The sequence below is a fragment of the Pseudomonas sp. MWU16-30323 genome (assembly GCF_020515595.1).
Classification (GTDB): domain Bacteria; phylum Pseudomonadota; class Gammaproteobacteria; order Pseudomonadales; family Pseudomonadaceae; genus Aquipseudomonas; species Aquipseudomonas yamanorum.
In genome coordinates this window covers 1-55803 of record NZ_JAIWYM010000027.1, presented here as the reverse complement: position 1 = coordinate 55803, position 55803 = coordinate 1, and the positions used below count along the sequence as shown (strand labels likewise).

Genomic DNA, 55803 nt, shown 5'->3' with positions numbered 1-55803 from the left:
GCTCCAAATACCAGACACACCACCAACAACAAGGTTCTTTTCTTTGATTTGTTTTCAAATGAAGGATATTCCATTCCCTGCCTACTCTATTTTTAATTCCCGGTAAAAGCGCTTCGTGCTTCACGCTACTTCCTTTACCCAATTGGCATGCCGGGCATATTAACGAATGAGCGTCACGGGTAACGATCTATTTATCCGCGACTCACAGACATGGGCAGAGCGCCATCGGTTCTACCCATTAGCGCAAATTGTTCAACCGCCTCACATCCCTTATCCTCGTGGCCTTACCCGCCAACGCCCGCCGGAGCTCCCATGGACCTCGCCACCCTCACCCTCTTCCTCCCGGCCTGCTTCGCCCTGAACATGGCGCCCGGCCCGAACAACCTGTTGTCCGTAAGCAACTCCACCCGCTACGGCTACCGTACTTCGTGCCTGGCGGGCGTCGGGCGTTTGCTGGCCTTCGCCGGGATGATCGCCCTCGCGTCCGCCGGACTGGCGGTGGTGTTGCAAACCTCGGAGTTGTTGTTCTACGGGATCAAGATCCTGGGGGCGGCGTATCTGTTCTATCTGGCGTATCAACTGTGGCGGGCCAATCCGCAGGCGGAGGCTGAGTCGACAGCGCCCAAGGCAGGTTTGTGGGCATTGGCAAGGCAGGAGTTCCTGGTGGCCGCCGGCAATCCCAAGGCAATCCTGATTTTTACCGCCTTCCTGCCGCAATTCGTCGACCCGGCACAGCCGATCACGCCGCAATTCGCCCTGCTGGGTGTGATGTTCCTGGCCCTGGAATGGATCGCCATCAGCGCCTACGCCTATATGGGTTTGCATATGCGCCGCTGGTTCGCGCAGCCTCGGGGCAAGCGGATTTTCAACCGCTGCTGCGCCGGGTTGTTGTCGGCCGCCGCGACGGTATTGCTGATGGCGCGCAGGGCCTGAGCACTGCGAAAAACTGGCCAAACCGCTTACAATCGCCGTCTCACCGCAACTCAGGCAGGCCAGTTCGCCCATGGCGCTCGACCCCATCACCATACTGGTCCTCACCATCGCCCTGGCAGGCGCCGCCGCGCTGTACCTGGCGGTCGAGTGGCGCAATGTTCGCGAACCATCGCTGCTGTACTGGACCGCCGGTTTCGCCATCATCAGCGTGGGCAGCACCCTGGCGCTGCTGCGGGCCAGCGGCCTGGTATTGATCGGCATCTGGTTCGCCAACGGGCTGCTGATCACCGCTCATTGGCTGTTCCTGCTGGGTGTTGCGCGTTTTACTCAGGTGCGCCTGTCTCGCGGCTGGTACCTGATCTTCGTGGCCTGGTTTGCCATGCTGCTATTGCCGGGAGGACAGTCGTGGTCCAAGGCCATGCTGCTGGCCAACTCGCTGCTGGTTGCCCTGCCGACCCTGCGGGCCAGTTTCCTGCTGCGGCCCCATGGCCGGTCACTCAGCGTGGGGGCGGTGCAGCTGCGTTATGTGCTGCTGGCCCACGGGCTGTTTTATCTGGCCAAGTCGCTGGTGGCGATCGTGCCGGGTACGCTGATCGACCTGACGGCGTTTCGTGGCGAGATTATTCAGGTGTCGCTGGTGGAAGGCGCCATGGCGATCATGCTGATTGCATTGTCGATGACCGGCACCGAGCGCTACCGCCGTGAAGAACAGATTGCACGATTGGCCGCCCGCGATCCGTTGACGGCGTTGTACAACCGCCGCGCCCTTGAAGTGCGGGCACCAAGCCTGCTGAGCAACGTCTCGCAGGCCCGGCCAGGTGCCCTGCTGTTGATCGACATCGACAATTTCAAGCTGATCAACGACCTGTACGGCCATACCGCGGGCGACCGGCTGCTGGTGGCCTTGAGCGAGATGATCCGCGCGCAGTTGCCCGATGATTCGCTGGCGGCGCGGTTGGGCGGTGATGAATTCGTGATCCTGCTGAACGACACCTCGAACGCGCGCATTGTCGAACTGGGCAGTGCCCTGCGCGAACAGTTTCATCACGCCGCCTCACAGGCGTTCGCCACGCCCGAGGCGGTGACATTGAGCATCGGCGCCAGCCTGTTCGACACGCCACCCGCGAGCCTTGCCGCCTTGATCGAGCAAGGCGACGCAGCGTTGTATGAATCCAAGCGTGGCGGACGCAACCGTATTCGTCTGGTGGACCGGACGGCGGTGAGCGCCGATTGACTCAATCGGCGCGTCAACCTTTAAGCGCCGCCTCAATCCCCGCAATATCAATCTTGGTCATGCCCATCATCGCGTCAAACGCCCGCTTGGCTGCTGCCGGGTCGGGATGGGTGATCGCCGCGCTCAGCACCCTCGGGGTAATCTGCCACCGCACGCCCCATTGATCCTGACACCAACCGCAGACATTTTCCTGGCCGCCATGGCTGACAATTGCGTGCCACAAGCGGTCCGTTTCCGCCTGGTCGTCGGTGGCCACCTGGAACGAGAATGCCTCGTTGTGCTGCACGCCAGAGCCGCCGTTCAGCCCCAGGCAAGGAATGCCCATGACCGTGAATTCCACGGTCAGGACATCGCCCTGTTTGCCGGCGGGATAATCACCGGGCGCATGATGGACTGCGGTCACTGCGCTGTCCGGGAAGGTCCTGGCGTAGAAGTTGGCAGCGTCCAGTGCGCCGCCGTCGTACCAAAGGCACACCGTGTTTTTGCTGAGCATGAGTGTTCTCCAGCGTGGAGGTTCGGACTTGCAGTGTAGTACCGCTACCGACAAGAATGCGTTCGCGTCCTGACACGCTCCCCGCGTTACCCCCAACGGTGCGTTTCGTACGCCACTGGTTGAACCGCGACTGATCGCTGTGAGTTGACACACCCTGTAATAATCCATAAAGATGAGCGTCTTCTTCAGGGTGTGTCCTCAATGTCTGCAACGACCTTCAACTTTTCCGTCATTGGCTTGATTGCCAAGGCGCAAGGTTGCGTTGCGCACGCCCTCAAATCGAAGAAACAGTCGCTCATGTGACCGGGGCGCGCTGTCCCGTCAGATGAGCTGACAGGACATTGAGCGCGAAGGCCCCCTCCTCTTGCTTACTTCCCTCTGCCCTTCTGACGGTGACGAAATCGGTCAACCATCAGGAGAAAGCGCATGTCATCGTTTCAAGGTATCTGGGTTCCCGTCGTTACACCGTTTCATAACGGCACCATCGACTTCATCGGCTTGCGCCGCCTGGTCTGCCATCTGCTGGAAAAAGGCGTGGCCGGGATCATGGTCTGCACCACCACCGGCGAAGCCGCGTCCCTGAGCCGCCATGAGCAGTTGGCGATGCTGGATGCCGTACTGGAACTCGTACCGCCGCAGCAGGTGGTGATGGGCCTGGCGGGGTATAACCAGATTGAGCTTCTGCAGTTCCAGGCCGAAATCCTGAAACGCCCGGTGGCCGGTTTGCTGGTACCACCGCCGAGCTACATCCGCCCGTCCCAGGCGGGCCTTGAGGCGTTCTTCCGCACCCTGGCCGATGCCTCCAGTGCACCGATCATTCTGTATGACATTCCCTATCGCACCGGCATTGCCTTCGAGCAGGCGACGCTGCTGAACATCGTTGCCCATGAACGAATCGTCGCGATCAAGGATTGCGGCGGCAACCTGGCCAACACCTTGGCGTTGTTGGCCAGTGGGCAGGTTGATGTGTTGTGTGGCGAGGATGTGCAGATATTCAACGCGTTGTGCCTGGGAGCGACCGGGGCGATTGCCGCGTCGGCGCATGTGCGGACCGAGGATTTTGTGGCGCTGCATCGGCAGGTTCGCGATCACCAGTTGCTGGCGGCTCGTGAGACGTTTTTCGGCTTGCTGCCGTTGATCCACACAATGTTCGTGGAGCCCAACCCCGCGCCGGTGAAGGCGGCGCTGGCGATGGAGGGTTTGATCGGCAGTGAGTTGCGGGCGCCGATGGTGAGGGCGAGCGAGGCGGTGGCAAATCGGTTGCAGCACCTATTAGCCCTGCGGGAGTAACCCGTGGCGAGGGAGCTTGCTCCCGCTGGGCTGCGCAGCAGCCCCATTCAGGCACCGCGTTTTCGGCAGGTAAAATGAGGTGACCGGGTTTGGGGGCGCTTCGCACCCCAGCGGGAGCAAGCTCCCTCGCCACAGGGCATGGGCTGCTTATCCTCTCGCTACAGCCAACCGATGCAACGTGATCTTGCGCACCTCCTGCTTGCTCACCTCAATGTGAGTCTTGAGCAGTTGCTGCGCCTGATCGCTTTGCCGGCGCAGGATCGCATCGAGGATGCTTGCGTGCTCCTCGTAGGTCGCTGCAATACGCGATTGCTGAGTGAAATCCAGCCGCCGAATGATGCGGATTTTCTCGGTAATCTCGTAATGCATGCGCGCCATTTCAGCATTGCCCGTGGCCTGCACCAGCCCGCAGTGGAACGCCTCATCCAGCGCCGAGACGATCTGGGCGTCATCCAGCCGCGCACTTTCGTCGACCTGCCAAATCGCCCCAAGCCCTTCAAGCCCCTGCTCCGCCATGCCACACAAGCGATTGACGGCGGCCAACTCCAGCACGATCCGAACGTCGTAAAGCTCTTCGAAATAGTTGAAGTCGAACGGCCGCACCTGCCAGCCGCTCCTGAAGAACACCTCCAGGTACCCTTCCCGCTCCAGACGATACAGCGCCTGGCGCACCGGCGTGCGGCTGGCCTGCATGCGCTCGGCCACGTCACCTTCACTGAAGCGATCACCCGGCAACAAACGAAAGTCGAAGATGTCGTCCTTCAACTGCTGGTAGACCCGTTCCGCCAGGCTATCCGGCCGTTCGCTGGGCTTTCTCGTGGTTGAGAGCTGCATGGCTATTTCCTGCTCGCCATGTAGGCGCGCCAGCCACCGAATTCGGTGATGTCGGTGGCGCCTGCCAGGGCCCAGGGCTCGCAGATAAACCCTTTCACACTGCGCCCGTCCGCCAGGGTCAGGTTGCCGATGCCCAGCGGCGCGGGAATCTCCGCGACGAACTCGCCAAAGCGGGCGATCGGCATGTCCCACAGCTCGACGATGATCGAGCGGCCCGAATCATCCTTGACCAGCCCAGGCTTGGGCGGAACCGTGCCAGGCAGCGCATGCAAGCGGTAGTGGCTCGCCGTCAGGGTTTGCTCCACCAGCACGGCGTTGCGGCTGGTCAGCTGGAAGTTCAGTGGCATCCCGGTGAGGTGCGCGCCCACCACCGCCACCCGTACGCTGCCCGGAGTCTGACGCGCGGGGGCCGGTAGTGGCAGGTGGCGTTCGGTGGTGCCCAACGGCAGATCGAGGCCGGCCTGCCAACGCTTGCCCAGATGCGCCAGGGCTGCGTCGTGCCAGGCAGGCGCAATCAGGGTGATACCGCAGGGCAGGCCATCGCTGCGCAGCCCGGCGGGCACGGCCAGTGCCGAGAGGTCGGCCAGGTTGGTGAAGTTGGTGTAGAAGCCAAACTGCGAGTTGTAGAGCACCGGTTCCACGGCCATTTCTGCCAGGGTACGAATCGTCGGCGAGGTCGGCACCAGCAAGGCGTCGAAACCGGCCAGGGTGTCATTGATGCGGCGGCTCAGTTCGGCGCGCAGGTATTCGGCTTTATAGGCATCGCAGGCGCTGTACCTGTGGCCGTTTTCCACGATGCCACGCACCACCGGGTTGATCGCTTCGGCGTTGCTGGCGAGCATGCCTTCCAGTGCCACCGTGCGCTCCGCCACCCAGGAGCCGTAATAGAGCTGCTCAGCGAGCTGCTGGAACGGGCTGAAATCCACCGCCGTGATCTCGGCATCGAGGGATCGAAACCTGAGCAGCGCCTGTTCGAACACGGCCTGGTTCTGTGCGTCGCCAAAAAACTCCAGGCTGGCCGGCACCGCCAGTTTGATCGTGGCCCCCACCGCTACCGGCGCGGTGTTGGGATTGATGCGTGAATAGGCGTCGCTGGCGTCGTAAGCCGCAGCGAGGCCCGCAACCGTCTCAGCATCTTCAACGGTCAGCGCAAACACCGAAATACAGTCCACGGTGCGACAGGCCGGCACCAATCCGGTGTTGGACAATCGGCCCTTGGTCGGCTTCAGCCCGACGATATTGTTGAAGCCCGCCGGTACCCGCCCGGAACCGGCGGTGTCGGTGCCCAGGGAAAACGCTACCAGGCCTCGCGCAACCACCGACGCCGAACCGGAGCTGGAGCCGCCGCTGACGTAATCCGGATTGAAACTGTTGCCCACTGCACCGTAGGGCGAGCGCGTACCCACCAGGCCGGTGGCGAACTGATCCAGGTTGGTCTTGCCCATCAGGATCGCTCCGGCCGCCCGCAACCGGGCCACCACCGAGGCATCCGCCGCAGCGCGATAGGCAAACTCAGGACACGCCGCCGTGGTCTCCCAACCCGCCGCATCGATGTTGTCCTTGATGGCAAACGGCACGCCATACAACGGCAACTTGTCGATCTCGCCGTCGACCGCCGCAAGCCGCTCGGCCAGCTGCGCCAACTGGTCCCGCAGTTGCTGTGGCTGCACCCGGCTGATCCAGGCGTTGTCCTCGGCGGGAAACGTGCCCGCCAGGGTCAACAGGATGTCGGGGGTCAGCGCCTGGCTGCGGTAAGCGGCCTGCCATTCGCCAAGGGTCCAGCCAAGTTGTTCGTTGCGCATTGAAGATTCCATCTTGTATCCAAGTTTGGATTTCTTTTAGCAATCGCTGGGCCAATCAGCTGCAAGCCAATGAATACGTGGCGCTGGCAGAAAACCGGCGGATTGGCCGCCCTCAACCGTGCGCCGTGATGAAGCAGCAATGCGCCAAAAAAAGACATTCAGGCGGCCGCCCGGTTGCGAGCGGGTCGATACCGGCCTATGTTCGAAACCATGCTGTAACCGCTGCTGTCCATCCCATACGCCCTTTCCGTAGCAGGTGACGACATGCCCACCGCTTCCCGCCCCGCTGTGCTCGAACTGATCGGCAACACGCCGCTGGTGCGGGTCAGCCGCTTCGATACCGGCCCGTGCACGCTGTTCCTCAAGCTTGAATCCCAGAACCCCGGCGGCTCCATCAAGGACCGCATCGGCCTGGCCATGATCGACGCCGCCGAACGCGACGGCCGCCTGCGCCCTGGCGGCACCATTATCGAAGCCACCGCCGGCAATACCGGCCTTGGCCTGGCCCTGGTGGGCCGCGCCAAAGGTTACCGGGTGGTACTGGTGGTGCCGGACAAGATGTCCACCGAAAAGGTCTTGCACCTGAAAGCCATGGGCGCCGAGGTGCACATCACCCGCTCCGACGTCGGCAAAGGCCACCCCGAGTATTACCAGGACGTGGCGGCACGGCTGGCCAAGGACATTCCCGATTCGTTCTTCGCCGACCAGTTCAACAACCCGGCCAACCCCCTGGCCCACGAGACCAGCACCGCGCCGGAAATCTGGGCCCAGACCCAGCATGATCTCGACGCCATTGTGGTCGGCGTCGGCTCGGCCGGCACCCTCACCGGCCTGACCCGTTTCTTCAAGCGCGTACAACCCGACCTGGCGATGGTGCTGGCGGACCCGGTCGGCTCGGTGATGGCTGAATACAGCCGCAGCGGCACCATGACCGAGCCCGGCTCCTGGGCCGTGGAAGGCATCGGCGAAGACTTCATCCCCTCTATCGCCGACCTCTCCAGCGTGCGCCATGCCTACTCCATCAGCGACGAAGAAAGCTTCGACCACGCCCGCCAACTGCTGCGGGCCGAAGGCATTCTCGGCGGCTCTTCCACCGGCACCCTGCTCGCCGCCGCCCTGCGCTATTGCCGCGAACAGACCGAGCCCAAACGCGTGGTCACCTTCGTCTGCGATACCGGCACGCGCTACCTGTCGAAGGTCTACAACGACCAATGGATGAAAGACGCCGGCCTGCTGCAATACAAGCACTACGGCGACCTGCGGGACCTGATCGCCCGCCGTTTCGAGGACGGCCGGGTGATCAGCGTCGGCCCCAATGACAGCCTGCTCACCGCCTTCCAGCGCATGCGCCTGGCGGACGTGTCGCAATTGCCGGTGCTGGTGGACGGCCAAAAACTGGTGGGAGTGCTCGACGAGTCGGACGTATTGCTCGGCCTGCATCAGAACGCCGCGCATTTTTCCATGACCGTGGCCAGCGCCATGACCAACGCCCTTCACACCCTTGCGCCCAGCGCCAGCCTTGCGCAATTGCAGGCCGAACTGGATCGCGGACTGGTGGCAATCATTGCTGACGCGTCGGGCTTTTACGGCCTGATCACCCGCGTCGACCTGCTCAATCACTTACGGAGATCCCTTGCATGACCCAGCACGATAAAAGCGCTTTCGCCACCCGCGTGATCCATGCCGGGCAATCCCCGGACCCGACCACCGGGGCGCTGATGCCGCCGATCTACGCCAACTCCACCTACCTGCAGGAAAGCCCCGGCGTTCACAAAGGTTTCGACTACGGGCGCTCCCATAACCCGACGCGCTTCGCCCTGGAACGCTGCGTGGCCGACCTGGAAGGCGGCACCCAGGCCTTCGCGTTCGCTTCCGGGCTGGCGGCGATTTCCACCGTGCTGGAACTGCTCGACGCCGGTTCCCACGTGGTCTCCGGCAATGACTTGTACGGCGGCACCTTCCGCCTGTTCGACAAAGTGCGCCAACGCAGCGCCGGCCATCGCTTCAGCTTCGTCGACCTGACCGACCTGTCGGCCTTCGAAGCCGCGTTGCAGGACGACACCCGGATGGTCTGGGTCGAAACTCCGAGCAACCCGCTGCTGAGCCTGACCGACCTCAGCGCCATCTCCCGTATCTGCAAGGCCCGGGGCATCCTCTGCGTGGCCGACAACACCTTCGCCAGCCCATGGATCCAGCGCCCGCTGGAACTGGGTTTCGACATCGTGGTGCACTCCACCACCAAGTACCTCAACGGCCATTCCGATGTGATCGGCGGCATTGCGGTGGTGGGCCAGAATCCTGAGCTGGCCGAGCGCGTGGGCTTCCTGCAGAACTCCGTGGGTGCGATTGCCGGGCCGTTTGACGCGTTCCTGACCCTGCGTGGGGTGAAAACATTGGCGCTGCGCATGGAGCGCCATTGCAGCAATGCGCTGGAGCTGGCGACGTGGCTGGAGCAACAGCCGCAAGTGGCGCGGGTTTATTACCCAGGCCTGGCATCACACCCGCAGCATGAGCTGGCACGCCGGCAGATGCGCGGGTTTGGCGGGATGATTTCGGTGGACCTGAAAAGCGACCTGGCGGGTGCGACGCGCTTCCTGGAAAACGTGAAGATCTTTGCGCTGGCCGAAAGCCTCGGGGGCGTTGAAAGCTTGATCGAGCACCCGGCGATCATGACCCATGCGAGTATCCCGGCAGCGACCCGGGCGCTGCTGGGGATTGGTGACGGGTTGGTGCGGTTGTCGGTGGGGGTTGAGGATGTGGAGGATTTGCGGGCAGATCTGGCGCACGCATTATCAACAATCTAAATAACAACGCAGCACACTGTGGCGAGGGAGCTTGCTCCCGCTGGGCTGCGCAGCGACCCCAAAATCCTGGGAGCGCTGCGCACTCCAGCGGGAGCAAGCTCCCTCGCCACAGGTTATTCGGAGAAGCTAAGGCTCTGCCCCGAATCCGATCCTCAGGAACAGCACCCGCACGCACAGCACATAAACCGTCATCACCGTATCCCTGAAGGTTCGCGGAACCCGTTGACCACGATGTACAGCAGCGGCCCGATGGATACGAATACAACGGTTATCAGCAAATAAGGCAGCACCGACACCAGGGATTTGCCTCTGGCCCGCGCATCCCGGTACATCCATACGCACGCCATCAGCGCCATCAGGTACAGGTCAATCACCACCTGGGTAGTGTCCGGCCTCGACATCAATTCAAGTCCGAACGCCATGAGCGACTGATCCGCCGCCAGCATCGTGATCACGGTGTAAACGGTAAAAGCCAATAACCCGGCCAGGGCTATCCAGGGTCTGCGCATGTTCTCCTCCTTGGAGACAACGGTTCGGGAAGTTGCACATTAGTGATAACGTCGTTCCCCTCTCAATGACCTCACAGGTCATCGACACCACCGACCCTCACGGCCAGAGTCAGCCCATGAGCAGCCAACCTTTTCCCCGCGCCAACCCCGACACCACCGCCGGCACGCAACTGCGCGTGCTGCGTCGGCACGCCAGATTGAGCCAGCTGGAACTGGCGCTGATCACCGGGGTTTCCCAGCGCCACCTGAGCTGTATCGAGACCGGGCGCGCCAAGCCGAGCCCGGGCACCTTGCATAATTTGCTGATGGCGCTGGAGGTTCCGCTGGAGCAATGCAACAGCGTGTTCCTCGCCGCCGGCTTCGCCCCGCGTTATGAGGCAACCCCGCTCTCCTCGCCCTCCATGGAGGCCATTCGCGAGGCGATCAGCCATGTGCTCCACGCGAATAATCCTGCGCCGGCGATCGTATTGGGCAGCCATTGGGAAGTGCTCGCCGCCAACGCCAGTACCCAGGTGCTGTTCGAGCTGGTGGGGATCAAGCCGGAGGCGGCTGATGGCCTGAATTTGCTGGTCACCCTGCTACAGCCTGGCGGCCTGGGTGATCATTTGATCAACGCTGAAGAAATCCGCACCATCGCCTGGCAACGGGCGACGCGCGAGGCGTTGGGCAATCCCGAACTTGCCAGGCTTCTGGACAGCCTGCCAGCCCCGCAAAGTACCGAAGCCTTGGTCAATGAACCACCGCCACTGGTGCTGACACGCGTCAACTCCCGTGAAGGTGAGCTGAACTTCATGTCGACCTTCACCACCTTCGGCATGCCCCAGGACATCACGGTGACGTCGTTGCGCATTGAGCATTTGATTCCGGCGGATGCGCAGACGTGGCAGGTGATGACCGCGGCGTATGAGCGGTCATTGGTGAGGTAGAAAGCCGCGGCGGGGCCATTAGTTATTTGTCGTATTTTGCCCGCCATAGCTATTGGCGCGGCTCTTGGAGGAGGAGCCGTTGCTGTATTGGGTGTCTTGCCCGCCGTAGCTATTGGAGCGGCTCTTGGCTGAGGTGCCGTCGCTGTATTGAGTGTCTTGCCCACCATAGCTGTTGGAACGGGTCTTGGCCGAGGTGCCGTCGCCGTATTGGATATCCTGCCCGCCATAACTATTGGAGCGGCTCTTGGAGGAAGTACCATCGCTGTATTGGGTGTCTTGCCCACCGTAGCTATTGGCGCGACTCTTGGAAGAGGTGCCATTGTCGTATTCGCAATCGGACCCACCATAACTGTTCGCCCTGCACGTCTCGGCAACCGCTTGGTAAAGCGGCGCAGCCAACAAAACCGTGCCCAGCAAAACGACCTTAAGCTTCATGTTAATTCCTTGTAGAGGTGGCGATACGCTATTACAGACTGGAGATTCTGAACTTAGTTTCCAACGTTCTGAAATGCGCTCGCGCGAGCCGACGTGGCAACCCTTTGCCAGCCCCGGCAACTCCTGGCCTGCGCCCTGCCCCGGCAATACCACCCAGCCCGCGCCGCACAAGGCATGCAGCACATGGCCCGGGTTTTGCTCTGTTGTTGCTACCAATAAGGGAGCGGCACCATGATAGGAAGCACGACAAGTCTGTTAGCGCTGGGACAGAAGGCTTTTACACAATCCATGGAAAACGGCACCCTGCGGGCCGGCAGGATTGAAGTCACCAACGCCACGCCCGAGATCAAGGCCAAGCTGGAAGCCAGCTATCAGGAGCAAGTGCGCTCGACCGCGCAAACCGTTGCCACCGCCAGGGCCAATCCCTCTTGGGCGACCTTCGACGATGAAAACAATGCCGTCGCACTGCCTGATGTTCAGTCACTCAGCAAAAGCGACGCCACCCATGTGGCCAACGGTCTTCAGTACCTGCTCGATATCGGGCGCCTGGACGGCAAGACTGTCACCGCGAAAAATGGCGACCAGTCGACCGATAACATCGCGCTCTACAAGGATTGGCTCCAGGCCCACATCGGCGTGGATGTACAGGCCTGAGACGACTCACACCATCGGCACGGCAATCAGCAAGATCGCCGTGCCATGGGTGGCCGTCGCCGCCACCACACCGTAGCGCATCCGCACCAGCCCGCAGACCACGCCTTCAATCAGGGTAAAGGCCAGCACCGGCCAGCCCAGTTGCGTCACGCTCAGGGCCAAAAATGAATGGCACGCGGCGAACGCCAGCCCGCTGAGCAACGCCGCACGCAGCGGCCTGACGTGCTGTTCGAGATAGCCCTGCAAGAAGCCGCGAAACAACACCTCTTCCAGCGCATTGGCGCAGTAGGCAAGCACCAGCATGCCCATCAGCCAGGTCCAGTAAGCCCGGATCGCCGCCGGTTCAATGCCTTGGTACAGGCGCAATGGCAGGCCAATCAAACAGCCGGCCACCAGCCCCACCGCCAGGCCCACAGCGCGATTGCCCTTGAACAGCACCGTCAGTTGCCATAACTCCGGTGCCAGGCGCGCGAGCAGTGCAATCAGGCCAAGGGATAAGCCGCCCAGCGCCGCCAGCACGAAGGGATTGGCCGTGAACTGGATCTGCACCTCGCGGCTCAGCGACCACATGCCCAGCGGCGTCATCGCATCACGCATCAGCACGAAGGCCAACAGCAGAATAACGATGCGCACGCCCGGCAGTGTTTTCGGGGTGAGGCCGAACCACAGGCCGAACAGGATCAGCCCTGGCAGCAGATAAATCCCATAGTGAATCAGTACTGTAAAAGCGTCGGCAATCACTCGGCGTCAGCCCTGTGCCACAGCGATCATGTCGATTTCCACGGCGGCGCCCTTGGGCAGTTGCAGCACGCCCACCGAGGTGCGCGTGTGAGAACCGGCAGCCCCCAGGATCTCGTTCAACAGGTCCGACGCACCGTTGGCCACTTCGCTTTGCTGGTCAAAGTCATCCGCGCTGCGCACGTACACGTTGATCTTGAGGATCGCCTTGACCTGATCCAGGGAGCCCAGTGCCTGCTTGAGCAAGCCCAGGCAACGCAATGCGCTGACACCGGCGGCAATCTGTGCATCGGCGAGGCTGAGGCTTTCGCCGACCTTGCCGGGCAGCACGATCGTGTCACCCACCCGCGGGATCTGGCCGCTGATGTAAACGTGATTGCCATCCCTGAGCAGCGGCGTGTAGTTGCCGCCGATCTTGAACTCGTTGAGTTGATAACCCAGGCGCACCATGGCCGCCGCGTACTTTTGATCCGGTGTCATGTTTGTTGTCCCCACTGGCTGTTGCGAATCCACACCATGAAGTCGCCGGCCACAGCATAGCCATGTGCCATTTCCACGGGAAGTGCAGACCGTTATTTCGCAAGTGATACGACGACCAATACTGGCAAACAGCGCTTATATTCTGGCCAATTATAAATTTCACTTTCCTTGATCTCACGAAATACGGCATGGTTGTACGACGACTCAAGCACACCTCCTGAGCCGTCCCAGTACCCACAACAACAAGGAAATACCCATGCAAAACGTCAAGGTTCTGATTGGTTTTCTGTGCCTGTTCAGCGGTTATGCAGCGGCCGCCCCTGCTGCGAGTGACAAGGATGTCGCCGTCGCGGTCGATCACCTGACCCAGGCCATGCTGCACAAGGACATCCCGCAACTACAGGCCCTCACTGCCAACAACCTCACCTACGGCCATTCCAGCGGCAAGGTCCAGAACAAGCAGGAATTCATCGCCGACATTGAAACCGGCATAAGCGGCTTCAAGACCCTGGAAATGCAGAAACAGACCATCACCCTCAGTGGCGACACCGCCCTGGTGCGCAACCACTTTTCCGCCCAGGCGGTGAACAGCGGCGTCGAGGTGCCAACCGAAATTGAAAACTTCCAGGTCTGGCAGAAACAGAAAGGCAAGTGGTTGTTGATCGGGCGCCAGGCGTACAAGTTCTGACAGCCAGCCACTGCGGGAGCGGGCCTGCTCGCGAAAGCTCTAGGGCAACGCGTTTCGCGCGATCGTTGAGCTTCGCGACCAGGCTCGTTCTGACCGCATTCACCCTGCAAGGCTCAAGCCTGTTTAGATCAGCTTCAACGCTATGGTGCCTGGAAGCCCCTTACCCGACCCGGCAAGTTTTGCCTTTTTGCCATAGTCATCCATGTATCCATCTACCACCACAAACATATGCCGACCAGTAGCCACGCTGCCTGCCACCCCTTGCCTCAACTCTTTCATGGTGGCAGGCGCCATATGAGGCGTAAGCCCCAAGCGGCGAAGTGCCTCACCCGGATAGTCGCCGCTGTTCAAATAGTCAATCGCTGCTGCCAGGGTTCCCGGGCTTTCTTCGGCGTACTTTTCAAGTTGCAAGCGCTTGGCGGATACAGCAAATAGAAACACGGCATGTTTGAAGGTTTCGCTCGAAACATCACCGTCGAACCCCTTGGAGGCATTCACCTGTTTCAGCTCATCATGCGTCACATGCAATGTATAGTTGTCCCTCATTGTTATCGTAAAACCGTTATCCACCGCCTCTATTTTTTTGTAAATCCCATGGGGATTATGGCCAAATTTCATCATCGCCAATTTCATAGCTGACACGGCGACACAGTTACCGGAACCTGTCTGAACAAAACCAGTAAAAATATCTTTCGGTTTTATCCCTGCGTCCTTGGCAGCTCCCAGAAAAAAACCTTGCTCTTCAGGCGCCGTTTGCACGCCATTGTCATATAAGGCATTCACCCGTTTTTCGTTGTAGCCGGCAATCGGCAATGTACGATCCGCAGGCGCTTTGTTTCTCTCCAAGGGTGCCGGCACAGAGGGAGACCTCATGTCGGAACTTGCGGTGGGTTGATGCATACGCGTCGATATTTTTTCAATCAACGCGTTCAACTGTTTCAATACGTCCTGCAGCCCCTGCCCACTGTCTCCCACACCGGAATCTTGAAGCTGTGGGCGCAGACGCTGCGCACGAAAGTTTAGCGAATCTTTGTGATCGCCCATCACCTGCGCTTGACTTGGCGCCAGAACTTCTTGCGCGCGGGAAAAAGGCTTACCTATTTGCGATGACTGCATGCCCGACACTCCAACAAAACATTAATGATCCAGGTGTCACCCCGTGATAGAAAGTTGAAACACCGTCACGCGATTCAGATTAACTTCACGCCTTCCTTCCAATGAATGCCCTTGGCCAATTTGATTTTTTTCCCGAAGACATCCAAACATCCATCTGCCACTGCGAAATCATGGTCGTCACTGGAAATAGTGCCAATGGCGCCACGCTGCAACTCCTTCACGTTAGTCGGTGCCATATACGAGCGAAGTCCCAGGCGAATAAGGCCCTCGCCTGGATACTCTCCGTCATTTAAGGTGGCCATGGCATTTTCAAACGATGATTTTGCCCGACCGTCATTATTTTCCAACTGGGCCCGCTTGGCGCTGACCGCAAATAAAAACTGCGCGTTCACAAAGACATCGCTGGAGGGGTCACCTTGCAACGCTGACCCCTCGTGTGCCTCTTCCAATTCATCATGGGTGATACGAAGTTTATAGTGATCCCGCATCGTCACTTCGAACCCATCGTCCAACGTCGTGATGTGTTTAAAGACACCATGGGGATTGTGGCCGAACCTCATCATGGCCACTTTCAACGCAGCAACCGTCACGCAGTTACCCGTATTCCCCTGGGAAAAAGCCGCCCAGATATCGGCGGGCTTTTCTCCGGCGTTATGCACGGTGCCTCTGATAAACCGTTGGTGAGTTTCGGTCGCTGGAACAGCACGTGGCTGTACGACGGTTTCGGCGGCAGATACGTGCTGATTCTGGTTGCCAAACCGTGCAGTCATTTTGGCAATCAAAGACTTCAAGCGACTCAGAACGCCTGCCATGGGGTCCGCGTGATCAGGAACAGTTGAGGACTGGCCCGCAGTCGCTAAGCCAACCGTGACAGGCGACGCAGGCCCTGGGGTGAATGCAGGCACCTGGCTACCTGCGTAATAGGCCACCGACCCGTTGCCAATTGAGGAAACACTCATGAATACCACCTTGAGGTTGACAGCAATAAAGATAATTCACGTAATTTCAAGTAAGCACCCCCCAGCCGGGGATTAAGAACACCAACTTCCGGAATACAATTTTATTCACGCAGTAGAAATTAAAACCGATAAAACACAGCCTACATAAACCCGTAGCGGCGAATATCAAGCAAGCCGGCAACCCTCACAGGAATTGATAAACATAAGGCTCATGGTCACCGGCGTCGACTTCAGCCTTACTGATGTGCGCATGCAAACCGAGATGACCCATTAACTTGTGCCTGTCCGCGTTAGGGTTCGCCGATATACACAGAGCGCCCACGTAGGTCCGAAGGAAAGGGTCTTCTGCCGCAGAATACCAACTAGTTTTCCCTTCATAATCTTTGACCCTTTCCATCTGCTCGCGCTTGCACATAGCCGCAAATATCAATTTGGCGTCTGCGATCATCCCCTCATCCGTACCATTGAATCGGGAGGCTTTACCCGCCCACTTCAATTCCTGATCAGTAATGCTGAGTTTAAACCCGTCCTTCATGGTGATCGTGTGTCCCCCCGCAACACGGGAGAACTCATCAAAAATACTGTCAACGCTTTGACCAAACTTCTGCATGGCAATCTTGATAACTTCAATATGAGCCGTACGCTTATCGTACCCCATCCACGGATAGGGCTGATGAATTGCGCTCAGGCCTGTCGTGATATTATCCGGCTTCTCGCCTTTGCGCTTGGCGGAAGGCGTTATAACTTGCAATCCATTTTCATTGTAAGTACTGCGTATTCGCTTCTGTTCATATTCATCAAGACCGATACCACGCCTGCCGTGCAGGCCGTCAGCCATGCTCAATTCATCGAAGGAATCAATTTCTTCAACGTCGGCATCAGGCACCTCGACAGTGGCCGGCAGCGGAACAACCTTATCCGAAGTTTTAACGGTGTCAGCGCTGATGTCGGGCACCACAACCACACTGGGGGATGGCGCAGGTTCGGGTGGCTTGGGAAGTACTTCCCTGGGAACAGTCTTCGTATCAAGTTTTTCGACCAAGCCTGCCAGCACCGTTAAAAGAGACAGCAAGGAAGTCATCTCTTCCTTATTGTCCGGTGCATCACCATATTTATCGACAAGTGACGGCAAAGAAGAAAGTATGGACTGTACTCCGTCCCTCACAAGTTGCCTATCACCGCGTTGGACACTACTTGTTTCGGAGAGCTGCACAGGCGTGTGCGGCACAGCGTTTCGGTCGGTATTACTGAGTGTTTTTTGCGGAAGCACAGTGTTTCGATCATGCGACATTTGAAACGGGGGACTAATCCCTGACAACGCACTCATACATGTCCTACCTATAAACAGGCTCCGAGTAATATTCGGAATATTAAGAAATACTCAAACCCTGAAAGTTGCAGCCAATTACCAGAAACATAATGTCAGAACAATCAGGCTAAACCATGAGCATTACTTTATTGGATAGCGTTCCCCCTTTAGTTCCTGCAGGCAACTTGGCAATACGTTTCATGCCTTGTGTTTAATAGTGGGTTATTACCCGGCGCACCTTTAACAGCGCCTGACGCAACGCTCCACTCGCCACCGATCCAAGGGCCAACCGTATCGCATGGGGCACATGCGCCGAGACGGCAAACGGCTCGGCGGTAGACACCGAGATGTTTTCCCGTGCCAGCGCCATGGTGACCTGGTCGGCGCGGGCGTCTTCCGGCAAGGGCAGCCACAAAAAATACGAAGACGGATGGCGGATAACATTCAGCCCCGCCAACACCTCATCGGCCACCGCCTGGCGCGCCTGAGCGTCCTTACGTTTTTGCGCTTCAAGCTGCAGCACCGTGCCGTCGTCGATCCACGCGACAGCCACCGCTGTCATCACCCCCGGGGTGTTCCAGGTGGTGGCCATGACCGTACGCTCCAGCGCCGCCATCCACTGTTGCGGAGCGGCCACGAACCCCACCCGCAGGCCGGTGGCAACGCTCTTGGAAAGCCCCGACACGTACACCGTGCGTTCCGGTGCCAGCTCGGCCACAGGCGGCGGCGCGTCCTCGGCTAAAAACGCGTAGGCAGCGTCCTCGATCAGGATCAAATCATGCTGACGGGCAATCGCCACCAGGTGCTCGCGCTGCGCCCTGCTCATCACCCAGCCCAACGGGTTATGCAGGGTCGGCATGCTGTACACGGCGCGTACCGGGCGCCGCGCGCAAAGCTTTTCAAGGAAGGCCAGGTCCGGCCCCGTCGCGGTCACCGGGATTGCGACGATTTCCAGGTGCAACGTCTCGGCCAGCACCTTGAAACCGGAATAGGTCAACGCATCCACCGCCACCACATCGCCGGGCTTGAGCAGCGACATCATGGTCACCGCCAGCCCGTGCTGAGCACCGCTGACGATCAGCACCTGCTCGGCCTGCACCGTCAGCCCACGACTCGCCAGGTGGCGCGCCACCGCCGCCCTTTCGTGCAGCCGGCCGGCGTGGGGCTGGTAGCGCAGCAGGGCCGACAGGTCGCCGGACAACGCCAACTGACGCAACGCAGTGCGCAGCAGGTCGGTCTGGCCCGGCAGCGATGGGTAGTTGAAGTTGAGATCGATCATGCCTGCCGCCACGGCGATCTGGCCGATGCCCTGCCCCGGCGACAACGCGATTTCCCGCACAAAAGTCCCGCGCCCGGTTTCACCGCTGACCAGGCCCATGGCCTCCAGCTCGGTGTACACCCGGCTGGCCGTGACCAGCGCCAGGCCGTGGCTCGCGGCCAACTGGCGGTGCGTCGGCAAACGCGTACCCGCCGCCAAGGTGCCGGAGCGGATATCCCGGGCGAAGGTGTCCACCAATGTCTTGTAGCGGGCGCGGGGCATAGGCGATGTATCCATGACAATTTTTTGATTGTCCCAATGGTGAATCATAGGATGCGGCAGACGCAACTTATCCTTATCGAGCCCGACACCCATGGAACGCACCACCACCCACCTCAACACCCGAGAACAGAACGCCAGCGGCTGGGTCAATGGCTTGATCGGCGTGGTGATCTTCAGCGGCTCGCTGCCCGCCACACGCCTGGCGGTGCTGGAGTTTGATCCGGTGTTCCTGACCGTCGCCCGCGCCACCATCGCCGCCCTGCTGGGTGCGTGCCTGTTGTGGCTGTTCAAGGAAAAGCGCCCGGCCCGTAGCCAGTTGTTGCCCTTGGCAATCGTCGCGCTGGGCGTGGTGATCGGCTTCCCGCTACTCACCGCCCTGGCGTTGCAGTACGTCACCAGTGCCCACTCCATCGTGTTTGTCGGCTTGCTGCCGCTGGCCACCGCGGTGTTCGGCGTATTGCGTGGCGGCGAGCGGCCCAAGCCGGTGTTCTGGCTGTTCTCGATTCTGGGCAGCCTGCTGGTGGTGGGCTACGCCATCGCCCAGGGCCTGAGCGCCGCGCCCGCCGGGGATTTGCTGATGCTGCTGGCGATACTGGCGTGCGGCCTGGGTTATGCCGAAGGGGCCAAACTTTCACGCACCCTGGGTGGCTGGCAGGTGATCTGCTGGGCGCTGGTGATCTCGCTGCCGATGGTGGCGCCTCTGACGGCGATCCTCGCCCCTGCGTCCTTCGTGAACATCAGCCTGCCGGCCTGGCTGAGCCTGGCCTATGTGTCGCTGTTCAGCATGCTGATCGGCTTTGTGTTCTGGTACCGCGGGCTGGCCCAGGGCGGCATCGCCGCCGTCGGGCAATTGCAATTGCTGCAACCGTTTTTCGGCCTGGCACTGGCCGCCACACTGCTGCATGAACAGGTGAGCCTGGGCATGCTGGTGGTGACGGTTGCGGTGATTGCGTGTGTGGCGGGGGCCAGGAAGTTCGCCCGCTGACCATCAGCGCTCAGGCGCAACCATCTTGAACTTGATGACAATCCCATTGGACACCACGCTGTCCGCCCACTCCCCCGCGCCGATCTTGAAGTCGTCGCGCTTGAGCACGAATTCACCGTCGAACACGCCAATGCCGCTCTGCTCCTTGAGCGCCACCTTGACCTCCACCGGCCGGGTCTGGCCCTTGAGGGTCAGGTTGCCGCTGAACAGGTAGCGGTTGCCCCCCAGGTCTGTGATGTGGGTCGAGGTAAAGGTGCCCACCGGGTAAGTCGTCATGTCGAACCAGCCGGGCTTGGGCAGTTCGGTGTTGGCGTCGTCGCTGCCGGCATTGATGCTCGGCAGCTGGATGGTCAGCACGGTGCTGGCGGCGGCCGGGTTTTGCGTGTCGAAATGCAGGCTCGCCGAATAGCGGCCAAACGTGCCGTACACCTGCTGGCCCATCTGGTCATAGGTGAAGCTGAGGGTACTGGCCGCCGGATTCACGTCGGTGTATTCCACCGCATACGTGTTGGACACGGTGCCGAGGGTAAGGAGGGCCGCTAGCAATCGAGGTGTCATGGGATTCTCAACCGGGAATGAACACGCTGTGCACTGCTAACAGCGTAGGTGCTGGATTTATTCACGTGCCTGGCATTAGGCTCGTACCCCGACAGAACTCAAACAACAAGGAGCCACGATGCCCGCGCTTTCCCTGCAAGACACCACGGCCCCCGACGGCGTCTGTTATGGCTGCGGCAGCCGCAACCCCCACGGGCTGCACATCAAGAGCCGCTGGGACGCCGACGGCATCCACGTGATCGCCGAGCACCAGCCCGACGCCCAATACTGCGGCTGGCCAGACCTGGTCTACGGCGGCTTGATCGCGATGCTGGTGGACTGTCACTCGAACTGGACCGCCATGGCCTACCACTACCGGGCCGAACAACGCGAACCCGGCAGCCTGCCGCGTATCGACTGCGTGACTGGCAACCTGGGGATCAAATTCATCAAGCCGACACCGATGGGCGTACCCCTGACCTTGCGCGCGAAAGTCGAAGGTGACGTGGGCCGCAAAAGCCGCGTGATGTGCGAGGTGTACGCCGATGGCGTGCTGACGGCCATTGGCGATTCGGTCTTCGTGCGGGTCGACACCGGGCAGTTGGCAGCCGCCGCCCATGGCCGGGAAGCCTGATACTGGTCTACATTCAGTCCCACCGCTAATCGAGGACGCTACCGATGACTCGTCTGACCGCCAAAGATTTCGCCCCTGAACTGCTGGAGCTTTACGACGGCTACGCCCACGGCAAGATCAACCGCCGGGAGTTTCTCGACCGCGCGGCGCTGTTCACCTTTGGCGGGCTCACGGCCTCGGCCCTGCTCGCCGCCCTGAGCCCCAACTACGCCCTGGCCGAACAGGTGAAATTCACCGACCCGGAGATCGTCGCCGACTACATCACCTACCCGTCACCCAAGGGCAACGGCACGGTGCGCGGCTACCTGGTGCGCCCGGCCAAAGCCAGCGGCAAGGTGCCGGCGGTGGTGGTGGTGCATGAGAACCGTGGGTTGAACCCGTATATCGAAGACGTCGCCCGTCGGTTGGCCAAGGCCGGATTCATTGCCCTGGCACCGGATGGCCTGACCTCCGTTGGCGGCTATCCCGGCAACGATGAGAAAGGTGTGGAGCTGCAGCAGAAAGTCGATCCCGAGAAGCTGATGAACGACTTTTTCGCGGCCATCGAATGGTTGATGCACCACGATGCCAGCACCGGCAAGGTGGGGATCACCGGGTTCTGTTATGGCGGCGGCGTGACCAATGCGGCGGCGGTGGCTTATCCGGAGTTGGGTGCGGCGGTGTCGTTTTATGGGCGCCAGCCGGAAGCCAAGGACGTGCCACGGATCAAGGCGCCGATCATGTTGCATTACGGTGAGCTGGATACACGGATCAACGAGGGCTGGCCGGCGTATGAGAAGGCCTTGAAGGCGGCCGGCACGACCTATGAGGCGTTTATCTACAAGGGTGCCAATCACGGTTTCCATAACGATTCGACGCCGAGGTATGACGAGGCGGCGGCGAATCTGGCGTGGGAGCGGACGTTGGGCTGGTTCAAGAAATACCTGGCCTGAACACAGCGCTTATGTGGGACTGGGCTTATGTGGGAGCCGGGCTTGCCCGCGATGGCATCACCTCGGTGTGTCAGATACACCGCGGTGCTGCCATCGCAGGCAAGCCAGCTCCCACAGTGATTCAGGTGTTTCCCGGGTCAGTGCTCCAACGCATACTGCCGGCAGTGGTTGAGATACCCTTCCTCATGGTTCCCCACCAACTGCACCACGCTGGTCCATAACCACGACGGCGCATCCAGCTGCTTCGACCGGTTCTCCTGCAACATCGCCATCCAGTCCTTGCGTGTATCCCGGTCCATCTGCCGTGCATGCGCCACGCCGACCACCCGCGCCAGGTACCCGGCCGCGTGCATCGCATCAATCTCGCTCAACTCATCCAGTTCCAGCTTCATGTCCTGGGGCAACAGCTCGCGGATAAAAAAACCGTGATCCAGAAACCGCGTCGCCAGCATCCGTTCCCCCAACGCCGGTGACAGGTGCCTGGCGCCCTCCACCACTCGCCGGCCATTGTCCCGGGGCATCTTCGCCCGTGCCGCCCGCGGCGCTGCAGCCCCTACCGCTTCCTTGATATCGAGCAGGCAGTATTCCTGATCGTCCTGGTCCCCTACCCCCAACAACACCGCATACCGCAACAACCCGAGGGAGCTGCAACCCTTGACCCAGTACGCCGAGTCCAGCAGCTCAACCTCGTCATCGTTGGAGCGGCCTTTGAGCGAAGTCACCAGCCGGTGGATTTCATCGGACGCGCACAACGTCTCAAGGGCTGACTTTTCCGCCCGGGACAACGACCAGAAATGCTTGCCCAACGGAATCGTCGGCCGGGTGTTTTCGATACGTTCGCGGGCCAGGTTCTTCCAGGTGCGCTCCACCGCACTGCGCATCCCGGCCTTGACCTGGGACGGACGCGGCGGTGCCTCGTCGGGCTTGTCCTTAAACGCCTGCGCGTAGCCCACCATCATCTCTTCAAGCATGCGGGCGGTGGTCACCCCCGGCAGGTCCGAACCCCGCGCAGCGGTGGCCAGGGACAGCGCCAGGCGCACCAGGTCATGGGCCGGGTTGCCGATCACCGCCTGGTCAAGGTCGCGGATATGCATGTCGATCCGGCCCTTGGTATCGCCCGTGGGCCCGAGGTTACCGGCGTGGCAGTCGCCGCAGATCCAGATCGCCGGCCCGTGGGGCAACCGCCGCCCGCGCTGGCTGTGCAGCCACTCGTAAAACTGAACCGTACTGCCCCGCACATAAGCGTGGGCGGAGCGCGCCATCTTCAGGTTGCGCAGTTGGATAAGGTGGGGCATTCGCGAAGAAGGACGCGGCGTTTTCATAGAGGCACTCGTCATGGGGATACGGTAGAGGTTAGCCCGTCACAAATGTTTCATTTTGTTTCAGGGATTTCTATTAATGAGCCGCATCGGCGCCATCGCTGCCGGGGTTACACTTGGCGTCGGCGCGCTGCGGTGGTTGTTTTCGCTGCGCACGCGCCTTAACACTGGCACCGCCGCCTTCTCCGATGTTTTGCCACCTTCAAGGAGCTTCCCGATGTTTGAAAAAGCCACCTGGCTCAATCAACCCCAGCACTGGAGCCGAGAAGGCGAGCGTCTCAAGGTCCGCACCGACGCCAGTACCGATTTCTGGCGTGAAACCCACTATGGTTTTGTGCGTGATAACGGGCATTTCCTGTTTGTCGAAACCGACGGCGACTTTACCGCTCAGGTCAAAATCCACAGTGAATTCACTCACCTGTATGACCAGGCCGGGTTGATGGTACGAGTGGATGAAGCGCGTTGGGTGAAGATCGGTGCGGAGCTGTCCGACGGCGTGACGCTGCTGAGCAGCGTATTGACCGATGGCGTGTCGGACTGGGCTACCGGCGTGTTCCCGGGTGATCCCGAAGCCTTCTGGATTCGCGTCACCGTGGCCAAGGGTGTGTTGCGCGTGCAGGTATCAGTGGATGGCGCGAGCTGGCCGTTGGTGCGCCTGGCGCCTTTCCCGGTGGCGCAGTCGTATCAGGTCGGGCCTTACTGCTGCACGCCAGAGCGCGGTGGGCTGGAGGTGGAGTTTTCCGAACTGTGGGTGGGTGCGCCCAACGGTAAATCCCTGCACGACCTGTCCTGACTAACGCCGGCTGCTCGCCACTTCGCGCAACCACGCCTTGAACGCCAACATCGCCGGTGTCTCGGCCCGCGACTGCAAGCGCGTCAACCAATAACTGCCGGTGGTGATGCCCACCTCGAACGGCTGGCGGATCACGTCCGTCGCCAACTGTCGGCTGAACATCATCGCCGGGGCCAGGGCCACGCCCGCCCCTTGCAGCGCCGCCTCCATCATCGCCAGGGACGAGTCGAAAACGATACTGCGCGGCACCAGCGTATCGGCAGGCAAACCCGCAGCCTGGAACCATTGCGTCCACTCATCCGCGCGGTAGGAGCGCAGCAACGTGTGCTTCAACAGGTCCGCCGGGGTCTGCAATTGCCGGGCGAGTTGCGGCACGCACAGCACCGTCAGCGGCGCCTCGAGCAATTGGCACGCCTCGGTGCCGTGCCATGCACCCGCACCAAAGCGAATCGCGTAATCCAGCCCTTCTGCTGCCACATCGACGCGGTTGTTGTTGGTGGACAGGCGCAGGTCGATAAACGGGTAGCGCGCCTGGAAATCCGCAAGCCGGGGCAACAGCCAGCCCACCGCAAAGGTGCCCACCGCGCCCACCGTCAAGACTTCGCGGTAATGCCCGCCTTCAAACTGGCCTAAGGTGTGAGCGATGCGGTCGAAGGATTCCCGCAGTACCGGCAGCAAGGTCTCGCCTTCGCTGGTGAGCATCAGGCCCCGAGGCAAGCGTTTGAACAGCGTGACATTGAGCTGCGCCTCCAGGCTTTTCACCTGGTGACTGACCGCCGCCTGGGTGACGCACAACTCAATCGCCGCCCGGGTAAAACTCAAATGCCGCGCGGAAGCCTCGAAGGCCCGCAGTGCGTTGAGAGGCAAATGGGAACGGAGCATGGCTTGACCCTAATTTTTCTAATGGCTGTTGCGAGATATCATCGTTTGCCGCCGGATCACAAACTGCCTAAATTTGCGGCGCCTGCGCAGGCAACGGTATTCACCCGATCACCTTCATGGAAGTCAGTCAGCATGTACACATCCATTTTCCCAACCGTGCGAAACACCACGATATTCGCCTTATTGCTCGGCGCAGGCAACTGCATGGCGGCTACCGACATACGCCAGGTCGTGGACAGTACTGTCCAGCCCCTGATGCAGCAACAGGACATCGCCGGTCTGTCGGTTGCGGTGATACAGAACGGCAAGGCGCAATACTTTAACTACGGCGTCGCCAACAAGGACAGCCAGCAGCCGGTCACCGAAAACACCCTGTTTGAAATCGGCTCGGTGAGCAAGACCTTTACCGCCACCCTCGCCGGCTACGCCCTGGCCAACGGCAAGTTGAAGCTGTCGGACCCGGCCAGTCAGTACCTGCCGGCATTGCGCGGCGACACGTTTGACCACATCAGCCTGCTCAACCTCGGCACCTACACCGCGGGTGGCTTGCCGCTGCAATTCCCGGATGAGTCCGATAACGCCGGCAAGATGATCAGCTACTACCAGCACTGGAAACCGGCTTTCGCCCCCGGCACCCAACGCCTCTACTCCAACCCGAGTATCGGCCTGTTCGGCCACCTGGCAGCGCAAAGCCTGGGCCAGCCGTTTAACCGCTTGATGGAGCAGACCCTGCTGCCGAAACTCGGCCTCAAGCACACCTTTATCACCGTGCCCAAGGCGCAAATGAACCTGTACGCCCAAGGTTACGACAAGGCCGGCAAACCAGTGCGCGTCGGCCCTGGCGCCCTGGACGCCGAAGCCTACGGCATCAAGACCAGCACCTCGGACCTGATTCAGTACGTTGAAGTGAACATGCACCCGGCGAAGCTGGAAAAGCCGTTGCAGCAGGCGATTGCCACGACCCACACCGGGTACTACACGGTGGATGGCATGACCCAGGGCCTCGGCTGGGAGATGTACCCCTACCCGATCAAATTGGATGCCCTGGTGGAAGGCAACTCGACACAAATGGCCATGGAGCCCCACAAGGTCAATTGGCTGACACCACCGCAGGCACCCCACGCCGACACGCTGGTGAACAAGACCGGCTCGACCGGCGGCTTTGGGGCGTACGTGGCTTATGTGCCGAGTAAAGACTTGGGGGTGGTGATCCTGGCGAACAAAAACTATCCGAATGCCGAACGGGTGAAAGCGGCCCATGCAATCCTGAGTGCGATGGATAAATAAATCCCTGCATAAATCAAATGTGGGAGCCGGGCTTGCCCGCGATGGCGGTGTATCAGTGAGCACCTGTGCTGGCTGACACGCCCTCATCGCGGGCAAGCCCGCTCCCACATTGTTTTGTGGTGTGATTTAAAGTGGGTTTACATCCCCAGCCAGTGCGGCAAGGCCAGGGAGATGAACGGCAGGTAGGTCACCATGATCAGGAACACCAGCAAAATCATCAGCCACGGCAACGCCGCGCGGATGGTCTGCCCCAGGGTCAGCCCGGTCACTGCGGAGGTCACAAACAGGTTCAGCCCCACCGGCGGATGCACCAGGCCAATCTCCATGTTGACCACCATCACAATCCCCAGGTGAATCGGGTCGATCCCCAGCTTCATCGCGATCGGGAAGAAGATCGGCGCCAGGATCAGCACAATCGCCGACGGCTCCATAAAGCTGCCCGCCACCAGCAACACCACGTTGACCATAATCAGGAAACCAATCGGCGTCAGGCCTTCGGAGATCACCCACGCGGTGATTTCCTGGGGGATTTGCTCGGTGGTCAGCACGTGGGCGAAGAGCATGGCGTTGGCGATGATAAACATCAGCATGATCGCCAGGCGCCCGGACTCCAGCAGCACCTTGGGGCAATCCTTGATCTTCATGTCCTTGTAGACAAACAGCGCGACAAACGCCGAGTACACCGCCGCCACCGCCGCCGCTTCGGTCGGGGTGAACATGCCGCTGTAGATACCGCCAAGGATGATCACCAGCAGCAGCAAGCCCCAGAACGCCCGGCGTGCACAGGTCAGCCACTCGCGAAAGGTCGCCCGTGGCTGGGCCGGCAGCTTCTTGATGCGCGCGACGATGTAGATCGCGACCATCAACATCAAGCCCAGCAGCAGGCCCGGAATCACCCCGGCCATAAACAGCTTGCCCACTGAGGTTTCAGTCGCCGCCGAGTACACCACCATCACAATCGACGGCGGAATCAGGATGCCCAGGGTACCGGCGTTGCAGATGATCCCGGCGCCGAATTCTTTCGGATAGCCCGAGCGCACCATGCCCGCCACGGCAATCGAACCCACCGCCGCCACCGTCGCCGGCGAGGAGCCCGACAGCGCGGCGAACAGCATGCACGCCAACACCGCCGCAATCGCCAGCCCGCCACGGATATGCCCGACGCAGGCGTTGGCAAAGTCGATCAGCCGTTGCGCCACGCCGCCGGTGGTCATGAACGCACCCGACAACAGGAAGAACGGAATCGCCAGGAAGGTGTAGGCGTCCGAGGTTTCAAACAGCTTGATGGCCAGGGAACTCACCGAGTCCGGGCTGAACATCAGGATCGACACCGCGCCCGACAACCCCAGGGAGATCGCGATGGGCACACCGAGGAACATGAACACGAACAGCAGCAAAAACAGACACAGAACGGCCATCAGTGACGCTCCTCATGGCTGCCGGCCAACTTGCTGGCTTCACCGGCTTCGTCGGCCAGGCCCAGCCCGGTTTGGCGGTGGGTGAAGATGCGGTAGAAGATTTCCAGGTAGCGGATGAACACCAGAGCAAAGCCGATGGGCACGATCACAATAATGTCGCCGACATCGATGCCGAACTGGTCGAGGTCTTCCGCGCCGATGTGGGCGGTCATCACCGCACTCAACCACTTGTAGCTGGCAACCATGAACAGCCCGGCGTAGGCCAGGCAGCACAGGCAGGCGAGCATGCCCAGCAGGCGCTGCACCCGGCGCGGCGTCAGCTTGACCAGGGCATCCACCCCCAGGTGGCCGGCGGTGCGCACGCCGTAGGAGATGCCAAAGAAAATCAGCCAGCCGAACATGGCCTTGGTCAGCGCCACGCTCCAGGTCATGTCCTGGGCCCAGCCCATGGTGTGGTCACCCAGGGCATTGAAGAAACCGCTGCTCCACGCCCACTTGTCGGCGAGGGCAAAGAACAGGGTGTAGATGTTGTTGAGCATGACGTAGACAAAAGTCACCAGGGTCATGGCGGCCAGCAGGATGGCGATAAAGCCTTCCTCCAGGTGCTCCCAGACGCGCCTTAGCGTTTGCATGGCAAAACCTCGCGAAACTGGACGGGGAAATTCACGACAAGTCACTGACGAAACCGGATCAATGTGGGAGCTGGCTTGCCTGCGATGCGGGCAACTCGGTCTTTCAGGAACACCGAGGTGATGCCATCGCGGGCAAGCCCGCTCCCACAGGAGTCGGGTTTGTTTCAGCAACCAATTACTGGTTCGACGCGTCGGCCGCCTTGATCAGGTCGGCACCGATTTCACCTTCGAACTTCTGCCACACCGGGCGCATGGCTTCGCGCCAGAGCTGGCGTTGCTCGGGCGTCAGTTCGATGATTTCGCTGGTCTTGGCGTCGATGATCTTCTGCTTGGCCGACTGGTTCAGCGCTTCGGCCTGCTTGTTCACCTCGACGGTGACTTCAACCATGATCTGGTCGAGGGTGGTGCGCACATCCGGCGGCAGGCCGTTCCAGAACTTGGCGTTGGTGATCACCATGTAGTCGATCAGGCCATGGTTGGATTCGGTGAAGTACTTCTGCACCTCGTTGACCTTCTGGCTTTCATAGTTCGACCAGGTGTTCTCGGTGCCGTTGACGGTGCCGGTCTGCAAGCCCTGGTACACCTCGGCGAAACTCATCTTGCGCGGGTTGGCGCGGATCGCCTTGAACTGCTCTTCCAGCACGCTGGAGGCCTGCACGCGGAACTTCAGGCCACGGGCATCCTTGGGCTCACGCAATGCCTTGTTCGCCGACAGTTGCTTGAGGCCGTTGTGCCAATAGGCCAGGCCGAGGATGTTCTTGTCTTGCATGGAGGTCAGCAACGCCTTGCCCTGGGCAGCCTGGAAGCGGTCGACTGCCGCCAGGTCGTTGAACAGGAACGGCAGGTCGTAGATCTGTACTTGCTTGGTGTACTGCTCAAACTTGGCCAGTGACGGCGCCAGCATCTGCACGTCCCCCAGCAGCAGCGCTTCCATTTCCTTGCCATCGCCGAACAGCGAGGAGTTCGGGTACACCTCGACCTTCACCCGGCCAGGCAGGCGTTCCTCAGCGAGCTTCTTGAACAGCAACGCGCCCTGGCCTTTCGGGGTGTTTTCAGCGACGACGTGGGCGAACTTGATCACAATGGGGTCGGCCGCCTGGGCCAGGCCCGCGGCAAACAAGGTGGCGGCGCAGAACAGCGCCCGAGAAAGCTTGAGCATGGAAAATCACCTTCTTATTGTTGTGTTATAGGGCAAGGTGCCTGATGTCACGCGTATAGAGAATTTCGAATTTTAGATACCTGCGTTCGGCGTGGACGAACGCCGACCATGCAAACAGTAGAGAACCAATGTGGGAGCTGGCTTGCCTGCGATGGCGGCGTGTCAGGCAACACATCCTTGGCTGAACCACCGCTATCGCAGGCAAGCCAGCTCCCACATTTTAGCGTTGTGCAGCCAGCAATCGTTGGGCCCGCAGCAACACCGGTGCATCCACCATTTGCCCATCCAGTTGATAGGCCCCTGCCCCATGGGCACCGGCTTCCACCACCCGCTTGGCCCAGGCCAAATCCTCGGCGCTGGGGGCCAACGCCTGGTGAATCACCGCCACTTGCCTGGGATGGATACACAGCGCGCCGGCAAAGCCCATTTCATAGGCATGCCGAATCGCGCGGCGCAGGCCTTCGGGGTCGTCGATGGCCGGGTGCACGCCATCCAGTGGCGCCACCAGCCCGGCGGCGCGGGAATGCACGATCAAGGCCAGGCGGGCCTGGTCCAGGGCAAATTGCGCGGCCGGGGAGCCGCTGCTCAGGTTCAAGTCCAGCGCCAGGTCCAGGCCGCCGAATGACAAGCGCTCCACCAACGGCGCATGGGCAATGTCCGCCACCGCCAGCAAGCCCCGCGCACTCTCGATGATCGGCCAGATGGCTTTGCCCGTGGCCGCCACCACCGCCACCTGGGCCGCGCTTTCAACCTTGGGCAGCAACACCCCCGCCACCCCGGCATGGGCCTGACAAAACGCCACATCGGCAAAATGCTCGGCATGCTCCGGCGCATTGATCCGCACCCATACCCGCGCTGCGGGCGTCGCCTGCAAAAACACCCCGAGGTTGTCCCGTGCCTGGCGCTTGAGCGGCTCTTCTACCGCGTCTTCAAAATCCACAATCACCGCATCGGCGCCACTGGCCAAGGCCTTGGCAAAACGTTCCGGCCGGCTGCCCGGTACGAACAGCGCAGAGCGCACAAGAGAAGTTGGCATCGCTCAATTCCTTATCAGATAACGCCGCGTGCACGCAGTCTGTCGATGGCTTCAGCGGAGTAACCCAACTGGTCGAGAATCCCCTGGCTGTGCTGGCCCAGCCCCGGCACCGCGTCCATCCGCGGGGTAAACGCCGCATTGCGCGCCGGCGGCAGCAGCGACGGCAACTTGCCCGCCGGGCTGTCGACTTCGCGCCAACTGTCCCGGGCCTTCAGTTGCGGGTGGTCCCACACGCCTTGCATATCGTTGACCCGGGCGCTGGCGATTTGCGCGTCTTCCAGGCGCTGGATCACGCCCTCGGCACTCATCTGCGCGAAGCGGTCGACGATGATCTGGCGCAGCACGTCGCGGTTTGCCGAGCGTTTGAAGTTGGCCGAGAAACGCTCGTCGGTGGCCAATTCCGGCGTGAGCAGCACCTTGTCGCAAAACGCCGCCCATTCCCGCTCGTTCTGCAACCCGAGCATCACCGTGCCGCCGTCGCCGGTGGGAAACGGTCCGTAGGGGTAGATCGTCGAATGCGCCGCCCCCGCACGCGGTGGCTGGGGCGCGCCGTCGAAGGCGTAGTACATCGGATAGCCCATCCACTCCACCAGGCTTTCCAGCATGCTGACGTCGATGCGACTGCCCTGGCCGGTCTTGCCCCGCAGCAGCAGCGCCGAGAGGATGCCGCTGTAGGCGTACATCCCGGCGGAAATATCGGCGATGGAACAGCCGGCCTTGGCCATCTGGTCCTCACCCGGGCCGCCGGTGACCGAGAGAAAGCCGCCTTCACTCTGGATCAGCAGGTCGTAGGCCTTTTTCTTTTCATACGGGCCACCCTCGCCATAGCCGGAGATGTCGCAGACGATCAGCCGCGGGAAGCGCTCATGCAGCGCCTCGAATGACAGGCCCATGCGCGCCGCAGCGCCCGGTGCCAGGTTCTGCACCAGCACGTCGGCGTCGGCCAGCAGGGTTTCCAGGATGTCCCCGGCATCATCGTGTTTGAGGTCCAGGGTCAGGCTTTCCTTGGAGCGGTTGGTCCACACGAAATGCGACGCCAGGCCGCGCACGCGCTCGTCGTAGCCTCGGGCAAAGTCACCGGCGCCCGGGCGTTCGATCTTGATTACACGGGCGCCCAGGTCGGCCAACTGGCGGGTGCAGAACGGTGCGGCAATCGCGTGTTCCAGGCTGACGACGGTGATGCCGTCCAACGGTCGTTGATTAGCAGTCATGACGATTCCTTAAAGCCAGTGAGCCAGGGACGTGGCGTGGCGCAGATCCCAGACTTTTTCGATCAGCCCGGTGGTTTGCGCGGGCGTGCGGGCGCCGCTGAATTGAGTCAGGCGCTGGAACTTGTCGGCCAGCTCGGCGCGGTTCAGGGTGTTGCCCGGGTCGCCCTTGGGTTCGTCGATGGCGCCGTGCAGCACGCGACCGTCGACCGTGGTGACAATCACCCGGCCCAGCCAACGCTGCGGATAAGCACCGTCGACCTCGGCGTCGAGGGTCATGCTGACCTTGTCGCGAAATGCCGATACGGCGGGATCGGAGAGCGCCAGTTCATGAAATTCGGTCAGCCCGGCCTTGCCATGCACCGCAATCAACCCCAGCACGGTGCCCATGGAAAACTTGGCCTGGTGCACGGTCTGCGGCAGCGTTACCCGGCCCAATACGTCGATGGCGCCTTGATGAACGCGGGTTTCCACGCGGGTGATGTGCTCATGGCTGATGCCCTCGCGCTGCATCAAATCCAGCAGCGCATCGGCGGCCGGATGGGTGTGGCGACACGAGGCGTGAAACTTGAACGAGGTTTCCAGCAACGCCCAGCGACTGCCGAGGCGATCCGACAGTTTGCTGGGGTCTGCGTCAGTGGACATGCCCGCCGCCATCCCCTGATCACCTTCCAGAATATTGCGCGCACCTGTCAGCCCGTCCGCCGTCAAATACGCGGCCAACAAACCATCGGCGGCCGCCTTGGCGGTGTGCAGTTGCTTGGAGTCGGCGGCATCCCGCAGGAACTCCCAAAGACCGGCCGCCTGAGTGCCTGCACTGCCCAGCAGATTGATGAATTGCTCTTCATTGAAGTCGAGCAATTTCCCCACCGCGACAGCCGCCGCAAGGGTGCCGACGGTGGCCGTGGTGTGGAAGATCCGGTAGTGGGAACGGCCCATGAATTCGCCGATGCGAATCCCGGCTTCGTAACCAGCCACCGAAGCCAGCAGCAGTTCGCCACCGGATTTGCCGAGGTCTTGCGCCGCCGCAAATGCAGCAGGAAACACCACGGTCGCCGGGTGCAGGACGGAGCTGTTGTGCAGGTCGTCCTGCTCCACCAGGTGCGACGACGCACCGTTCACCAGTGCGGCGAAATACGCACTGCTGCTGCCCCCGCTGACAATCACCTGCGCCGGGCCATTGGCCGGGCCCATCCTGCGGGCATAACGCTCGAACAGCGGGATCGGATGTGCGCCTTGGCTGGCCAGCGCCGAGGCGAGCCAATCGAGGAACAGGTCTTCGGTGCGGGCGAGCACGTCGTCCGGCAATTGCTCGTAATTCAACTCGACGAGGAACCGGCACAGCGCTTGGGTATGGCTCATGGTCAGGCCCTCAGAAGCTGCGTGGCAGTTCGAGCAAATGCTCGGCCACGTAGGACAGGATCAGGTTGGTGGAGATCGGCGCAACCTGGTACAGGCGGGTCTCGCGGAACTTGCGCTCCACGTCGTATTCACAGGCAAACCCGAAGCCGCCGTGGGTTTGCAGGCAGGCGTTGGCGGCTTCCCAGGACGCCTTGGCCGCCAGGTACTTGGCCATGTTCGCGCTGGCCCCGGCGTTGGCGCCGCTGTCGTATTCCTCACAGGCACGCCAGCGCATCAAGTCGGCCGCTTCGATCTCGATATGGGCTTCGGCAATCGGAAACTGCACGCCCTGGTTCTGCCCGATGGGCCGGCCAAACACCACGCGGTCACGGGCATAGGCGCTGGCTTTCTCGATAAACCAGCGGCCGTCGCCGATACACTCGGCGGCAATCAGGGTGCGTTCGGCGTTGAGGCCGTCGAGGATATAGCGGAAGCCCTTGCCCTCCTCGCCAATCAGGCTGTCCAGCGGCAACTCCAGGTTGTCGAAGAACAGCTCGTTGGTTTCGTGATTGACCATGTTGGCAATCGGCTGCACGGTCAGACCGTTACCGATGGCTTCCCGCAGGTCCACCAGGAAGATCGACATGCCTTCGGATTTTTTCTTCACCTCCGCCAGCGGCGTGGTGCGGGCCAGCAGGATCATCAGGTCGGAGTGCTGCACCCGCGATATCCAGACTTTCTGGCCGTTGATCACGTACTTGTCGCCACGCTTGACGGCGGTGGTCTTGATTTTGGTGGTGTCAGTGCCGGTGGTGGGCTCGGTCACGGCCATCGACTGCAGGCGCAGTTCGCCGCTGGCAAGCTTGGGCAGGTAGAAGCTTTTCTGCGCTTCGCTGCCGTGGCGCAGCAAGGTGAACATGTTGTACATCTGGCCGTGGACGGTGCCGGAGTTGCCGCCACAGCGGTTCACTTCCTCAAGAATCACCGAGGCTTCCGCCAGCCCAAGGCCGGAGCCGCCGTAGGCTTCCGGGATCATTGCCGACAGCCAGCCGGCGTCGGTCAGGGCCTTGACGAAGGCTTCCGGGAAACCTTTTTCCTCATCGACCTTGCGCCAGTAGGCGGCGTCGAATTCAGCGCACAGTGCGCGGACGCCTTCGCGGATGGCATTCAGTTCTTCGTTGTCACTCGGGTTCATTAACGGCTCTCCGCCTGTTGTTCTTGGAGGTTTATTCGAAATGCAGTTCGGCGCGCTGGGCCAGGCCGTCAGCGTTGCCCGCCCACAGTTCGGCCACGCCCGGCGCAGTGATGCGCCCGCCGACTTCAAAGGGTTGCGGGGCAATCAACGGCCGCACGCCGCGATAGGAAAAACGGCGCAACGTGGCCCCAGGGTTTGCCCGACAAAACGTGCGCAGGCTCAAGGTGGCGATCAGCGGCCCGTGCACCACCAGCCCCGAATAACCTTCGGTGCCGGTGACATAGGGATAGTCGTAATGGATGCGGTGGCCGTTGAAGGTCACGGCGCTGTAGCGGAACAACAGGGTGGGCGTCGGATCGACCGCTTCGCGCCAGTCGCCTTCGGGTAATACATCACCACTGCCCTGCTTGGGCGGCGTGGGTTCGCGATAGACGATGTCCTGTTCCTCGCGAATGGCCAGGCGGCCGTCCTGGGAATAGTCGTGGCGCACGGTGACAAACAGCAGCGAGCCGGTGCGGCCGGTTTTTTCTTCCACTTGGGTGATGGTCGAGACACGGGTGGCAGGCTCACCGGCACGCAACCCATGGAAGAACTCGATACGCCCGCCGGCCCACATGCGATTGCGGTTATCCGCCGGCGGCAGGAACCCGCCACGGGCCGGGTGGCCGTCACCGCCCAGGGCGGATTCGGGCAGCGGGTCCTGGAAAAAGCACCATTGCCACAAGGGCGGAACTGCCTCGCCATCCGCCGGTACTGCTTCGCCGAAGGTGGCGGCGATGCGTTTGAGCAGGTTGTGGCTCAAGTGGTCGTGGGCTGTTTCGCTACGGCCGATCCAGTCTGTGGCGCTCATCAGGTGCATGTCCTCGGGCAGGGAATCTGAGCCGGATCATGCTGGGCCTTGGCCGTTCTGAGAATTTGCATTTCAATAAAGCAGCGTTCGGCTATGCTGAACGCCATCGCCCATAAAAAGATCTCAAGCACCCGGATGATCAATGTGGGAGCTGGCTTGCCTGCGATAGCGCCCTGTCAGTCAACACTGCTTTGGTTGGCCCACCGCTATCGCAGGCAAGCCCGCTCCCACATGGGTTCTTCGTCGCTGCCCCGGAGCCTTGCATGCACTTTGATCTGGCGGACTTACGCCTGTTTATCCATATCGCCGAATCCCCCAGCCTGACCCAGGGCGCCAAGCGCGCGTTCCTCTCGCCGGCCGCCGCCAGTGCGCGGATCAAGGCCCTGGAAGGCCAGCTCGACACACGCCTGCTGTACCGCGACAGCCGTGGCGTGGAAATCACCCCGGCGGGCGAACGGCTGTTGCACCATGCGCGGTTGATCATGCGTCAGGTGGATTACCTGAAAAGCGAGTTCACCCAATACGGCATCGATTCGGCCGGGCATATCCGCATTTTTGCCAACACCACCGCCGTGACCGAGTTTCTTCCCGAAGTGCTGGCCGGATTCCTGTCCCAGCGTCCCGGCGTGACCGTGGACCTTCAGGAGCGGCTGTCACGGGACATTGTGCGAGGGGTACTCGACGGTACCAGCGACATGGGCATCATTGCCGGCCCAGTGGAAGCGTCGGGGTTGCAGGTGCTGCATTTCAGCACCGACCATCTGGTGCTGACGGTGCCCATGGGGCATCCGCTGGCGGGCCTGCCTTCGGTGACGCTGGAGCAAACCCTGGCCTACCAACATATCGGGTTGCATGACGGCAGCACGTTGCTGAGTTTCCTGCGTGAGCATGTGGAACGGTTGGGCAAGCATCTGTCGTTGCGGATCCAGATGTCGAGTTTCGAGGCGATCTGCCGGATGGTCGAGGCCGGCGTCGGGATCGGCATCATTCCGGAGTCGGCGGCGGTGCGGCACAGCCGGACCATGCAGTTGGTGACAGTGAAACTGGATGAGGTTTGGGCGGTGCGCGAGCGCAGTATTCTGGTGCGGGAGCTGGAGGCGCTGCCCGGCACCATTCGTGCGTTGATCGCGACCTTGATGCCCGAGATGGAACCGCCTCGGCTGCCGGACGCCTAAGCTAACGTTCACCTTTTGCGAAGGAGATCAGGTCATGCAGCTTGAAGGTTCCTGCCATTGCGGCGCGGTTACGTTCAGTCTTGAGAGTGCTCATCCCTACCCCTATCAGCGGTGTTATTGCTCGATTTGTCGCAAGACTCAAGGGGGTGGCGGGTATGCGATCAATCTTGGCGGGGATGCCAAGAGCCTGAGGGTGCGGGGGCGTAAGTTGATTTCGGTTTATCACGCGCGAATGAAAGGGCCGGGGGATGGTCGGGCGCATGCGAGTACGGCTGAGCGGCATTTCTGTTCGCAGTGTGGGTCGGGGTTGTGGTTGTTCAGTCCGGAGTGGCCGGAGTTGATTCATCCGTTTGCTTCGGCGATTGATACGCCGTTGCCGGTGCCGCCGGAGCATACGCATTTGATGTTGGGGTCGAAGGCGCCTTGGGTTGAGGTGAGTGTTCGGCCGGGGGATCTGGAGTTTGAGGAGTATCCGGAGGAGTCGATTGCCCAGTGGCATGGGCGGTTGGGGCTCGGCTGATGGGTGTATATCCGTTATTTAGGTAACGGCCGCTATTGGTTCCGCCCTTACGGCGGCTCACTTTTGAAGAGCGCAAAAGTAAGCAAAACGCTCTTGCCCCACCACTCGGCACCTCGCTTAGGCTCGGTGTTGCCCTCACTCCGGCTTTGGACCGTGGGCCGCCTAAGATCAAGATCAAGATCAAAAGCAAGAGCACAGCGGCCTACAGGCCGGCTTGAGTGTTGAAGAGCAAAAGCAACAGCCAAATCAAAAGCGGGCACAGTCAAATGTGGGAGCTGGCTTGCCTGCGATAGCATCAACTGGGTGTACCTGATGCACCGAGGTGTCTGCATCGCAGGCAAGCCAGCTCCCACAGAAAAGCAGCTCTGTTTTCGCTCTGGCTTTTGATCTGGCTTTTAACACTCAAGCCGGCCGGGAGGCCGCTGTGCTCTGCTTTTGATCTGCTTTTGATTTTGATCTGCGGGCCCCGTTAACCACGATGGCCGCAAGTAGGCACGGTGGAGCGGGTAAATCGGCAGGGATGCCGATTTAGCCGCGCCGGGCCATGGATGGCCCGTCGCGGCGGCCCGCGGAATCGGGCCGGAGTGCGGGCATGCCGAGCCTAGGCGAGGCACCGAGTGGTGGGGCAAAGACCTTTTGGTTACTTTTGGGGCGTTTGCCAAAAGTGACCCGCTGTAAGAGCGGAACCATAGGTCGCCGTTACCTAAATAACGGATATGTACACCGAATCAAACAGCCGCCAAAGAAGGCTCCAACTGCCGCTGAGCCAACCAAATCTCCTCCTGCAACCACTGCGCAAACACCTGCAACTGCGGCGTATCCGTCTGCTCCGGCCGGGTCACCAACCAATACGACTGATGCCCCTCCACATGCACATTCAACACCTGCGTCAACTGCCCACTGGCCAACTCCGAAGCCACCATATGCCAATCCGCAATGGTAATCCCCAACCCATCAATCGCCGCCCGAATCGCCAAATCCAGCAGGTCAAACTCATACCCACCCTCGATATCAACCCCACTGATCCGCGCCGCATCCAGCCAGTGCTTCCAGGTCAAATACCGCTGATCCTCCCGCGCCAGCACATGCAGCAACGTCATGCGATTCAGGTCTATCCCGTCACTCCACTCCCGGGCATACAACGACGGCGCGCACACCGCAATGTGCCGCTCCTGAATCAACAACGAGCTGTCCAACCCATCCCATTCCCCATCGCCAAACCGGATCGCACAATCAAGGGTGCTGGTCTCCGCCAGGCTGTCCTGCAACCGCGTGGTAATGCTCAGCTCCAACTCCGGATGCTGCTCGCGAAGGCGCCCCAACCGCGGCATCAACCAACGATTGGTAAACGTCGGCGGCGCGTTGATGTGCAAGCGATTGGCATGGGACTTCTGCTGGATACTGCGCACCGTCAGCTCGATCTTGTCGAACGATTGGTGCAATGCCCGTAGCAACACGCGCCCGGCACTGGTCAATTCCAGGTGGTGGTGGCGACGCTCCAGCAGGGCCTCGCCCAACTGTTCTTCAAGCTGGCGCACCTGGCGACTGACCGCACTCTGCGTCACGTTCAACAGCTCGGCAGCCCGGGTAAAACTGCCGGTGCTGCCGGCGACTTCGAAAGCTTTAAGGGCGTTGAGACCGGGCATTTTGCGTTTCATGGACGACACTCGGGAGCACAGGGGAAATAACCCGCACAACATACCTTTTTGTATCGGGTCAGCGGTAGCGCCCTGGGTGGACGGCGCATTAATCGCCCCAGGCACCGAATGTGTCGTTTATCGATGTATCCCGTCGCTCACGCATAAATAGCATGCGAATAACGCATGCACACTAAGACAATTAAGCATTGGTCGCCGCCCAACCATAAACGCTAGTCTGCCGATGGACTTCTTATAACTTCGCCTCTCTCTTTCGCGATTAACTTGTCGAGTCGTGGCCATGTCCAGCGCATCCGTTTCATCCCGGCGAAGTATGGGTTTACTGGCCCTTGTCTTTACCGCCTGCAACGCCACCACCCACGGTTTCAGTGTGTTTCTGTATTCGGCGCTGTTGCCGCAGATTCGCCTGGGGTTTGAGCTCAGTTACAGCCAGGCCGCATTGATCGCCGCGCTGTTGCAGTTGTTCTACATGGGCGCCTCGATTGCCAGCGGCCTGGCGGCGGCGTGGATCAGCCCGCGCAATATGGTGCGCCTGACCATCGTCCTCAGCCCCGCCCTGCTGGCCCTGGCCGTGGCCACGCCGTGGGTGTTGCCGTTTGCGCTGTGCCTGGCGCTGGTGTCGGCCTGCGCTGTATCGAACTGGAACGCGATTTCAGCCCTGGCCCAGGAGGTGATCCCGGCCACTCACCGCAGCCGGGTATTGGGGCTGGCGTCGTCGGGGTCGGCCTTTGCACTGTGCTTGAACGGGCTTTTGATCGCGCTGTTGCAAGGGTTGTCCCTGCGGCAGTTCTGGCTGATCTGCGCCGGGTTGACACTGGTTGTCACGCTGCTGACCTTATGGACATTGGCCCCGCTCAAGGAACCGGCGCCACGGGAAGTCAAGGCGCCTGCGCTGAGTCAGGTGCTGCGCCAGTGGCTGAAGCTGTGTGTGGCGCAACCTGTGGCGATGCAGATCGTGGTGCTCAGCGCGTTTATCGGCGCCATCAGCGGGCCGTTCCTGAACTTCCTTTCGGCGTTTGTCAGCGAGCAGTTGCAGGCCAGCGCCTCGGTCACCGGGTCGATGTGGACGCTGATCGGCATCGGCGGCGTCATCGGTGGCTTGCTGCTGGGTACGCTGGCAGACCGTTGGGGTGCGTTGCGGGTGATGGCCCTGAGTATCGGCGCGTTTGGCCTCGGCATGCTCGGCTTGCTCGGGCATCCCAGCCTGTTACTGAGCTGGCTGGCGGCCGGGCTGTTCGCGCTGTTTTATTTCCCGTGCTGGGGCCTGATGGCCGCTTACGTCGGCGCCCGCCTCAGCCCGGTGCAGAGCCTGCAGGTGGTGAGCCTGAGCATGGTCAGCTACGGCCTGGCGAGCGCCACCGGCAATGCGCTGTGCGGCTGGTTGCTGCAAGTCACCGGCGAGTTTGCGGTGGTGCACGGCTGGATCGTGGCCTGGGTGCTGGCCAGCCTGTTATTGCTGAAGCGCATGGCCCATCGACAAACGGCCGAGGCGCTGGCCGCCCAGATGCCCTGAGTGGCCCAATTGCCGGCGCAGAATCTCCACCAGTGCATCCACTTCCGGCACCTGGCAACCGGCTGAGCGCCAGAACATCAGGCGTGCCGGCGCAATCGGCGGGAAACCCTGGCGCTCGTCCAGGATCTGCCAGTCAGGCGGCACCAGGCGACGCGCCATCACGCCGACCGACAGCCCCTGCTCGATCGCAATCGCAATGCCCCGCGGACTCTGGCTGGTGTAGACCACCTGCCACGAGCGTCCGGACTGGGCCAGCGCCTGCACCGCATTCGCACGAAACGCACAGCCCTCGGCATACACCGCCAGCGGCACCGACTGACGCCCCACGCAGCTCCAGCTGGGCGCCGCCACCCACACCAGCGGCTCGTCACACAGGTATTCGCCGGCTTGCAAACCGGAGTGTTCCACCCCCAGCACCAGGTCCAGCTCACCCCGTTGCAGGCGCCCCACCAGGGCCGTGGACATCTCGCAGCACACGTCGGGCCGCACCTGGGCGAACTGCGTCTGGAAGTCCTTGAGCATCCCGCCCAGGCAATACTCGGCGTAGTCCTCGGGCATGCCGAGGTGGATGCACACCTGTTCATTGGGCAATTGCGCGGCGCTGACGGCCTCGCTGTGCAGCTTGAGGATCTGCCGGGCGTAGATCAGAAAGGTTTCGCCACTGGGGGTCAGGCCCACCGAGCGGCTGGTACGGCGGATCAGCGGCGTGCCGACGATGTCTTCCAGGCGCTGCAGGCTCTGGCTGACGGTGGATTGAGTCTTGTGCAGGCGCTCGGCGGCGGCCGAGAAACCCTGGCATTCAATAATTGCCACAAACACTTTAAGCAGGGTGCCATCCAGTTCGCCCGACATAACTATCGCCCTCCCCGATGGATTCGATCACAACTTGTAATTTCCACTTTGCACCTCGTTCAGCAACTATCGGGTCAGCCAAAAAACACCAACTGATAGTTCCGGGAGTCTTGCATGAGCCTTCAACTTGCTGACGCTGAAGTGGGCGATATCAGCGACATTATTAATACCGAGCTGTATCCCATACATGATTCGGGCCATGTTCAATTACAGGCCCTGGTCGAACACGCCCGGGCCGAACTGGCGGAAGACGGTTGCTGCCTGCTGAAGAACTTCCTGCGCCCCGCCGCGCTGGAACAGGCACGCCTGGAAGGCCTGGCGCTGTCGGGCAAGACGTTCTATTCGGTGCGCAAGGTCAATGCCTACTTCACCGAAGATGACGCTTCCCTGCCCCAGGATGATCCGCGCCGCACGTTCATGGAGCGCACCAGCGGTTTTGTGACCCGCGACATGATTGCCCCGGACGCCATCATCCACCGGCTGTACGTATCGCCGATGATGAAACGCTTTATCGGCGCCTGCCTCGATGAGCCGGAAATCTACGAATACGCCGACCCGTTCGCCGGGCTGGTGATCAACGTGATGCCCGACGGTACCGAGCAGCCCTGGCACTTCGACACCAACGAATTCATCGTCAGCATGATGACCCAGAAGCCCGAGGCCGGTGGGCTGTTCGAATACGCGCCGATGATTCGTTCCCGCACCCAGGAGAACCTCGGCGCAGTGGGCAAGGTGGTACGCGGCGAAGACCGTTCGCGGGTAAAGGAACTGGAGCTCAACCCCGGTGACTTGCAGATTTTCAAGGGGCGTTTTTCGGTGCACCGGGTCACCCGTGTCGAAGGCGCCACCGAGCGCAACACAGCGATCTTCGCCTACTCCGAAAAGCCCGGAATCATCGGCCGCGCCCAGCGCACCAAGCAGCTTTACGGACGCCTGTCCGAAGCCCATTTGCAAGCCGAACGCAACCTGGTCCGCAGCGACCAGTTGCTCGACTGATTCACCCTCTCAAAAAACTAAAAAACCGTCTTTGCCCTGCGAGGAACACCCCATGAGTCTGTCCGGCCCCAACCGCCACCCCGCCGATTGCGAACCTACCTATGACGAGATCCAGCAGATCCAACTGGACCGCCTGCAACGGGTACGCAACGAACTGAAAAAGCGCGACTACGCCGCCTGCGTGCTGTTCGACCCCACCCACATGCGCTACGCCACCGGCTCGCGCAACATGCAGGTGTACTCGGCCCGCAACCCGGCCCGCTATGCGTTTATCCCGGCCGAAGGTCCGGTGGTGGTGTTCGAGTTCGGCGGTTGCCTGCACCTGGCCGAAACCCTCAACACCGTCGATGAAGTGCGCCCGGCCAAGGCCATCTCCTATTACTTCTGCGAAAGTTTCCTGGGCAATGTCACCGCCGACTGGGCCGCCGAAATCGACGAACTGGTGCGTCAATGCGGCGGCGGCAAACGCATCGCCATTGAAAGCGCGACCTCGGCCGCGGCCTTCGAATTGCAAAAACTCGGCTATCAGATTTTCGATGCCCAGGAACCCCTGGAACGTGCGCGCTGCATCAAGGTGCCGAACGAACTCAAGATGATCCGCGCCAGCCTGCGCGCCACCGAAGCCGGGGTGCAGCTGATGGAAAGCAAGCTCACCCCCGGCATCAGCGAGAACGAACTGTGGTCGCACCTGCACCAGCACGTGATCGCCACCGACGGCGATTACGTCGAGACCCGCCTGCTGTCCTCCGGCCCGCGCACCAACCCGTGGTTCCAGGAATGCAGCACCCGGCCCATCGAGGCCGGCGACCTGGTAGCGCTGGACACTGACGTGGTCGGGCGCTTCGGCTACTACGCCGATTTTTCACGGACCTTCCTCTGCGGTGAACAGGCCGCCACCGCCAAGCAGCAGGAGCTGTACAAGCTGGCCTACGAACAGGTGCAGACCAATATGGAAATGCTCAAGGCCGGGCGCAGTTTCAAGGAGTACGCGGAACTGGCCTGGAAGATTCCCGAGCATTACAAAAACAACCGTTACTTCGCCCTGGTGCACGGGGTGGGCATGACCGGTGAATACCCCTACGTGGTGCACCGCGAAGACATTGATGCCCTCGGCTACGACGGCGTGTTCGAAGCCGGCATGACCATCTGCGTGGAAAGCTACATCGGCCACGACGACGGCGGCGAAGGGGTCAAGCTGGAAGAGCAGATCTACATCCACGAACACGGCATCGAGTTGCTCTCCGACTACCCGTTCGACCCGCGCCTGTTGCGCTACTGATCGTTCCCACGCTCTGCGTGGGCATGCATCCCGTGACGCTCTGCGTCACCGTTTCGCAGAGGGGACGCGGAACGTCCGGGGCAGCATTCCCACGCAGAGCGCGGGAACGATCGGTCGGTGGGGAGCGACATGTAACATGCGTTTATAGAACGTTCCAATGCAGAATTTGTCGTTTGTCGATCTTTGCGCAAATGACAAAACTGCGGGCATCTCTAATAAAAACAACATGAGAGCTGCCCTATGTCCCGTCCCATTGCCACCCTCCCGACTTCGTTGCGCCTTGTTCTTCTGCCGGCTTCACAGCGGTCACGGTCGCGCCTGCCCGGCGTTCGCCACTGACCCTTGCGGTTCAACAAAAAAACGCACATTCGCAAGTACCGGAGAGGCTTATGAAAGAGTTGACTACCCTGGACGGCGCCGCGCCGCATCCAGCCGTAAATGATCTGTGTGCCCACGTGCAAAGCGGCGAAATCAACCGCCGCCAATTCCTGCGCACGGCCGCGCTGCTGGGCATCACCGTGGCCAGCGCCAGCACCTTTCTCGGCTCCGCACTGCTGGGCAATGACGCCCAGGCCGCCGAGCCGCGCCAGGGCGGCAGCCTGCGGTTTGCCTGCGCTATCCAGGAAATCCAGGACCCGATGCTGATCACCTGGATCGAAGCCTCGAACCTGCTGCGCAACTCGGTGGAATACCTGACCTGGGTCGATGCTGACAACATCACCCACCCGTATCTCGCCGAGAGTTGGAGCCCGTCGGAAGACCTCACCACCTGGACCTTCAACCTGCGCCAGAACGTGAAGTGGAGCAACGGCGACACCTTCAACGTCGACGACGTGCAGCACAATATCGAACGCTGGATTGCCGCAGACTCCAAGTCGGTGAACCGCACCGCGTTCCAGGACATCAAGGCCTTCGAGAAAGTCAGCGACTTCCAGTTCCGCCTGGTGCTCAAGCGGCCGATCCTGGCGATCCCGGAGATGCTCAACGCTTTCACCTGCGCCATCGTGCACCGCAGCTTCAAGGCCGGTGATGACTGGGCGAAAAACCCGTTGGGCACCGGACCGTTCAAGCTGGTGTCGTTCGCGGTGAACAAGCAGGCGACCTTCGCCAAGCGCGCCGATTACTGGGGCAAACCGGCCAACCTCGACGAGCTGCGCTACGTCGACATGGGCACCGACGTGTCCACTCACCTCGCCGCCCTGCAAGCCGGGCAAGTGGACGTGCTGTACCGCGTGACCGTGGCCGAGCTGGACCTGGCCAAGCGTTTGCCCGGTGCCCAGTTGCTCACCTGCAAATCCGCGCAAACCGTGGTGATGCGCATGGCCTGCGACCAGAAGCCCTTCACCGACCTGCGCATTCGCAAGGCCGTGGTGCTGTGCGCCGACAACGCGCAGATGCTGAAGATCGCTTATCGCGGCATGGGCACCCTTGGCGAAGACCATCATGTGGCGCCCTCCCACCCCGAATATTTCCCGTTGCCCAAGCGCAACCGCGACGTGGCGGCGGCGAAAAAGCTGCTGGCCGAGGCCGGCTTCCCGAACGGCATCGACATCGACCTGATCGTCGGCAACACCCAGGGCCGTTATGAGCAGGACTGTGCGCAGATCCTGCAACAGAACTGCCTGGAAGCCGGGATCCGCATCAACCTCAAAGTGATCCCCGCTGCGCAGTACTGGCCGATCTGGGACAAGGCCGCTTTCAGCCTGACCTACTGGGCCCATCGTCCGCTCGGGGTAATGTCCCTGGAGCTGGCCTACCGCGGCGGCGGCGCCTGGAACGAAAGCCATTACAGCGACCCGGCGTTCGATGCCGCGCTGGACAAGGCCATGGGCATCATCGACCCGAAACAGCGCGCCGTGGCGATGGAAGAAGTCGAACGCATCCTGCAGGACGCCTGCGTGATCGTGCAGCCGTTCTGGGGCGACAAGTTCACCGCCGTGAGCAAAAAGGTCCAGGGCTTCCAGGTGCACCCTTCCGACTTCTACCCGATGGACCGTGTGTGGATGAGCGCTTGATTCAGGCGCCTCCTGCTTCCTGCCCGCATTCGGGCAGGCATCCCTTGAACAGTCGGAGCATGCACCCATGGCTCATTTTCTGATGCGCAAGTTATTGGCGCTGGTGGCGACCCTGCTGTCGGTGTCATTGATCGTGTTCCTGGCCCTGGAACTGAACATCGAAGACGTGGCGATCAACGTCCTCGGCCCCTATTCCGCCGCCGACCAGCGCGCGGCGTGGCTGGTGGAACATGGCTACAACCAACCCTTTGTGTGGCGCTACCTGGTGTGGCTCAAGGACTTTGTCAGCGGCGACTGGGGCACCTCGGTGTACTTTCGCGAATCGGTGATCAAGCTGCTGCTGCCGAACCTCGCGCAAACCCTGATCCTGGCCGGCCTGGCCTTGTTGGTGATGGTGCCGGTGGCGCTGACCCTGGGCGTGCTCGCCGGGATTCGCCAGGGCTCGGTACTGGATCGCCTGGTGTCGTTTCTGTCGATTGTTACCACCTCGATTCCCGACTTTGCCAGCGCGGTGTTCGTCTCGGCGATCTTTGTGTTCTGGCTCAACTGGCTGCCCGGCGTCAGCAGCATGAGCGAGGGTTTCAGCTCGGTGGAACTGGTGCTGCCGTTGATGGTGCTGTGCCTGTTCGGCATCGGCTACCTGGCACGCATCACCCGCGCCTCGATGGTGGAAGTGATGCAGGCGCCGTACATCCGCACTGCACGGCTCAAGGGTGCGTCGACCTCACGCATCGTGCTGCGTCATGCCTTGCGCAATGTGCTGATCGCGCCGGTCACGGTGATCATGCTGTACATCCCGTGGCTGCTGTCCAACGTGATCGTGGTGGAGGTGTTCTTCGCCTACAAGGGCTTCGGCTCGCTGCTGTACACCGCCTCGCTGAACCATGACGTGTACCTGATCGAAGCCTGCGCGATGGTCAGTGCCGTGGTGGTGGGCATCACCAAGATCTTCTCGGACCTGGCCTACACCTGGCTCAACCCGCGCATCACCCTGCGCAGCCTCGGCGGAGGTGCCCAATGAATGTCCTGCACTCCTTCAAACATCCCTTGGCGCTGCTCGGCCTGCTGCTGGTGGGCGGCTGGGTGCTGATCGCGCTGTTTGCGCCGTGGATCGCGCCCCATGACCCGCTGGAAAGCTTCACGCCCTTACTCACCCCAATGACCGCAGGCGACAACGGCCAGAGCTTCTTGCTGGGCACCGACATGATTGGCCGCGACATTCTTTCGCGGCTGATCTGGGGCACCCGCACCGTGCTGTTCTGGTCGATCCTCGCCACCCTCACCGCGTTTGCCGTCGGCATCGCCATGGGCCTGTGCGCCGGTTACTTCAACGGCTGGGTCGACAGCGTGCTGTCGTATGTGGCGGACACGGTGCTGTCGTTCCCGGTGCTGGTGTTGTACATCGTGATCATCATCGCCCTCGGCGCTTCGGCGCTGAATATCCTGATTGCGGTGACCTTCACCAGCGCGCCGGCGATCTTCCGGATCATGCGCGCCCTGACCATCGACATCCGCTCCCGCGACTACGTGCTCAGCGCCATCACCCAGGGCGAAGGCTCGCTGCGGATCATGCTGGTGGAAATCCTGCCCAACTGCGGCGGGCCGCTGATTGTCGATTTCTGCCTGCGCATCGGCTATACCGCGATCATGATCGGCGCCCTGGGCTTCCTCGGCCTCGGCCTGCCACCACCGACACCGGACTGGGGCGGCATGATCAACGACGGCCGCGCCATGGCCATCGCCTTCCCGCACCTGGTGATCTTCCCGTGCATCGCCATCTCCACCCTGATGCTGGGCCTGAGCCTGCTGGCGGACGGCCTGGATGAACACGCCCAGAAAGGCGCAAGGAGTTGAGCATGAACCCCACACAAGTGCTGCGGGTGCAGAACCTGTCCATCGAACTGCCCGTCGGCGCCGACCGTAGCCACGCGGTGCAGGGCATCAGCCTGGAAGTGCGCAAGGGTGAAATCCTTTGCGTGATCGGTGAGTCCGGCTCGGGCAAGTCCGTGCTGTCGGCGGCGATCATGGGCGACTACGCCAAGGGGTTGCGGCATACCGAAGGCGTGATCGACTTTCTCGGCGATGACATTTGCACCCTCGATGAGGAGCGTTTGCGCCAGTTGCGGGGCAACCGCATTGCGATGATTTTCCAGGAGCCCATGGCGGCGCTGAACCCGGCGATTCGCATCGGCAAGCAAGTGGAAGAGATCTTCGATATCCATGCGCCGCAGATGCCCGCCGCCGAACGTCGCGAGCGCATGCTGGCGTTGCTGGAATCGACGCAACTGCCGGACCCGCCACGGATTGCCAACAGCTTTCCCCACCAACTGTCTGGCGGCCAATGCCAGCGGGTGGTGATTGCCATGGCCCTGGCAATGAACCCGGACTTGCTGATCGCCGACGAGCCCACCACGGCGCTGGACGTGACCACCCAGGCGCAAGTGCTGAAGCTGGTGCGCGAGCTGCGCGGTCGCGGGCAACACGGCATTCTGTTTATCACCCATGACTTCGGCGTGGTGGCGCAGATTGCCGACCGTATCGCGGTGATGGAAGGCGGCCGGCTGGTGGAAATCGGCGAGCGCGACCAGGTGCTGAACGCTCCGGCCCACGCCTACACCCGCAAGCTGATTGCGGCGGTGCCGGCGCTGCATCCAGAGCTGCACACACCGAGTGCCGACGGCGACCTGGCGTTGCGCATCGAGAACCTGACCAAGACCTACACCGTCGGCGGCAGCTCGGTGGCGGCCTTGCGCAATGTCTCGCTGCAACTGCCCCGGGGCAAGACGCTGGCGATTGTCGGCGAGTCGGGTTCGGGGAAAAGTACATTGGTGAAAGCGGCGATCCGCCTGGTGGACAGCGACAGTGGCCATGTGTGGGTCGGCGACACTGACTTCCTGGCCTTGCGCGGCTCGGCGCTGGCGGCCAATCGGCGGCGGATCCAGATGATTTTCCAGGACCCGTACGGCTCCCTCAATCCTCGCCATCGGGTGGGTGACATCATCGCCCGTGCGGCGCAACTGCGTGGGTTGTCGGCCAAGGATGCGTGGGCCGAAGCCGGTGATCTGCTGGAACAAGTGGGTCTCAAACGCGATGCCCTCAAGCGCAAGCCCCGGCAGTTCTCCGGCGGCCAGCGCCAACGCATCGGTATCGCCCGCGCCCTGGCGATGCGCCCGGAAGTGTTGATCGCCGATGAGAGCGTGTCGGCCCTGGATGTCTCGGTGCAGAAACAGGTGCTGGAGCTGTTGGCTGAACTGCAACAGCGCCTGAACCTGAGCATCCTGTTCATCACCCACGACCTGCGGGTGGCGGCACAGATCAGCGACTACATCGCGGTGATGCGCCAGGGCGAAGTCGTGGAATACGGCACTGCCGAGCAAGTGTTGCTGCGGCCACAAAACACCTACACCCAGACCTTGCTGGCGGCCGCCCCCGGCGCCTCGGAGCTACCCGCCGCCGGCCCGCCGCTGCGGCTGATTCGCCCGCAAGCCCACTGAGCCAACCCTTTACCCCGCGTCGCAGCGTTCGCTGCGGCAAGGGGCTGCTGTTGCCAAAAAATAACCAATAACGAGAGCAAAACCATGCGACCAACCCTTCGTTACATCGCCCTGGTCCCTGTGCTCGGCGCCCTTGCGGCACCGGCCATGGCCGTGCAAGTCACCGACAACCTGGACCTCGGCGGCGCCATACGCGCCCGTTGGGACTACGACCCGGATCGCGGCATCCAGAAGTTCGGCCTGGATACCGCGTTCCTCAGCGCCAAGTACAACTCCGACACCTGGATCGGCGAAGCGCAGTACCGTTTCTACGGGCGCTCCTACCCGTACCAGTACACCAAGAACTACGGCGATATCCAGTTCGCCAAGTTCGCCTGGGTGGGCTACAAGTTCAACCCCGACCAGCAGGTGCAAGTGGGGCTGAATACGGTGCCGTTTGGTTTGCAGCCGTACTTCGGCAGCACCTTCTACGAGACCCTGGGCAACGTCATCGGCCTGGAAGATGTGCAACAGGTGGGCGCCAAGTACATCCAGCAAAGCGGTGACTGGAACATCCAGGCCGGTTACTACCTGCGCCCGGCGTGGCAAGGCAAAGGCACGAGCAAGGGCGTGACCTATTCCAGCGTGATCTCCGAAGCCGACAGCTACGTGGGCGACGGCAGCAACAACCAGGAACGCAACACCGTGGTGGTGCGGGTGGCCAAGGCCATGGACCTGGGGGGCTGGAAATCGGAAGTGGGGCTTTCCGGCCTGACCTCCACCCTGGAGAACAAGGACACCAACGACGATGGCCGGCGCAACGCGGTCGCCATCCACTACCTGGGCAAGAACGGGCCATGGGGCGTGCAATTGCAGGCGGCACGGCAGCAGATGTCGCCACGCAACCCCGGCACCGACAGTGTGGTGACGTTGGGCGGGTACGACGGCACCTTCAACGTGGCCAGCCGGGGCAACTTGTATGTGGCGGACTTGAGCTATGACGTGGGGGGCAAGTACCTGTTTGACCAGATCAGCGGCGTGAAGCTGTATGCCAACTACAGTGCGTTTGATAAGTCCGAGGATCAGTTCAAGACGTCGCAGCGGGTGATTCTGGGGACGTCGTTTTCGGTCAGCAAATTGTGGGTGGCGACGGAGTGGTTGATCGGCAAGAACGACCCGTATATTGGCGGGAGCAGCTATACCGAGAGCCTGGGGGCTGGGGGGAGTAACCAGTGGGAGAATCAGTTGTATATGAACATTGGGTATTACTTCTGACTTAAGATCTCCAGCGTTTTAACGGGCCTCATCGCAGGCAAGCCAGCTCCCACATTTGATCGGCGCCGCGGTCAAAATGTGGGAGCTGGCTTGCCTGCGATAGCGTCAGTACTGACACCATAAAAATAATAAGTGTGGAATCCATTTCATGCGCCAACTGCCCTCCCTCAACATGCTCCGGGTCTTCGAAGAAGTCGCCCGTCACCGCAGCTTCAGCCAGGCCGCCGTGGGCCTCAACGTCACCCAGGGCGCCGTCAGCCGCCAGATCAAACAACTGGAAGACTACCTCGGCGTCGCCCTCTTCATCCGCACGCCCCAGGGCCTGTCCCTGACCGAAGCCGGCTTCGCCCTCTCGCCGCACCTGAGCGACGCCTTCGACCATATCGAACGCGCCCTGCACGCCGTGCGCGTGCCCAACCTGCGCCAGCGCCTGCGCATCGTCGCCCCGCCGACCTGGGCCACCCGCTGGTTGTCCGCTCACCTGCGCCGGTTTTGCGAGCGTTACCCGGACATCAACCTCAGCGTCACCCACCAGAACAGCCACGCAAGCCTGGCGGAAATCGACTGCCAGATCCGCTTCGGCCTGGAACCGGCCACGCATTGCAGCAGTGAACTGTTGGTGATGGAACGTCACATCGCCGTCGCCAGCCCGGAGTTGTTCAGCGACGGCCAGCCACCTGACCTGCGGCGCTTTCCCCTGCTGCACATCCTGCACGACGGCAAGCGCTTGAAGGTTTGGGAGAACTGGCTGGCGGCCATGGGCCGGGAGGATATTGATGCGGACCAGGGCCTGGAATTCAGCACCCTGGACCAGGTGATCCACACCGCACTGGCCGGCGGTGGGTTGGCGGTGATCGACCGGCAGATGATTGAGCGCGAACTGGCGAATGGCAGCCTGCTGCCGATCACCCCGGTGGAGGTGATCGGCCCTTATGGCTATTGGCTGGATGTGGCGAGTGACAAGCAGGGTTTATCCAAGGTGCGCTTGTTTACGCAGTGGTTGAACCGGGTGAGCAATTCTTGACACCGGTGCTTCGGCCTTGCACGCCTGGCTCAAGGTCAGCGCCTTGGTTTCCGGCGCCCAGGCCCAGGAAATGATCGCCCCCAGCACCAGGATGGCGGCGAGGATGCCCATGGTCGGGCTCAGGCCGATCCCGGCCACACTCACCGGCAACAGGAAGGTACTCACCGCCGAACCCAGGCGGCTGACGGCCGTGGCGAGGCCAATCCCGCTGGCCCGCACTTCAGTCGGGAAACTCTCCGCCGGGAACACGCCCACCAGGTTGCTCACGGCCGACAGCACGAGAGTGAACACGCCGAACGTCAGCACCATCAACCACGCCATGCTCCCCGGCAATACCGCCAGCAGGAACAGCGCTGCCGCCAGGATGATGAACGCGTTGATCAGGAACCCGCGCCGGGAGAACTTCACGGTGCACCAGATGCCGATCAAGGCGCCGATGATCAGCAGCAGATTGAGCAGCAACTCGGTGCCAAAGCCTTCGGCGAGGCCCATCTTCTGCAGGATCGATGGCAGGAAGGTGTAGATGGCGAAGTACGGCATCACGATGCACACGAAGAACAGGCAGTTGAACGCGGTGCGCTTGCGGTATTCGCGGCTGAACAGCACGCCGTAGCCGGAGCGGGTTTGCCTCGACGGTTCTTCATCGAGCACCACGTGTTCGCCGAGGTGTTTTTTGACGATGGCCCGGGCCTCGGCAATCCGGCCTTGATTGACCAGCCAGCGCGGTGATTCGGGGGTGCCGATGCGCGCAAGCAGGATCAGCCCGGCAGGAATCGCCGACGAGGCCAGCATCCAGCGCCAAGCGTCATCGCCCAGGCTGAGCATGGCGGTGCCGACAAAGGTCGCGGCCACGTAGCCAACGGTCCAGACCACGCTGAAGGAGCCGAGCAGCACGCCACGGTGTTTCTTGGGCGAGAACTCGGCGAGCATCGCGTGACCGACGCTGAAATCGCCGCCCAGGCCGATGCCGATCAACACGCGGCAAAGGAACAGGCCCATGGCGGTTTCGGCATAGAACTGCATCACCGAGGCCACGGTGATCAGGACGAAGCTGACCAGGAAGATTTTCTGCCGGCCGAGGGTGTCGGAGATCCAGCCAAAGAACAGGCTGCCCATAAACAGCCCGATCAGGGCCGAGGCGCCGATCAAGCCTTGCCAGAAGGCGTCCAGTTGCATCTGTGGGCTGAGCAAGGTGAAGGCGATGCCAATCAGGCCGAGGATATAGCCGTCGGTGAAGTGGGCGCCGAAGGTCAGGCCGGCGATTTTAAGGTGGAAGCGACCGATAGGCAGGTCGTCGATCTTGATGGATGGGGTGGACATGGTGTTCTCCATATTGTTGTTCTTGACGGAGTAACAGCGGGCAAGCCGATGGTGATGTGGGGGCTTTTTTGTGGGAGCGGGCTTGCCTGCGATGGCGGTGGGTCAGTTGCATCATGGGGGGCCGGCAGACCGCTATCGCAGGCAAGCCAGCTCCCACATTGGATCGGTGTTGTTTGGATGAATGGGGTCAGAGGCCGCCCATCAACAGGTATTTGATCTCCAGGTAATCCTCCAGGCCGTACCTGGAACCTTCACGCCCCAGGCCCGATTCCTTGATCCCGCCAAACGGCGCGACTTCGGTGGAGATGATCCCTTCGTTGATCCCGACCATGCCCGCTTCCAGGCCTTCGGCCATGCGCCATACGCGGCCGATGTCGCGGCTGTAGAAGTAGGCCGACAAGCCAAACGGCGTGTCATTGGCCCGTTGCAGCACTTCGGCTTCATCTGTAAAGCGGAAGCAGGCCGCCACCGGGCCGAAGGTTTCTTCCTGGGCGATCAACATCTCGCCGTGGGCTTCGGTAAGGATGGTCGGTTCGAAGAATGTCCCACCCAACGCATGCCGACGACCGCCGCACAGCAGCTTGGCGCCTTTCTCCAAAGCATCGCCAACGTGGGCTTCGACCTTGGCCAGGGCCGCGGCGTTGATCAGCGGGCCTTGTTCGGTTTCGCCCTCCAGGGCGCTGCCGACACGCATCGCAGACACCGCTTCGGCCAGTTTGCGGGTGAACGCATCGTACACACCGTCCTGGATGAAGAAGCGGTTGACGCAGACGCAGGTCTGGCCGGTGTTGCGGAATTTGGAAGCCATGGCGCCTTTGACGGCGGCGTCCAGGTCGGCATCGTCAAACACGATAAACGGCGCGTTGCCGCCCAATTCCAGGGAGACCTTTTTCAGGGTGTCGGCCGCCTGGCGCATCAGCAGCTTGCCAGTGCGGGTGGAGCCGGTGAATGACAGCTTGCGCACCACGCTTGAGGCTTGCAGCGCGCCGCCGATGGCCACGGCATCGCCGGACACGATGTTGAACACACCGGCCGGAATCCCAGCCTGCTCCGCCAACACCGCCAGGGCGAAGGCCGACAACGGGGTTTCTTCCGACGGTTTGAGAATCATCGTGCACCCCGCCGCCAGCGCCGGGCCGACCTTGCGGGTGACCATGGCCAGGGGGAAGTTCCACGGGGTGATCGCCGCGACCACGCCAATCGCTTCCTTGGTTACGATGATCCGCGCATCGGCCTTGTGGCTCGGGATCACGTCGCCATAGGCGCGCTTGGCTTCTTCGGCGAACCACTCCAGGAAGCTCGCGGCGTAGACCACTTCGCCCATGGCTTCGGCCAGCGGCTTGCCCTGTTCGAGGCTGAGCAGGTGCGCCAGGTCTTTCTGGTTGCTCAGCATCAAGTCGCTCCAGCGCTTGAGGCGCTGGCTGCGTTCCTTGGCGGTGAGCTTGCGCCAGGCCGGCAACGCACGGTTGGCGGCGGCGATGGCCAGGTTGGTTTCCTCGGCCCCGGCGCGTTGCACCTCAGCGATTTGCGCGCCATTGGCCGGGTTGAGCACCGGGTAAACCGGCCCACCGCTGGACCATTGGCCATCGATGAAATTGCCTGTGCGAATCAGCGGGTTCATGCCACGGCCTCTATCAGGTTAAAACGGTCCAGGCCCGGACGGGCGCTGCGCAGGATGCGTTTGCCGGCGGTGTAGTCGTTGATCACATCGCATGGCGTGTAGTTGCGTTCCAGCTCGTGCAGTTCTTCCGCATCCAGTTGGGTGTCCAAAGCGGCGAGCGCGCTATCAAATTGTGCGGTGGTGTCGGCGCCCACCAGCATCACGTCCACACCCGGGTGGTTGGCTACCCACGCCTGGGCGATCTGCGCGTTGGACACGCCACGGGCACGGGCCACACGCTGCACCGAGTGGGCGATGTCAAACGACGCCTGGTCGCTGTACATCTGCTGGGTGAAGAAGTCGGTCTGGTTGCGGGTCGACTGCACTTCGCCGGTGAGCAAGCCACGGGCCAGCGGGCTGAACACCGAGACGCCCAGGCCCTGGTCGCGGCAGAACGGGATCATCTCGCGTTCTTCTTCGCGGTAGGCGCAGTTCAGTTGCAGTTGCATGTTGATCGGCTTGACCCAGCCATTGCGCTCGCAGGCCATGAGGATTTTCGCCAGTTGCCCGGTGAGCATGGTGGACACGCCGATGTAGCGGGCCTTGCCGGAACGCACGATGTCGTTGAGGGCGCCCATGGTTTCTTCCACCGGGGTGTTCACGTCGAAGTAATGCAGCATGAACACGTCGACGTAATCCATCCCGAGGCGGCTCAGGGAGGCGTCGATGCTGTCCATGATGTGCTTGCGCGAATGGCCGCTGGCGTTGATGCCGCTGCGGGTGCCGTAGCCGACCTTGGTGGTGACCACGATGTCTTCACGGCGGGCAACGCGCTTGAGGATGCGCCCTACTACTTCTTCGCCGACGCCTGCGGAATAGAAGTCCGCCAGGTCGATGAAGTTGACGCCGTTGTCCAGGGCGTGGGCGACGATGGGTTCGCTTTGCTTCTCATCGAAGATCCACGGTTTCCAGTCCGGGGTGCCCATGTTCATGGTGCCCAGGCACAGGCGCGAGACTTGCAGGCCGGAGTTGCCCAAACGAATGTATTGCATGGGGATGTCCTCAGGCTTTTGGCGTGTAGAAAGGGTTGCTGATGTGGTTGACCACGTCCGCCAATTGCGCGGTGTGGGGCAAGCCTGTGAGGGCGGCGCGGATCGCGGTGCGACAGGCGTTGTAGTTGTTCAGGTAGACCGCATCCAGGTCGTCGCAGGCCGGGTTGACCCAGTTGGCGGTGACGATGGCCCACTCGTCCTCGGCTTCCGGCGGCAGGGTGCCGTCGAGCAAGGCTTCGAGCACCGCCTTGGCGATCCCGGCCTGGGACGCGCCCCAGGTGGCATTGCCGTGCAAGTCGCTGCCGATGGCGGCCTTGTTGACGTAGAGGGTCATGGGTTTGACCGGGATGTTCGGCTGGGCAATCACCATGAACGGGCAATGGCCCTGGCTTGGCGACGCCAGGCTGGTGGCAAACGCCTGGCCGGCCGGGCCGTTGCGTGGGCCGATCAGGATGTTGATGTGGGCAGCATTGACGCCTGGGCCTTCGAAGCCTTCGCCGATGTACAGATCAAGTGTTTTCATTTCGCAAACGCTCTTTATTGTTATGGGGAGCTGGTTGGCGAATTTTTAGCACTGGCCCGGGTGGCGGCCGTAACCATTAAAAGTCATGGGGGTGTGAGTTTTGGTCATGGCCCTGCGACCACCGGGCCCGTCTTGCGCGTTGACCATCGTTGTTACACCCCATATAGTGTGCCCACAAACACAGACAACCACTACATAGTGTGCAAGAACGCTGAATACCGACCACACTATGCGCAGTATTTCAATGCCTTGAAGCCTGCAAAACGCACATTTTTGAACGCGGTCACGCCGTCAAACGGACCAGGAAGGAGCAATTCAATGCTGAGTTGGGATGAAGCAGATCAACCAGACACCGGTGACGTAGTCATCCGAGGCGCCAACGCCGGCCACGCCACCGAAGCCAACATGGACCGCCTCGACGGCGCCGGCGCTGCCGCCGCCCTTGAAGCCCGCAATGTGACCGCCAGCGACTCCGCCGCGATCATCCGCGCCAAGGCTGCCCTCGACAAACTCGACGTCGCCGAAGGCCTCGCCGAGCTCGAAGGCTCCGCCGCCCGCGTCGCCGTTGACGAAAAA

The 55803-nt window shown here is 61.5% G+C and carries 53 protein-coding genes and 1 pseudogene (1 of these 54 only partly in view); 25 read left to right on the top strand and 29 right to left on the bottom strand.

All coding sequences use genetic code 11. The annotated features are described in order from the left end of the window. A protein-coding gene (locus LIY45_RS24375; RefSeq protein ID WP_226477864.1) for a hypothetical protein crosses the window boundary here: on the bottom strand, positions 1 to 74 show its start. 493 nt of this gene lie to the left of the window's left edge; the window shows 74 of its 567 coding nt (coding positions 1-74); its start codon is at positions 72 to 74; the stop codon falls past the left edge of the window. A 238-nt stretch (positions 75 to 312) separates the two neighbouring features. Here LIY45_RS24375 and LIY45_RS24370 point away from each other — a divergent pair, with 238 nt between their 5' ends. Continuing rightward, on the top strand, positions 313 to 933 hold the full coding sequence (locus tag LIY45_RS24370) for a LysE family translocator (protein ID WP_226477863.1): 621 nt from the start codon (positions 313 to 315) through the stop codon (positions 931 to 933). Positions 934 to 1003: 70 nt separating this feature from the next. Beyond that, the gene (locus LIY45_RS24365) at positions 1004 to 2167 is read left to right on the top strand and encodes a GGDEF domain-containing protein (protein WP_226477862.1); all 1164 of its coding nucleotides are present in this window, start codon (positions 1004 to 1006) and stop codon (positions 2165 to 2167) included. 13 nt (positions 2168 to 2180) lie between these two features. Here the strand turns inward: LIY45_RS24365 and LIY45_RS24360 are convergent, their stop codons facing one another. After that, positions 2181 to 2660 carry a VOC family protein gene (locus tag LIY45_RS24360; RefSeq protein ID WP_226477861.1) on the bottom strand — a complete coding sequence of 160 codons (480 nt, stop codon included), beginning with the start codon at positions 2658 to 2660 and terminating at the stop codon, positions 2181 to 2183. Positions 2661 to 3086: 426 nt separating this feature from the next. Between LIY45_RS24360 and dapA the strand changes: the two genes are divergently transcribed. Next, the gene (dapA, locus tag LIY45_RS24355; RefSeq protein WP_226477860.1) at positions 3087 to 3950 is read left to right on the top strand and encodes a 4-hydroxy-tetrahydrodipicolinate synthase; all 864 of its coding nucleotides are present in this window, start codon (positions 3087 to 3089) and stop codon (positions 3948 to 3950) included. Between the two features lie 147 nt (positions 3951 to 4097). Here dapA and LIY45_RS24350 read toward each other — a convergent pair whose 3' ends face one another. Together LIY45_RS24350 and atzF are read right to left on the bottom strand one after the other, a co-directional pair. Next, positions 4098 to 4784: a GntR family transcriptional regulator gene (locus LIY45_RS24350; RefSeq protein WP_226477859.1), complete on the bottom strand. Its 687-nt coding sequence runs from the start codon at positions 4782 to 4784 to the stop codon at positions 4098 to 4100. Between the two features lie 2 nt (positions 4785 to 4786). Then, complete coding sequence (gene atzF, locus LIY45_RS24345) at positions 4787 to 6586, bottom strand: allophanate hydrolase (protein ID WP_226477858.1); 1800 nt, start codon at positions 6584 to 6586, stop codon at positions 4787 to 4789. A 264-nt stretch (positions 6587 to 6850) separates the two neighbouring features. On the opposite strand from atzF, the gene LIY45_RS24340 reads away from it, so the two are divergent. Both LIY45_RS24340 and LIY45_RS24335 read left to right on the top strand, forming a co-directional pair. Further along, positions 6851 to 8227 carry a cystathionine beta-synthase gene (locus tag LIY45_RS24340; RefSeq protein WP_226477857.1) on the top strand — a complete coding sequence of 459 codons (1377 nt, stop codon included), beginning with the start codon at positions 6851 to 6853 and terminating at the stop codon, positions 8225 to 8227. Next, complete coding sequence (locus tag LIY45_RS24335; RefSeq protein WP_226477856.1) at positions 8224 to 9390, top strand: cystathionine gamma-synthase; 1167 nt, start codon at positions 8224 to 8226, stop codon at positions 9388 to 9390. Before LIY45_RS24340 ends, LIY45_RS24335 begins: the two co-directional genes overlap by 4 nt. Positions 9391 to 9581: 191 nt before the next feature. Here LIY45_RS24335 and LIY45_RS24330 read toward each other — a convergent pair whose 3' ends face one another. Then, a complete protein-coding gene (locus LIY45_RS24330) occupies positions 9582 to 9899 on the bottom strand; it encodes a DUF2834 domain-containing protein (protein ID WP_226477855.1) in 318 nt (105 codons plus the stop codon). Between the two features lie 116 nt (positions 9900 to 10015). Here LIY45_RS24330 and LIY45_RS24325 point away from each other — a divergent pair, with 116 nt between their 5' ends. Beyond that, positions 10016 to 10825 (top strand): helix-turn-helix domain-containing protein, encoded by an 810-nt coding sequence (locus LIY45_RS24325; RefSeq protein WP_026077691.1) that lies wholly within the window; start codon positions 10016 to 10018, stop codon positions 10823 to 10825. Between the two features lie 18 nt (positions 10826 to 10843). Here the strand turns inward: LIY45_RS24325 and LIY45_RS24320 are convergent, their stop codons facing one another. Continuing rightward, complete coding sequence (locus LIY45_RS24320) at positions 10844 to 11260, bottom strand: hypothetical protein (RefSeq protein WP_003215097.1); 417 nt, start codon at positions 11258 to 11260, stop codon at positions 10844 to 10846. A 288-nt stretch (positions 11261 to 11548) separates the two neighbouring features. Here LIY45_RS24320 and LIY45_RS24315 point away from each other — a divergent pair, with 288 nt between their 5' ends. Next, on the top strand, positions 11549 to 11914 hold the full coding sequence (locus LIY45_RS24315; protein ID WP_226477854.1) for a hypothetical protein: 366 nt from the start codon (positions 11549 to 11551) through the stop codon (positions 11912 to 11914). A 6-nt stretch (positions 11915 to 11920) separates the two neighbouring features. On the opposite strand, the gene LIY45_RS24310 is transcribed toward LIY45_RS24315, so the two are convergent. Both LIY45_RS24310 and LIY45_RS24305 read right to left on the bottom strand, forming a co-directional pair. Beyond that, on the bottom strand, positions 11921 to 12655 hold the full coding sequence (locus LIY45_RS24310; protein WP_226477853.1) for a CPBP family intramembrane glutamic endopeptidase: 735 nt from the start codon (positions 12653 to 12655) through the stop codon (positions 11921 to 11923). Positions 12656 to 12661: 6 nt separating this feature from the next. Further along, complete coding sequence (locus tag LIY45_RS24305) at positions 12662 to 13132, bottom strand: RidA family protein (protein ID WP_063029656.1); 471 nt, start codon at positions 13130 to 13132, stop codon at positions 12662 to 12664. 256 nt (positions 13133 to 13388) lie between these two features. Between LIY45_RS24305 and LIY45_RS24300 the strand changes: the two genes are divergently transcribed. Next, positions 13389 to 13820, top strand: a complete 432-nt coding sequence (locus tag LIY45_RS24300) for a nuclear transport factor 2 family protein (protein WP_226477852.1) — start codon at positions 13389 to 13391, stop codon at positions 13818 to 13820. Positions 13821 to 13943: 123 nt separating this feature from the next. Here LIY45_RS24300 and LIY45_RS24295 read toward each other — a convergent pair whose 3' ends face one another. From LIY45_RS24295 to LIY45_RS24280, 4 genes are all read right to left on the bottom strand, one after another. Next, positions 13944 to 14936, bottom strand: coding sequence for a hypothetical protein (locus LIY45_RS24295; protein WP_226477851.1), 993 nt, complete (start codon positions 14934 to 14936; stop codon positions 13944 to 13946). A gap of 74 nt (positions 14937 to 15010) precedes the next feature. Then, a complete protein-coding gene (locus LIY45_RS24290; protein WP_226477850.1) occupies positions 15011 to 15895 on the bottom strand; it encodes a hypothetical protein in 885 nt (294 codons plus the stop codon). Between the two features lie 184 nt (positions 15896 to 16079). Continuing rightward, positions 16080 to 17222, bottom strand: coding sequence for a hypothetical protein (locus tag LIY45_RS24285; protein WP_226477849.1), 1143 nt, complete (start codon positions 17220 to 17222; stop codon positions 16080 to 16082). A gap of 193 nt (positions 17223 to 17415) precedes the next feature. Beyond that, the gene (locus tag LIY45_RS24280; protein WP_226477848.1) at positions 17416 to 18744 is read right to left on the bottom strand and encodes a PLP-dependent aminotransferase family protein; all 1329 of its coding nucleotides are present in this window, start codon (positions 18742 to 18744) and stop codon (positions 17416 to 17418) included. Positions 18745 to 18835: 91 nt separating this feature from the next. Between LIY45_RS24280 and LIY45_RS24275 the strand changes: the two genes are divergently transcribed. Further along, entirely contained in the window at positions 18836 to 19729 is an 894-nt protein-coding gene (locus LIY45_RS24275; RefSeq protein WP_226477847.1) for a DMT family transporter, read from the top strand. A gap of 3 nt (positions 19730 to 19732) precedes the next feature. On the opposite strand, the gene LIY45_RS24270 is transcribed toward LIY45_RS24275, so the two are convergent. After that, positions 19733 to 20287: a YceI family protein gene (locus LIY45_RS24270; RefSeq protein ID WP_226477846.1), complete on the bottom strand. Its 555-nt coding sequence runs from the start codon at positions 20285 to 20287 to the stop codon at positions 19733 to 19735. A 118-nt stretch (positions 20288 to 20405) separates the two neighbouring features. Between LIY45_RS24270 and LIY45_RS24265 the strand changes: the two genes are divergently transcribed. Beyond that, positions 20406 to 20900, top strand: a complete 495-nt coding sequence (locus tag LIY45_RS24265) for a PaaI family thioesterase (RefSeq protein ID WP_226477845.1) — start codon at positions 20406 to 20408, stop codon at positions 20898 to 20900. A 44-nt stretch (positions 20901 to 20944) separates the two neighbouring features. Beyond that, a complete protein-coding gene (gene yghX / locus LIY45_RS24260; protein WP_226477844.1) occupies positions 20945 to 21832 on the top strand; it encodes a YghX family hydrolase in 888 nt (295 codons plus the stop codon). A gap of 137 nt (positions 21833 to 21969) precedes the next feature. Here yghX and LIY45_RS24255 read toward each other — a convergent pair whose 3' ends face one another. Next, positions 21970 to 23154, bottom strand: a complete 1185-nt coding sequence (locus tag LIY45_RS24255; protein ID WP_026077688.1) for a DUF2252 family protein — start codon at positions 23152 to 23154, stop codon at positions 21970 to 21972. Between the two features lie 214 nt (positions 23155 to 23368). Between LIY45_RS24255 and LIY45_RS24250 the strand changes: the two genes are divergently transcribed. Continuing rightward, positions 23369 to 23944 carry a DUF1349 domain-containing protein gene (locus LIY45_RS24250; protein WP_226477843.1) on the top strand — a complete coding sequence of 192 codons (576 nt, stop codon included), beginning with the start codon at positions 23369 to 23371 and terminating at the stop codon, positions 23942 to 23944. Here the strand turns inward: LIY45_RS24250 and LIY45_RS24245 are convergent, their stop codons facing one another. Next, positions 23945 to 24826, bottom strand: coding sequence for a LysR family transcriptional regulator (locus tag LIY45_RS24245; RefSeq protein WP_017475176.1), 882 nt, complete (start codon positions 24824 to 24826; stop codon positions 23945 to 23947). It lies immediately after the preceding gene. A gap of 132 nt (positions 24827 to 24958) precedes the next feature. On the opposite strand from LIY45_RS24245, the gene ampC reads away from it, so the two are divergent. Further along, entirely contained in the window at positions 24959 to 26113 is a 1155-nt protein-coding gene (gene ampC, locus LIY45_RS24240; protein WP_226477842.1) for a class C beta-lactamase, read from the top strand. 137 nt (positions 26114 to 26250) lie between these two features. Here ampC and dctM read toward each other — a convergent pair whose 3' ends face one another. The 8 genes from dctM to LIY45_RS24200 all read right to left on the bottom strand — a co-directional run bounded on the left by dctM (position 26251) and on the right by LIY45_RS24200 (position 34952). Next, positions 26251 to 27531, bottom strand: coding sequence for a C4-dicarboxylate TRAP transporter large permease protein DctM (gene dctM / locus LIY45_RS24235; RefSeq protein ID WP_010169752.1), 1281 nt, complete (start codon positions 27529 to 27531; stop codon positions 26251 to 26253). After that, positions 27531 to 28163 (bottom strand): TRAP transporter small permease, encoded by a 633-nt coding sequence (locus LIY45_RS24230; RefSeq protein WP_177029129.1) that lies wholly within the window; start codon positions 28161 to 28163, stop codon positions 27531 to 27533. Before LIY45_RS24230 ends, dctM begins: the two co-directional genes overlap by 1 nt. Before the next feature lie 175 nt (positions 28164 to 28338). Then, on the bottom strand, positions 28339 to 29322 hold the full coding sequence (gene dctP, locus LIY45_RS24225; protein ID WP_017475173.1) for a C4-dicarboxylate TRAP substrate-binding protein DctP: 984 nt from the start codon (positions 29320 to 29322) through the stop codon (positions 28339 to 28341). A gap of 220 nt (positions 29323 to 29542) precedes the next feature. After that, positions 29543 to 30358, bottom strand: a complete 816-nt coding sequence (locus LIY45_RS24220) for a CoA ester lyase (protein ID WP_226477841.1) — start codon at positions 30356 to 30358, stop codon at positions 29543 to 29545. Positions 30359 to 30372: 14 nt separating this feature from the next. Further along, positions 30373 to 31569 (bottom strand): CaiB/BaiF CoA-transferase family protein, encoded by a 1197-nt coding sequence (locus tag LIY45_RS24215; protein ID WP_226477840.1) that lies wholly within the window; start codon positions 31567 to 31569, stop codon positions 30373 to 30375. Positions 31570 to 31578: 9 nt separating this feature from the next. Continuing rightward, positions 31579 to 32928 carry an MmgE/PrpD family protein gene (locus tag LIY45_RS24210; RefSeq protein WP_226477839.1) on the bottom strand — a complete coding sequence of 450 codons (1350 nt, stop codon included), beginning with the start codon at positions 32926 to 32928 and terminating at the stop codon, positions 31579 to 31581. 10 nt (positions 32929 to 32938) lie between these two features. Further along, positions 32939 to 34102, bottom strand: coding sequence for an acyl-CoA dehydrogenase family protein (locus LIY45_RS24205; protein WP_226477838.1), 1164 nt, complete (start codon positions 34100 to 34102; stop codon positions 32939 to 32941). A gap of 31 nt (positions 34103 to 34133) precedes the next feature. Then, entirely contained in the window at positions 34134 to 34952 is an 819-nt protein-coding gene (locus tag LIY45_RS24200) for a MaoC family dehydratase N-terminal domain-containing protein (protein ID WP_226477837.1), read from the bottom strand. A 263-nt stretch (positions 34953 to 35215) separates the two neighbouring features. On the opposite strand from LIY45_RS24200, the gene LIY45_RS24195 reads away from it, so the two are divergent. Next, a complete protein-coding gene (locus LIY45_RS24195; protein WP_226477836.1) occupies positions 35216 to 36127 on the top strand; it encodes a LysR family transcriptional regulator in 912 nt (303 codons plus the stop codon). Between the two features lie 34 nt (positions 36128 to 36161). Then, entirely contained in the window at positions 36162 to 36647 is a 486-nt protein-coding gene (locus LIY45_RS24190; RefSeq protein ID WP_226477835.1) for a GFA family protein, read from the top strand. A 728-nt stretch (positions 36648 to 37375) separates the two neighbouring features. Here the strand turns inward: LIY45_RS24190 and LIY45_RS24185 are convergent. Beyond that, positions 37376 to 38305, bottom strand: a complete 930-nt coding sequence (locus tag LIY45_RS24185; RefSeq protein ID WP_032899060.1) for a LysR substrate-binding domain-containing protein — start codon at positions 38303 to 38305, stop codon at positions 37376 to 37378. 313 nt (positions 38306 to 38618) lie between these two features. Between LIY45_RS24185 and LIY45_RS24180 the strand changes: the two genes are divergently transcribed. After that, positions 38619 to 39818 carry an MFS transporter gene (locus LIY45_RS24180; RefSeq protein ID WP_226477834.1) on the top strand — a complete coding sequence of 400 codons (1200 nt, stop codon included), beginning with the start codon at positions 38619 to 38621 and terminating at the stop codon, positions 39816 to 39818. Here the strand turns inward: LIY45_RS24180 and LIY45_RS24175 are convergent. Further along, positions 39756 to 40670 (bottom strand): LysR family transcriptional regulator, encoded by a 915-nt coding sequence (locus tag LIY45_RS24175; protein ID WP_226477833.1) that lies wholly within the window; start codon positions 40668 to 40670, stop codon positions 39756 to 39758. The two genes, LIY45_RS24180 and LIY45_RS24175, sit on opposite strands and share 63 nt — an antisense overlap. 114 nt (positions 40671 to 40784) lie before the next feature. Between LIY45_RS24175 and LIY45_RS24170 the strand changes: the two genes are divergently transcribed. From LIY45_RS24170 to LIY45_RS24135, 8 genes are all read left to right on the top strand, one after another. Beyond that, positions 40785 to 41666 carry a hypothetical protein gene (locus LIY45_RS24170; RefSeq protein WP_226477832.1) on the top strand — a complete coding sequence of 294 codons (882 nt, stop codon included), beginning with the start codon at positions 40785 to 40787 and terminating at the stop codon, positions 41664 to 41666. 52 nt (positions 41667 to 41718) lie between these two features. Then, complete coding sequence (locus tag LIY45_RS24165) at positions 41719 to 42945, top strand: Xaa-Pro peptidase family protein (protein WP_226477831.1); 1227 nt, start codon at positions 41719 to 41721, stop codon at positions 42943 to 42945. A gap of 389 nt (positions 42946 to 43334) precedes the next feature. Next, positions 43335 to 44960, top strand: a complete 1626-nt coding sequence (locus tag LIY45_RS24160) for an ABC transporter substrate-binding protein (protein WP_226477830.1) — start codon at positions 43335 to 43337, stop codon at positions 44958 to 44960. Between the two features lie 67 nt (positions 44961 to 45027). Next, complete coding sequence (locus tag LIY45_RS24155; protein ID WP_226477829.1) at positions 45028 to 45981, top strand: ABC transporter permease; 954 nt, start codon at positions 45028 to 45030, stop codon at positions 45979 to 45981. After that, complete coding sequence (locus tag LIY45_RS24150; RefSeq protein ID WP_226477828.1) at positions 45978 to 46814, top strand: ABC transporter permease; 837 nt, start codon at positions 45978 to 45980, stop codon at positions 46812 to 46814. Before LIY45_RS24155 ends, LIY45_RS24150 begins: the two co-directional genes overlap by 4 nt. A 2-nt stretch (positions 46815 to 46816) precedes the next feature. Next, entirely contained in the window at positions 46817 to 48454 is a 1638-nt protein-coding gene (locus LIY45_RS24145; protein ID WP_226477827.1) for an ABC transporter ATP-binding protein, read from the top strand. 84 nt (positions 48455 to 48538) lie between these two features. Beyond that, positions 48539 to 49708, top strand: a complete 1170-nt coding sequence (locus tag LIY45_RS24140; protein ID WP_093209411.1) for a hypothetical protein — start codon at positions 48539 to 48541, stop codon at positions 49706 to 49708. Between the two features lie 148 nt (positions 49709 to 49856). Continuing rightward, positions 49857 to 50732 (top strand): LysR substrate-binding domain-containing protein, encoded by an 876-nt coding sequence (locus LIY45_RS24135; protein ID WP_226477826.1) that lies wholly within the window; start codon positions 49857 to 49859, stop codon positions 50730 to 50732. Here LIY45_RS24135 and LIY45_RS24130 read toward each other — a convergent pair. The 4 genes from LIY45_RS24130 to fae all read right to left on the bottom strand — a co-directional run bounded on the left by LIY45_RS24130 (position 50679) and on the right by fae (position 55227). Further along, positions 50679 to 52052 carry an MFS transporter gene (locus LIY45_RS24130; protein WP_226477825.1) on the bottom strand — a complete coding sequence of 458 codons (1374 nt, stop codon included), beginning with the start codon at positions 52050 to 52052 and terminating at the stop codon, positions 50679 to 50681. The two genes, LIY45_RS24135 and LIY45_RS24130, sit on opposite strands and share 54 nt — an antisense overlap. A 187-nt stretch (positions 52053 to 52239) precedes the next feature. Further along, entirely contained in the window at positions 52240 to 53673 is a 1434-nt protein-coding gene (locus LIY45_RS24125; protein ID WP_226477824.1) for an NAD-dependent succinate-semialdehyde dehydrogenase, read from the bottom strand. After that, positions 53670 to 54704 (bottom strand): aldo/keto reductase, encoded by a 1035-nt coding sequence (locus LIY45_RS24120; RefSeq protein ID WP_093209405.1) that lies wholly within the window; start codon positions 54702 to 54704, stop codon positions 53670 to 53672. Before LIY45_RS24120 ends, LIY45_RS24125 begins: the two co-directional genes overlap by 4 nt. Before the next feature lie 10 nt (positions 54705 to 54714). Next, entirely contained in the window at positions 54715 to 55227 is a 513-nt protein-coding gene (fae, locus tag LIY45_RS24115; protein ID WP_226477823.1) for a formaldehyde-activating enzyme, read from the bottom strand. 318 nt (positions 55228 to 55545) lie between these two features. On the opposite strand from fae, the pseudogene LIY45_RS24110 reads away from it, so the two are divergent. Continuing rightward, positions 55546 to 55803: pseudogene (locus tag LIY45_RS24110) on the top strand (ribonucleotide-diphosphate reductase subunit beta); the annotation flags it as partial.

Excerpts from the sequence above, each read along its gene's own strand:
- LIY45_RS24275 (WP_226477847.1), top strand. The coding sequence starts at position 18,836 with ATGGAACGCACCACCACCCACCTCAACACCCGAGAACAGAACGCCAGC.
- LIY45_RS24350 (WP_226477859.1), bottom strand. The coding sequence starts at position 4,784 with ATGCAGCTCTCAACCACGAGAAAGCCCAGCGAACGGCCGGATAGCCTG.
- LIY45_RS24250 (WP_226477843.1), top strand. The coding sequence starts at position 23,369 with ATGTTTGAAAAAGCCACCTGGCTCAATCAACCCCAGCACTGGAGCCGA.
- dctP (WP_017475173.1), bottom strand. The coding sequence starts at position 29,322 with ATGCTCAAGCTTTCTCGGGCGCTGTTCTGCGCCGCCACCTTGTTTGCC.
- LIY45_RS24120 (WP_093209405.1), bottom strand. The coding sequence starts at position 54,704 with ATGCAATACATTCGTTTGGGCAACTCCGGCCTGCAAGTCTCGCGCCTG.
- LIY45_RS24325 (WP_026077691.1), top strand. The coding sequence starts at position 10,016 with ATGAGCAGCCAACCTTTTCCCCGCGCCAACCCCGACACCACCGCCGGC.
- LIY45_RS24335 (WP_226477856.1), top strand. The coding sequence starts at position 8,224 with ATGACCCAGCACGATAAAAGCGCTTTCGCCACCCGCGTGATCCATGCC.
- atzF (WP_226477858.1), bottom strand. The coding sequence starts at position 6,586 with ATGCGCAACGAACAACTTGGCTGGACCCTTGGCGAATGGCAGGCCGCT.
- LIY45_RS24205 (WP_226477838.1), bottom strand. The coding sequence starts at position 34,102 with ATGAACCCGAGTGACAACGAAGAACTGAATGCCATCCGCGAAGGCGTC.
- LIY45_RS24190 (WP_226477835.1), top strand. The coding sequence starts at position 36,162 with ATGCAGCTTGAAGGTTCCTGCCATTGCGGCGCGGTTACGTTCAGTCTT.
- LIY45_RS24300 (WP_226477852.1), top strand. The coding sequence starts at position 13,389 with ATGCAAAACGTCAAGGTTCTGATTGGTTTTCTGTGCCTGTTCAGCGGT.
- LIY45_RS24270 (WP_226477846.1), bottom strand. The coding sequence starts at position 20,287 with ATGACACCTCGATTGCTAGCGGCCCTCCTTACCCTCGGCACCGTGTCC.
- LIY45_RS24265 (WP_226477845.1), top strand. The coding sequence starts at position 20,406 with ATGCCCGCGCTTTCCCTGCAAGACACCACGGCCCCCGACGGCGTCTGT.
- LIY45_RS24160 (WP_226477830.1), top strand. The coding sequence starts at position 43,335 with ATGAAAGAGTTGACTACCCTGGACGGCGCCGCGCCGCATCCAGCCGTA.
- LIY45_RS24330 (WP_226477855.1), bottom strand. The coding sequence starts at position 9,899 with ATGCGCAGACCCTGGATAGCCCTGGCCGGGTTATTGGCTTTTACCGTT.
- LIY45_RS24185 (WP_032899060.1), bottom strand. The coding sequence starts at position 38,305 with ATGAAACGCAAAATGCCCGGTCTCAACGCCCTTAAAGCTTTCGAAGTC.
- fae (WP_226477823.1), bottom strand. The coding sequence starts at position 55,227 with ATGAAAACACTTGATCTGTACATCGGCGAAGGCTTCGAAGGCCCAGGC.
- LIY45_RS24295 (WP_226477851.1), bottom strand. The coding sequence starts at position 14,936 with ATGCAGTCATCGCAAATAGGTAAGCCTTTTTCCCGCGCGCAAGAAGTT.
- dctM (WP_010169752.1), bottom strand. The coding sequence starts at position 27,531 with ATGGCCGTTCTGTGTCTGTTTTTGCTGCTGTTCGTGTTCATGTTCCTC.
- LIY45_RS24145 (WP_226477827.1), top strand. The coding sequence starts at position 46,817 with ATGAACCCCACACAAGTGCTGCGGGTGCAGAACCTGTCCATCGAACTG.
- LIY45_RS24130 (WP_226477825.1), bottom strand. The coding sequence starts at position 52,052 with ATGTCCACCCCATCCATCAAGATCGACGACCTGCCTATCGGTCGCTTC.
- LIY45_RS24155 (WP_226477829.1), top strand. The coding sequence starts at position 45,028 with ATGGCTCATTTTCTGATGCGCAAGTTATTGGCGCTGGTGGCGACCCTG.
- LIY45_RS24290 (WP_226477850.1), bottom strand. The coding sequence starts at position 15,895 with ATGAGTGTTTCCTCAATTGGCAACGGGTCGGTGGCCTATTACGCAGGT.
- LIY45_RS24255 (WP_026077688.1), bottom strand. The coding sequence starts at position 23,154 with ATGAAAACGCCGCGTCCTTCTTCGCGAATGCCCCACCTTATCCAACTG.
- LIY45_RS24215 (WP_226477840.1), bottom strand. The coding sequence starts at position 31,569 with ATGACTGCTAATCAACGACCGTTGGACGGCATCACCGTCGTCAGCCTG.
- LIY45_RS24340 (WP_226477857.1), top strand. The coding sequence starts at position 6,851 with ATGCCCACCGCTTCCCGCCCCGCTGTGCTCGAACTGATCGGCAACACG.
- LIY45_RS24280 (WP_226477848.1), bottom strand. The coding sequence starts at position 18,744 with ATGCCCCGCGCCCGCTACAAGACATTGGTGGACACCTTCGCCCGGGAT.
- LIY45_RS24165 (WP_226477831.1), top strand. The coding sequence starts at position 41,719 with ATGAGTCTGTCCGGCCCCAACCGCCACCCCGCCGATTGCGAACCTACC.
- LIY45_RS24320 (WP_003215097.1), bottom strand. The coding sequence starts at position 11,260 with ATGAAGCTTAAGGTCGTTTTGCTGGGCACGGTTTTGTTGGCTGCGCCG.
- LIY45_RS24125 (WP_226477824.1), bottom strand. The coding sequence starts at position 53,673 with ATGAACCCGCTGATTCGCACAGGCAATTTCATCGATGGCCAATGGTCC.
- LIY45_RS24365 (WP_226477862.1), top strand. The coding sequence starts at position 1,004 with ATGGCGCTCGACCCCATCACCATACTGGTCCTCACCATCGCCCTGGCA.
- ampC (WP_226477842.1), top strand. The coding sequence starts at position 24,959 with ATGTACACATCCATTTTCCCAACCGTGCGAAACACCACGATATTCGCC.
- dapA (WP_226477860.1), top strand. The coding sequence starts at position 3,087 with ATGTCATCGTTTCAAGGTATCTGGGTTCCCGTCGTTACACCGTTTCAT.
- LIY45_RS24135 (WP_226477826.1), top strand. The coding sequence starts at position 49,857 with ATGCGCCAACTGCCCTCCCTCAACATGCTCCGGGTCTTCGAAGAAGTC.
- LIY45_RS24175 (WP_226477833.1), bottom strand. The coding sequence starts at position 40,670 with ATGTCGGGCGAACTGGATGGCACCCTGCTTAAAGTGTTTGTGGCAATT.
- LIY45_RS24285 (WP_226477849.1), bottom strand. The coding sequence starts at position 17,222 with ATGAGTGCGTTGTCAGGGATTAGTCCCCCGTTTCAAATGTCGCATGAT.
- LIY45_RS24210 (WP_226477839.1), bottom strand. The coding sequence starts at position 32,928 with ATGAGCCATACCCAAGCGCTGTGCCGGTTCCTCGTCGAGTTGAATTAC.
- LIY45_RS24150 (WP_226477828.1), top strand. The coding sequence starts at position 45,978 with ATGAATGTCCTGCACTCCTTCAAACATCCCTTGGCGCTGCTCGGCCTG.
- LIY45_RS24220 (WP_226477841.1), bottom strand. The coding sequence starts at position 30,358 with ATGCCAACTTCTCTTGTGCGCTCTGCGCTGTTCGTACCGGGCAGCCGG.
- LIY45_RS24180 (WP_226477834.1), top strand. The coding sequence starts at position 38,619 with ATGGGTTTACTGGCCCTTGTCTTTACCGCCTGCAACGCCACCACCCAC.
- LIY45_RS24195 (WP_226477836.1), top strand. The coding sequence starts at position 35,216 with ATGCACTTTGATCTGGCGGACTTACGCCTGTTTATCCATATCGCCGAA.
- LIY45_RS24140 (WP_093209411.1), top strand. The coding sequence starts at position 48,539 with ATGCGACCAACCCTTCGTTACATCGCCCTGGTCCCTGTGCTCGGCGCC.
- LIY45_RS24315 (WP_226477854.1), top strand. The coding sequence starts at position 11,549 with ATGGAAAACGGCACCCTGCGGGCCGGCAGGATTGAAGTCACCAACGCC.
- yghX (WP_226477844.1), top strand. The coding sequence starts at position 20,945 with ATGACTCGTCTGACCGCCAAAGATTTCGCCCCTGAACTGCTGGAGCTT.
- LIY45_RS24245 (WP_017475176.1), bottom strand. The coding sequence starts at position 24,826 with ATGCTCCGTTCCCATTTGCCTCTCAACGCACTGCGGGCCTTCGAGGCT.
- LIY45_RS24170 (WP_226477832.1), top strand. The coding sequence starts at position 40,785 with ATGAGCCTTCAACTTGCTGACGCTGAAGTGGGCGATATCAGCGACATT.
- LIY45_RS24305 (WP_063029656.1), bottom strand. The coding sequence starts at position 13,132 with ATGACACCGGATCAAAAGTACGCGGCGGCCATGGTGCGCCTGGGTTAT.
- LIY45_RS24200 (WP_226477837.1), bottom strand. The coding sequence starts at position 34,952 with ATGAGCGCCACAGACTGGATCGGCCGTAGCGAAACAGCCCACGACCAC.
- LIY45_RS24360 (WP_226477861.1), bottom strand. The coding sequence starts at position 2,660 with ATGCTCAGCAAAAACACGGTGTGCCTTTGGTACGACGGCGGCGCACTG.
- LIY45_RS24230 (WP_177029129.1), bottom strand. The coding sequence starts at position 28,163 with ATGCAAACGCTAAGGCGCGTCTGGGAGCACCTGGAGGAAGGCTTTATC.
- LIY45_RS24370 (WP_226477863.1), top strand. The coding sequence starts at position 313 with ATGGACCTCGCCACCCTCACCCTCTTCCTCCCGGCCTGCTTCGCCCTG.